This window comes from Chitinophaga filiformis, assembly GCF_900102545.1.
GTDB lineage: Bacteria > Bacteroidota > Bacteroidia > Chitinophagales > Chitinophagaceae > Chitinophaga > Chitinophaga filiformis.
The window spans coordinates 1-56397 of the sequence record NZ_FNBN01000013.1 but is presented as its reverse complement, the minus strand read 5'-3'; the positions used below and the strand labels follow the sequence as shown (position 1 = coordinate 56397).

At 45.3% G+C, this 56397-nt stretch carries 62 protein-coding genes (1 of these 62 only partly in view); 28 read left to right on the top strand and 34 right to left on the bottom strand.

Translation table 11 applies throughout. The features are described 5' to 3' along the window. The 5 genes from BLR32_RS31810 to BLR32_RS31790 form a co-directional block, all read left to right on the top strand. Window positions 1–564, top strand: partial view of a helix-turn-helix domain-containing protein gene (locus BLR32_RS31810; RefSeq protein ID WP_176842501.1) — the 3' portion only. It extends 342 nt beyond the left edge of the window; 564 of the gene's 906 nt are visible here — the last part of the coding sequence; its start codon lies off the left edge, out of view; its stop codon occupies window positions 562–564. Between the two features lie 66 nt (window positions 565–630). Beyond that, window positions 631–1095, top strand: a complete 465-nt coding sequence (locus BLR32_RS31805; RefSeq protein WP_089838358.1) for a hypothetical protein — start codon at window positions 631–633, stop codon at window positions 1093–1095. Between the two features lie 2 nt (window positions 1096–1097). After that, entirely contained in the window at window positions 1098–1403 is a 306-nt protein-coding gene (locus BLR32_RS31800) for a DUF3817 domain-containing protein (RefSeq protein WP_089838356.1), read from the top strand. Window positions 1404–1445: 42 nt separating this feature from the next. Further along, window positions 1446–2207, top strand: coding sequence for a helix-turn-helix transcriptional regulator (locus tag BLR32_RS31795; protein ID WP_089838354.1), 762 nt, complete (start codon window positions 1446–1448; stop codon window positions 2205–2207). Window positions 2208–2223: 16 nt separating this feature from the next. Next, a complete protein-coding gene (locus BLR32_RS31790; protein ID WP_089838352.1) occupies window positions 2224–2589 on the top strand; it encodes a glyoxalase superfamily protein in 366 nt (121 codons plus the stop codon). Between the two features lie 4 nt (window positions 2590–2593). Here the strand turns inward: BLR32_RS31790 and BLR32_RS31785 are convergent, their stop codons facing one another. Both BLR32_RS31785 and BLR32_RS31780 read right to left on the bottom strand, forming a co-directional pair. Then, a complete protein-coding gene (locus BLR32_RS31785; protein WP_089838350.1) occupies window positions 2594–3043 on the bottom strand; it encodes a DinB family protein in 450 nt (149 codons plus the stop codon). 52 nt (window positions 3044–3095) lie between these two features. Continuing rightward, on the bottom strand, window positions 3096–3401 hold the full coding sequence (locus BLR32_RS31780; RefSeq protein WP_143011665.1) for a hypothetical protein: 306 nt from the start codon (window positions 3399–3401) through the stop codon (window positions 3096–3098). 116 nt (window positions 3402–3517) lie between these two features. Between BLR32_RS31780 and BLR32_RS31775 the strand changes: the two genes are divergently transcribed. After that, window positions 3518–4009 carry a GNAT family N-acetyltransferase gene (locus BLR32_RS31775; protein ID WP_089838345.1) on the top strand — a complete coding sequence of 164 codons (492 nt, stop codon included), beginning with the start codon at window positions 3518–3520 and terminating at the stop codon, window positions 4007–4009. Window positions 4010–4207: 198 nt separating this feature from the next. On the opposite strand, the gene rsgA is transcribed toward BLR32_RS31775, so the two are convergent. The 4 genes from rsgA to BLR32_RS31755 form a co-directional block, all read right to left on the bottom strand. Further along, complete coding sequence (rsgA, locus tag BLR32_RS31770) at window positions 4208–5272, bottom strand: ribosome small subunit-dependent GTPase A (RefSeq protein ID WP_089838343.1); 1065 nt, start codon at window positions 5270–5272, stop codon at window positions 4208–4210. A gap of 306 nt (window positions 5273–5578) precedes the next feature. Next, on the bottom strand, window positions 5579–7822 hold the full coding sequence (locus BLR32_RS31765; protein WP_089838340.1) for a nitric-oxide reductase large subunit: 2244 nt from the start codon (window positions 7820–7822) through the stop codon (window positions 5579–5581). A 44-nt stretch (window positions 7823–7866) separates the two neighbouring features. After that, window positions 7867–8808, bottom strand: coding sequence for an iron-sulfur cluster repair di-iron protein (gene ric / locus BLR32_RS31760; RefSeq protein ID WP_089838337.1), 942 nt, complete (start codon window positions 8806–8808; stop codon window positions 7867–7869). Window positions 8809–8915: 107 nt separating this feature from the next. Then, on the bottom strand, window positions 8916–9350 hold the full coding sequence (locus BLR32_RS31755) for an RrF2 family transcriptional regulator (protein WP_089838335.1): 435 nt from the start codon (window positions 9348–9350) through the stop codon (window positions 8916–8918). Between the two features lie 154 nt (window positions 9351–9504). Between BLR32_RS31755 and BLR32_RS31750 the strand changes: the two genes are divergently transcribed. Then, the gene (locus tag BLR32_RS31750; RefSeq protein ID WP_089838475.1) at window positions 9505–9903 is read left to right on the top strand and encodes a group III truncated hemoglobin; all 399 of its coding nucleotides are present in this window, start codon (window positions 9505–9507) and stop codon (window positions 9901–9903) included. A 96-nt stretch (window positions 9904–9999) separates the two neighbouring features. Here the strand turns inward: BLR32_RS31750 and BLR32_RS31745 are convergent, their stop codons facing one another. The 3 genes from BLR32_RS31745 to BLR32_RS31735 all read right to left on the bottom strand — a co-directional run bounded on the left by BLR32_RS31745 (window position 10000) and on the right by BLR32_RS31735 (window position 11538). Next, window positions 10000–10434, bottom strand: coding sequence for a VOC family protein (locus tag BLR32_RS31745; protein WP_089838473.1), 435 nt, complete (start codon window positions 10432–10434; stop codon window positions 10000–10002). Between the two features lie 28 nt (window positions 10435–10462). Then, window positions 10463–10702, bottom strand: coding sequence for a hypothetical protein (locus tag BLR32_RS31740; RefSeq protein ID WP_089838333.1), 240 nt, complete (start codon window positions 10700–10702; stop codon window positions 10463–10465). 242 nt (window positions 10703–10944) lie between these two features. Beyond that, window positions 10945–11538, bottom strand: coding sequence for a phosphatase PAP2 family protein (locus BLR32_RS31735; RefSeq protein ID WP_089838331.1), 594 nt, complete (start codon window positions 11536–11538; stop codon window positions 10945–10947). 201 nt (window positions 11539–11739) lie between these two features. On the opposite strand from BLR32_RS31735, the gene BLR32_RS31730 reads away from it, so the two are divergent. Further along, window positions 11740–12138, top strand: coding sequence for a DoxX family protein (locus BLR32_RS31730; protein WP_089838329.1), 399 nt, complete (start codon window positions 11740–11742; stop codon window positions 12136–12138). A gap of 141 nt (window positions 12139–12279) precedes the next feature. On the opposite strand, the gene BLR32_RS31725 is transcribed toward BLR32_RS31730, so the two are convergent. The 3 genes from BLR32_RS31725 to BLR32_RS31720 all read right to left on the bottom strand — a co-directional run bounded on the left by BLR32_RS31725 (window position 12280) and on the right by BLR32_RS31720 (window position 14986). Continuing rightward, window positions 12280–13119 carry a universal stress protein gene (locus tag BLR32_RS31725; protein ID WP_089838327.1) on the bottom strand — a complete coding sequence of 280 codons (840 nt, stop codon included), beginning with the start codon at window positions 13117–13119 and terminating at the stop codon, window positions 12280–12282. 79 nt (window positions 13120–13198) lie between these two features. Continuing rightward, the gene (locus BLR32_RS34535) at window positions 13199–13321 is read right to left on the bottom strand and encodes a hypothetical protein (protein WP_262487454.1); all 123 of its coding nucleotides are present in this window, start codon (window positions 13319–13321) and stop codon (window positions 13199–13201) included. 57 nt (window positions 13322–13378) lie between these two features. Continuing rightward, window positions 13379–14986: an alpha-amylase family glycosyl hydrolase gene (locus BLR32_RS31720; RefSeq protein ID WP_089838471.1), complete on the bottom strand. Its 1608-nt coding sequence runs from the start codon at window positions 14984–14986 to the stop codon at window positions 13379–13381. A 117-nt stretch (window positions 14987–15103) separates the two neighbouring features. Between BLR32_RS31720 and BLR32_RS31715 the strand changes: the two genes are divergently transcribed. From BLR32_RS31715 to BLR32_RS31690, 6 genes are all read left to right on the top strand, one after another. Further along, the gene (locus tag BLR32_RS31715; RefSeq protein ID WP_089838324.1) at window positions 15104–15433 is read left to right on the top strand and encodes a DUF3175 domain-containing protein; all 330 of its coding nucleotides are present in this window, start codon (window positions 15104–15106) and stop codon (window positions 15431–15433) included. 302 nt (window positions 15434–15735) lie between these two features. After that, on the top strand, window positions 15736–17871 hold the full coding sequence (locus BLR32_RS31710) for a glycoside hydrolase family 97 protein (protein ID WP_089838322.1): 2136 nt from the start codon (window positions 15736–15738) through the stop codon (window positions 17869–17871). Window positions 17872–18060: 189 nt separating this feature from the next. Then, complete coding sequence (locus BLR32_RS31705) at window positions 18061–18504, top strand: thioredoxin family protein (protein ID WP_089838468.1); 444 nt, start codon at window positions 18061–18063, stop codon at window positions 18502–18504. Further along, a complete protein-coding gene (locus BLR32_RS31700) occupies window positions 18488–19435 on the top strand; it encodes an FAD:protein FMN transferase (protein ID WP_089838321.1) in 948 nt (315 codons plus the stop codon). Before BLR32_RS31705 ends, BLR32_RS31700 begins: the two co-directional genes overlap by 17 nt. Continuing rightward, entirely contained in the window at window positions 19432–19668 is a 237-nt protein-coding gene (locus tag BLR32_RS31695) for a DUF4266 domain-containing protein (RefSeq protein ID WP_394331209.1), read from the top strand. Before BLR32_RS31700 ends, BLR32_RS31695 begins: the two co-directional genes overlap by 4 nt. Before the next feature lie 27 nt (window positions 19669–19695). Beyond that, the gene (locus BLR32_RS31690) at window positions 19696–20883 is read left to right on the top strand and encodes a DUF3570 domain-containing protein (RefSeq protein ID WP_089838319.1); all 1188 of its coding nucleotides are present in this window, start codon (window positions 19696–19698) and stop codon (window positions 20881–20883) included. 115 nt (window positions 20884–20998) lie between these two features. On the opposite strand, the gene BLR32_RS31685 is transcribed toward BLR32_RS31690, so the two are convergent. The 11 genes from BLR32_RS31685 to BLR32_RS31635 all read right to left on the bottom strand — a co-directional run bounded on the left by BLR32_RS31685 (window position 20999) and on the right by BLR32_RS31635 (window position 31310). Further along, the gene (locus BLR32_RS31685) at window positions 20999–22069 is read right to left on the bottom strand and encodes a saccharopine dehydrogenase family protein (RefSeq protein ID WP_176842500.1); all 1071 of its coding nucleotides are present in this window, start codon (window positions 22067–22069) and stop codon (window positions 20999–21001) included. Window positions 22070–22201: 132 nt separating this feature from the next. Further along, window positions 22202–23152, bottom strand: a complete 951-nt coding sequence (locus tag BLR32_RS31680) for a bifunctional helix-turn-helix transcriptional regulator/GNAT family N-acetyltransferase (RefSeq protein ID WP_089838314.1) — start codon at window positions 23150–23152, stop codon at window positions 22202–22204. A 162-nt stretch (window positions 23153–23314) separates the two neighbouring features. Further along, window positions 23315–23749 carry a DoxX family protein gene (locus BLR32_RS31675; RefSeq protein WP_089838312.1) on the bottom strand — a complete coding sequence of 145 codons (435 nt, stop codon included), beginning with the start codon at window positions 23747–23749 and terminating at the stop codon, window positions 23315–23317. A 94-nt stretch (window positions 23750–23843) separates the two neighbouring features. Next, window positions 23844–25442 carry an MFS transporter gene (locus BLR32_RS31670; protein ID WP_143011664.1) on the bottom strand — a complete coding sequence of 533 codons (1599 nt, stop codon included), beginning with the start codon at window positions 25440–25442 and terminating at the stop codon, window positions 23844–23846. Window positions 25443–25446: 4 nt separating this feature from the next. Beyond that, a complete protein-coding gene (locus tag BLR32_RS31665) occupies window positions 25447–26490 on the bottom strand; it encodes an HlyD family secretion protein (RefSeq protein WP_089838307.1) in 1044 nt (347 codons plus the stop codon). 36 nt (window positions 26491–26526) lie between these two features. Beyond that, on the bottom strand, window positions 26527–27852 hold the full coding sequence (locus BLR32_RS31660) for a TolC family protein (protein ID WP_176842499.1): 1326 nt from the start codon (window positions 27850–27852) through the stop codon (window positions 26527–26529). Then, window positions 27836–28498, bottom strand: a complete 663-nt coding sequence (locus tag BLR32_RS31655; protein ID WP_089838303.1) for a TetR/AcrR family transcriptional regulator — start codon at window positions 28496–28498, stop codon at window positions 27836–27838. The genes BLR32_RS31660 and BLR32_RS31655 overlap by 17 nt, the downstream gene beginning before the upstream one ends. Before the next feature lie 139 nt (window positions 28499–28637). Further along, window positions 28638–29519, bottom strand: coding sequence for a helix-turn-helix domain-containing protein (locus BLR32_RS31650; RefSeq protein WP_089838301.1), 882 nt, complete (start codon window positions 29517–29519; stop codon window positions 28638–28640). Window positions 29520–29577: 58 nt separating this feature from the next. After that, window positions 29578–30150 carry a hypothetical protein gene (locus BLR32_RS31645; RefSeq protein WP_089838299.1) on the bottom strand — a complete coding sequence of 191 codons (573 nt, stop codon included), beginning with the start codon at window positions 30148–30150 and terminating at the stop codon, window positions 29578–29580. Window positions 30151–30165: 15 nt separating this feature from the next. After that, the gene (locus BLR32_RS31640; RefSeq protein WP_089838297.1) at window positions 30166–30555 is read right to left on the bottom strand and encodes a hypothetical protein; all 390 of its coding nucleotides are present in this window, start codon (window positions 30553–30555) and stop codon (window positions 30166–30168) included. A 146-nt stretch (window positions 30556–30701) separates the two neighbouring features. Then, window positions 30702–31310 (bottom strand): response regulator transcription factor, encoded by a 609-nt coding sequence (locus BLR32_RS31635; protein ID WP_089838295.1) that lies wholly within the window; start codon window positions 31308–31310, stop codon window positions 30702–30704. 395 nt (window positions 31311–31705) lie between these two features. On the opposite strand from BLR32_RS31635, the gene BLR32_RS31630 reads away from it, so the two are divergent. Continuing rightward, window positions 31706–32125, top strand: coding sequence for a DUF1801 domain-containing protein (locus tag BLR32_RS31630; protein WP_089838293.1), 420 nt, complete (start codon window positions 31706–31708; stop codon window positions 32123–32125). A gap of 159 nt (window positions 32126–32284) precedes the next feature. Next, entirely contained in the window at window positions 32285–33424 is a 1140-nt protein-coding gene (locus tag BLR32_RS31625; RefSeq protein ID WP_089838290.1) for a TlpA disulfide reductase family protein, read from the top strand. Window positions 33425–33483: 59 nt separating this feature from the next. On the opposite strand, the gene BLR32_RS31620 is transcribed toward BLR32_RS31625, so the two are convergent. Both BLR32_RS31620 and BLR32_RS31615 read right to left on the bottom strand, forming a co-directional pair. After that, the gene (locus BLR32_RS31620) at window positions 33484–35316 is read right to left on the bottom strand and encodes a glycoside hydrolase family 9 protein (RefSeq protein WP_089838288.1); all 1833 of its coding nucleotides are present in this window, start codon (window positions 35314–35316) and stop codon (window positions 33484–33486) included. A gap of 187 nt (window positions 35317–35503) precedes the next feature. Then, window positions 35504–36136 carry a tetratricopeptide repeat protein gene (locus BLR32_RS31615; protein WP_089838286.1) on the bottom strand — a complete coding sequence of 211 codons (633 nt, stop codon included), beginning with the start codon at window positions 36134–36136 and terminating at the stop codon, window positions 35504–35506. A 205-nt stretch (window positions 36137–36341) separates the two neighbouring features. On the opposite strand from BLR32_RS31615, the gene BLR32_RS31610 reads away from it, so the two are divergent. The 6 genes from BLR32_RS31610 to BLR32_RS31585 all read left to right on the top strand — a co-directional run bounded on the left by BLR32_RS31610 (window position 36342) and on the right by BLR32_RS31585 (window position 42672). Beyond that, entirely contained in the window at window positions 36342–38351 is a 2010-nt protein-coding gene (locus tag BLR32_RS31610; protein ID WP_089838285.1) for a TonB-dependent receptor, read from the top strand. After that, window positions 38351–38980: a nicotinamide riboside transporter PnuC gene (gene pnuC, locus BLR32_RS31605; RefSeq protein WP_089838283.1), complete on the top strand. Its 630-nt coding sequence runs from the start codon at window positions 38351–38353 to the stop codon at window positions 38978–38980. Before BLR32_RS31610 ends, pnuC begins: the two co-directional genes overlap by 1 nt. After that, the gene (locus BLR32_RS31600; RefSeq protein ID WP_089838281.1) at window positions 38973–39998 is read left to right on the top strand and encodes an AAA family ATPase; all 1026 of its coding nucleotides are present in this window, start codon (window positions 38973–38975) and stop codon (window positions 39996–39998) included. Before pnuC ends, BLR32_RS31600 begins: the two co-directional genes overlap by 8 nt. A gap of 25 nt (window positions 39999–40023) precedes the next feature. Continuing rightward, window positions 40024–40746: a phosphodiester glycosidase family protein gene (locus tag BLR32_RS31595; protein ID WP_089838279.1), complete on the top strand. Its 723-nt coding sequence runs from the start codon at window positions 40024–40026 to the stop codon at window positions 40744–40746. A 143-nt stretch (window positions 40747–40889) separates the two neighbouring features. After that, on the top strand, window positions 40890–41708 hold the full coding sequence (locus BLR32_RS31590) for an SDR family NAD(P)-dependent oxidoreductase (protein WP_089838277.1): 819 nt from the start codon (window positions 40890–40892) through the stop codon (window positions 41706–41708). Between the two features lie 70 nt (window positions 41709–41778). After that, window positions 41779–42672, top strand: a complete 894-nt coding sequence (locus BLR32_RS31585; protein ID WP_089838465.1) for a helix-turn-helix domain-containing protein — start codon at window positions 41779–41781, stop codon at window positions 42670–42672. A 1-nt stretch (window position 42673) separates the two neighbouring features. Here the strand turns inward: BLR32_RS31585 and BLR32_RS31580 are convergent, their stop codons facing one another. The 3 genes from BLR32_RS31580 to BLR32_RS31570 form a co-directional block, all read right to left on the bottom strand. Next, window positions 42674–44017 carry a glycoside hydrolase family 27 protein gene (locus tag BLR32_RS31580; RefSeq protein ID WP_089838275.1) on the bottom strand — a complete coding sequence of 448 codons (1344 nt, stop codon included), beginning with the start codon at window positions 44015–44017 and terminating at the stop codon, window positions 42674–42676. Between the two features lie 76 nt (window positions 44018–44093). After that, window positions 44094–45224: a hypothetical protein gene (locus BLR32_RS31575; protein ID WP_089838273.1), complete on the bottom strand. Its 1131-nt coding sequence runs from the start codon at window positions 45222–45224 to the stop codon at window positions 44094–44096. Continuing rightward, complete coding sequence (locus BLR32_RS31570) at window positions 45221–45856, bottom strand: ABC transporter ATP-binding protein (RefSeq protein ID WP_089838271.1); 636 nt, start codon at window positions 45854–45856, stop codon at window positions 45221–45223. The genes BLR32_RS31575 and BLR32_RS31570 overlap by 4 nt, the downstream gene beginning before the upstream one ends. Window positions 45857–46052: 196 nt before the next feature. Here BLR32_RS31570 and BLR32_RS31565 point away from each other — a divergent pair, with 196 nt between their 5' ends. From BLR32_RS31565 to BLR32_RS31555, 3 genes are read left to right on the top strand one after another with little or no spacing between them, the layout of a single operon-like run. Further along, on the top strand, window positions 46053–46718 hold the full coding sequence (locus tag BLR32_RS31565; protein ID WP_089838269.1) for a DUF2306 domain-containing protein: 666 nt from the start codon (window positions 46053–46055) through the stop codon (window positions 46716–46718). Window position 46719: 1 nt separating this feature from the next. Further along, on the top strand, window positions 46720–47760 hold the full coding sequence (locus BLR32_RS31560; protein ID WP_089838267.1) for a sensor histidine kinase: 1041 nt from the start codon (window positions 46720–46722) through the stop codon (window positions 47758–47760). After that, the gene (locus BLR32_RS31555) at window positions 47708–48481 is read left to right on the top strand and encodes a LytR/AlgR family response regulator transcription factor (protein WP_089838265.1); all 774 of its coding nucleotides are present in this window, start codon (window positions 47708–47710) and stop codon (window positions 48479–48481) included. The genes BLR32_RS31560 and BLR32_RS31555 overlap by 53 nt, the downstream gene beginning before the upstream one ends. 87 nt (window positions 48482–48568) lie before the next feature. On the opposite strand, the gene BLR32_RS31550 is transcribed toward BLR32_RS31555, so the two are convergent. Further along, a complete protein-coding gene (locus BLR32_RS31550; RefSeq protein ID WP_143011662.1) occupies window positions 48569–49612 on the bottom strand; it encodes a hypothetical protein in 1044 nt (347 codons plus the stop codon). 67 nt (window positions 49613–49679) lie between these two features. Between BLR32_RS31550 and BLR32_RS31545 the strand changes: the two genes are divergently transcribed. Next, entirely contained in the window at window positions 49680–50006 is a 327-nt protein-coding gene (locus BLR32_RS31545; RefSeq protein WP_245705572.1) for a hypothetical protein, read from the top strand. 51 nt (window positions 50007–50057) lie between these two features. On the opposite strand, the gene BLR32_RS31540 is transcribed toward BLR32_RS31545, so the two are convergent. Continuing rightward, the gene (locus tag BLR32_RS31540; protein WP_089838261.1) at window positions 50058–50624 is read right to left on the bottom strand and encodes a hypothetical protein; all 567 of its coding nucleotides are present in this window, start codon (window positions 50622–50624) and stop codon (window positions 50058–50060) included. 192 nt (window positions 50625–50816) lie between these two features. Here BLR32_RS31540 and BLR32_RS31535 point away from each other — a divergent pair, with 192 nt between their 5' ends. Further along, the gene (locus tag BLR32_RS31535) at window positions 50817–51383 is read left to right on the top strand and encodes a DinB family protein (protein WP_089838259.1); all 567 of its coding nucleotides are present in this window, start codon (window positions 50817–50819) and stop codon (window positions 51381–51383) included. Window positions 51384–51566: 183 nt separating this feature from the next. Next, window positions 51567–52142 (top strand): hypothetical protein, encoded by a 576-nt coding sequence (locus BLR32_RS31530; protein WP_089838257.1) that lies wholly within the window; start codon window positions 51567–51569, stop codon window positions 52140–52142. Window positions 52143–52327: 185 nt separating this feature from the next. On the opposite strand, the gene BLR32_RS31525 is transcribed toward BLR32_RS31530, so the two are convergent. The 4 genes from BLR32_RS31525 to BLR32_RS31510 all read right to left on the bottom strand — a co-directional run bounded on the left by BLR32_RS31525 (window position 52328) and on the right by BLR32_RS31510 (window position 56008). Continuing rightward, the gene (locus BLR32_RS31525) at window positions 52328–54481 is read right to left on the bottom strand and encodes a GH92 family glycosyl hydrolase (RefSeq protein WP_245705571.1); all 2154 of its coding nucleotides are present in this window, start codon (window positions 54479–54481) and stop codon (window positions 52328–52330) included. A 149-nt stretch (window positions 54482–54630) separates the two neighbouring features. After that, a complete protein-coding gene (locus BLR32_RS31520; protein ID WP_089838254.1) occupies window positions 54631–54963 on the bottom strand; it encodes a hypothetical protein in 333 nt (110 codons plus the stop codon). Continuing rightward, window positions 54950–55357 carry a DUF4267 domain-containing protein gene (locus BLR32_RS31515; RefSeq protein ID WP_089838253.1) on the bottom strand — a complete coding sequence of 136 codons (408 nt, stop codon included), beginning with the start codon at window positions 55355–55357 and terminating at the stop codon, window positions 54950–54952. Before BLR32_RS31515 ends, BLR32_RS31520 begins: the two co-directional genes overlap by 14 nt. A gap of 75 nt (window positions 55358–55432) precedes the next feature. Beyond that, a complete protein-coding gene (locus tag BLR32_RS31510) occupies window positions 55433–56008 on the bottom strand; it encodes a Crp/Fnr family transcriptional regulator (RefSeq protein WP_089838251.1) in 576 nt (191 codons plus the stop codon). Between the last annotated feature and the right edge of the window lie 389 nt (window positions 56009–56397).

Here is a 56397-nt window from a genome sequence, read left to right as displayed (position 1 = left end):
AGATATGGCAACAGCGAGTTGCTGAAAGAGTTTGAATTCCTGAAAGTATGGGGTAAACCCCATATTGCGCTGGATAAAGAAACAGCCGGTTTCGTACTGCATCTTTTTGAGCGGATACTGCAGGAGTATGTGGAACACGGCTTACAGCACATGAATATTTTACAGCCCTATCTGATCGCCTTATTCTGTGAAGTGAACAGGGCATATGAGCCTGTCCTGACCAATCAGCAGACGAATGCAGTAGGTATCACCAATAAATTCCGGGAGCTGGTATTCCAGAATATCCGGAATCGCCATTTGGTAAGCGACTATGCCGCCATGCTGAATATCTCTCCCAGTCATTTGAATAAACTGGTGAAAACGATTACCCGCAAGGCTCCTACGAAATGGATTGATGAAGCGATCGTACAGGAAGCAAAAGTATTACTAAGCCAGTCCGATTTCCCTATCAGTGAAGTGGCCATACAGGTAGGTTTCGACGATCAGTCCTATTTCACTCGGCTGTTCAAACGCTATGAAGGAATGACGCCTACAGAATTCAGAAGAATGATTAAAATGTCCTAAATAGTACTTTTTATGTCCTAACAGTTTCGCTCGTTTCGATAGAACTTTGCGGAACAAAATGTAGAGATGTATTTTTCATTGTTACTATTACATTCTTTTTTCAGATGGATGGTCGTATTTAGTCTGCTGTATGCCATATACCGGGGCCTCCGCGGATGGATAAGCAAACGTTCTTTTACGCTGGCTGACAACAGGGTCAGGCACATCACCACCACTATTGCTCATGTACAGCTTGCATTGGGATATGTGTTGTATTTCAACAGCCCGCTGGTTGCCTGGTTCAGAGGAAACTATCATGAAGCCATCAAACAATTTGATTACTTATTTTTTGGATTGCTGCACGTGATCCTGATGACGATCGCTGTGATCGTTATAACTATCGGCTCTTCTTCCGCCAAAAGATCAGTCATTAACCAGGATAAGTTCAGGATAATGACCCTGCTCTTCATCCTGGGCCTGCTAATTATCTTCATTGCCATACCATGGCCCTTTTCGCCACTGGCGAACAGGCCATACATCAGAACATTTTAAAAATGATGCGTTTACTCAGTACAAAAGTGGGCCGTTTAAGGCTGATCGGTTTTTTAGAAGGAATTTCTTTATTGGTATTAATAGGAATCGCTGTGCCCATGAAATATGCTTCGGATGATCCCTCCCTGGTAAAGCTGATGGGACCTATACATGGTTTTTTCTTTGTGATCTTCATCATCAATGCATTAAGCGTTGGGATTGAGTACAAATGGAAATTCAGTGAAATCACCTGGAAAGTATTGCTGGCCTGTATGATCCCATTCGGTACTTTTTATATTGACTACAGGATCTTGCGGCGGATGGAATAAGCGGGAATAAAGAGTATATTTGTTGTATACTGTGTTGCCCGGATGCATATCGAAACATACATACCCGTAGCCATCTTACAGCCCTTTATCAAATCTTTCATGATCATTGAAAGCGAATACGCCGTGCAGAACAAGATACTGCCGGATACCGCTGTAGTAATGGCCTTCAGGCTGAGGGGAACAGTTGTGGAGAATGACCAGGTGATATTGCCGGCAGCGGCATTGGGAGGACTCAGAAAGTCTTACCGCTCGCTGAGTTATGCCGGCAACACCGCCAACCTGCTGATCGTTTTTCGGGAAGATGGTGCTGCCGCTTTCTTTAAGGAGCCACTGCATGAATTATTCGGAGCTTCTGCTTCACTGGATAATTTCATCCGCAGGCAACAACTGGATGATATAATAGAACAACTGGCCGCTGCTCCTGATAACCTGGCCTGCATAGACATTATACAACGATTCCTGCTGACTACCTGGAAACAGACAAAACCCGACCTGCTGGTACAGGAGGCGGTGCGTAATATCAGGCAGGCAGGAGGGAACCTTCGGATAAAAGAGCTGCTGCAGGAACTGCATATCAGTCAGGATGCTTTTGAGAAACGGTTCAGGAAGATAACAGGCGCTACTCCCAAACAGTTTGCATCTATCGTCCGGTTAAGAAACCTGATCGGCCGGGCGGACAGCAGTACGCTGACAGAACTGGCGTATGAAGCCGGATATTTTGATCAGGCGCATTTCATCAAAGACTTCAAATCATTCACCGGCAGAACACCAAGGGAATTCTACAAATCAGCAATATATTGGTAAACCTGAATTATGTTCTATGGCTATCGTAAAACCAGTGCTGCGCGCATTTGACTATGCTAAAGTAATAGAGTTCTATGTTGAATGGCTGGGCTTCCAGGTAGACTGGGAACACAGGCCTGATAACTCCCCCTTTTACATGCAGCTCTCCATGGGAGATATCGTACTGAATATTTCGGAGCATCATGGAGATGCCAGTCCGGGCGCCTGTGTATGTGTAGACGATTTTAAAGATATCGAAGCCTATCAGAAAAAACTGATCGATAAACAATACAAGTATAACCGCCCCGGCCTGGAAGAGGCGTTTTATGACCCCTCCATACTGACCGTCACCGTAAACGACCCGTTTTATAACAGGATCATTTTTTCCGGAAAGAAGCAGTAAAAACTTACTTATCCAATAGTCTTCTGTGGTAATTGATCTGCCCGAGGTGATAACCCAGGTGAGTGGCAAGATGAAGCAACATATAAGCGGTTGTTGTTTTACCATCAAAAACAACAATAGGGTATTCCTCCGATAACTTATCCTCTGAGAGACTAACCAGGGTCTTGTCAACCACATTGATCGTGTCTTCTATCTTTTGCAGCAATTCCTCGCGGGGAACATCCTTAAGGGAAAATTCCAGGTCCCTGTGGCGGACATAGCCGGAATTACCTAACTGTGCACCAATGAAAGTGTTTAAATTTCCGACAAGATGTAAACAAAGATTACCAGCCGTGTTCGCAATGTTGGCCTCGATTATCCATAGAGCAGGCTCATGCTGATATAAGGATATCTCTTTCTTTAACTTATTCAGATCCCGGTTGAAGATCTCTTTCAGAGCTGTAAGTGTCGACATATATGCAAAGTTTCCGATATGCAAGATACGTCTTTTTCTACGGGGTGTAGCATTAAATGGACACGCTACGGTAGAAATATGCCCTCACTACTTCTTCGCTATCATCCAGTACAGGTTTCTTGGTAGAGAACAGTGCTCCTTCTACAGATTTTTGCAGGTATTGCTGGTTCCAGTGCATGATTGCGTCGTCAGGGGTGTCACCACAGCCATGAATACCGTACTCGGGACTTTCACCCAGGATGCAGCAGTAGTCGTGCCCATCATTTAGAAGAACTGGTTTATACTTCCTGACCGCATCCGGCATTTCATTTGAGTTGTAGTCAACAGGAATAATTTTAATCTTATGTGTCGTTTCCATAGCACTCTTTTTTGGAAGAAATAACCCAATAAATATGCCATGCCAAAGCATGAAAATGTTTACTTTTATTCCATCCAATTATATTGAGAATTTTATTAAGATAAATTAAGCAGTAAATGAACGGTGCGATTTATGTCCGGCATGTCTCGGTGAAAGATGCGGCCCAGGTAGCCGCCTTGTCAGGCGAATTAGGATACCCCTCAACAGTGAAAGACACCATCTCATACATTCAGGCAATCGATAAAAGTATTTGTGATGTTGCCTATGTTGCAGTGAACGGAGAAACTGTTCTTGGGTGGATCCATGTGCTCTATACCATACGCCTGGAATCAGGACCTTTCTGCGAGATCGGTGGATTGGTTGTAGCCCGCAATGCACAAGGCAGAGGTATCGGTGGATTACTGGTCGACAAGGCAAAGAAGTGGTCGGCGGAGAGAAACATCAGTACACTACGTGTACGCAGTAATGTGATCAGAGAAGGAGCGCATGGCTTCTATATCAAGAATGGTTTTAAAGAGTTTAAACAACAGAAGGTGTTTGATTATACGATTGGTGAGGAGAACCTGTCGGAAAAGACTGCTGTTGAAAACACCAAAGTGAACGAATAAGAAAAACTATGTAAAGACGATCAAGTCTTTAAGTGTTACATCATCTCATATTCAGTAATCCAGGAGCAAATTAAATTCCCGTAATTCCACTTCACGAAAATGTTTTCTATAGTTCCTGTGATGCGAAAATATTCCTGAATCATCGAAAAAGTTGCTCACCAGAGATCATACGAAAATCCCTGGTAAGCAACCTTATTTTTAATACTTCCTTTTTTTGCGAAGCGCATTTACCTGTTTGGATATTTTACCAAACTGTTGTTCCATTCTTCTTTTTTCTACGCTGCTCGCCTGATAGTGATATTGCTCCCTGATCAGTTTCAGATAATTGCGATATACTGTCATGGGTAGTGTGCCTTCCTCAACAGCAGTAATGACAGCACAGCCGGGCTCCTGCTGATGTGTACAATCGCGAAAACGGCATTTTGCAGATAATTCTTCTATCTGTGGATGGTGGAAGTTTATACCTTCATCTGCATCTATGGTAAGGCCGAATTCCCGCATACCGGGTGAATCAATGAGCATACTGCCATTAGGCAGCATGACCAGGTGACGGGCCGTGGTGGTATGTTTACCTTTATTATTGAATGTGCTGACGCTTCCTTCCTTTTGTATGCATTCGCCAGACAATGCGTTGAACAGCGTACTTTTTCCTACGCCGGAAGAACCCAGTAAAGCAAAGGTCTTTCCCGGTTGAAGATACCGGGTAGTCCAGCTTTCCAATTGCTGATGATGTAATGCACTGGTGAGCAGTACCGGGCAATTATATCCAAGGGCCAGCACCTGCTGGCGGTATGCCTCCGGATCATCTACAAGGTCCTGCTTATTAAGGACGATAACAGGCTGTATATCGCATTGGTAAATCTGCTGCAGGTAACGTTGCAGTCGCTGCAGGTTGAAGTCGCGATCAAGCCCCTGTATGATCAGCGCTGCATCGATATTAGCGGCAATCACCTGTTGCTGACTGCTCTTACCGGGCAGTTTCCGGCTTAAGGCATTTTGCCGTGGTAATGTGTCGATGATGATGCTTTGATCATCGTAAGGTTTGAACACTACCCAGTCGCCTACCTTAGGCAGTTCCCAGGTTTCTTTACTGTTAGTAAGGGCGCCGGCCAGCAAAGCAGTGGATGGTCCGTTATTAGTAATGATTGTATGATTGAAGCCGTTAATAGCAGTTACGCGGCCAGCTTCCAGGCCCTGGTTAAAAAAGGGTGTATAGTGTTGTTCGAAATGGCTGTTCCAGCCATATTGTGATAATAATGACATTGTTGAATAGATTGCAGCGCTGTGCATGCGGACAATATGCAGTGTCCGGGCAACAGGGCATTGGTTCATAAAAAAATATGAAATAGCAGAGTGGGGGAAACGCAGGAAGGTAATAATCGGATTAAACTACCAGCTGCGTTACGCTGCAATCATTCCGGCGGAAGATGGGCGGTATGTAGTATTGTTGAATGTCATACGTGGCAAAGATAAGTATTTTATATATCGGAATATACAAAAGAAAAAACCGCCCCAATTATTATTGAGACGGTTCCTTTCCATTTCTAACTATTCCTATCATCGTTCATGCTATCTCTTATCTTTCAATGACCATCCTGTTTTTAATCCTATAATAAATGCGACAAGCAGTAATTCCCCGGTTGCCAGTAGTATGTCACCCGGCACACGCAGCCAGCGTAAGGTTTGCATAGTTGGTGTCTGCATGAATTCAGCAGAACGTGCATACCAGTACCCATGCTGAATAGAGGCGATGCCCTGCATAATACCTATTGGCAGCATGCTGACTGTTACCATTACCAGCAATCCTATATTGATCATCCAGAAGGCGGTGCCGATCAGTTTTTCATTCCAGTGATGATCAGGATATAATCCTCTCAGCACAAACAGCATCAGACCAATACCGAGTATGCCATATACACCGAATAGTGCAGCATGTCCATGCACTGCCGTGGTATTCAGCCCTTGTATGTAGTACAGTGCGATCGGCGGATTGATAGCAAAACCGAAGATACCAGCACCCAGGAAGTTCCAGAAGCAGATGGCGATAAAGCAGTAGATCGGCCATTTATAAGCTTTGATCCATGGAGTGGATTTGCTGAGTGTATAGTTGTGATAAGCCTCATATCCTATCAAAACCAGCGGTACTATTTCCAGTGCACTGAAAGTAGCGCCCAATGCCAGTACGGCAACCGGTGTAGCGCTGAAGTAAACGTGATGGAAGGTACCCAATATACCTCCTGCGAGGAACACGATGGTGGAGAAAAGCACACTGATAGTAGCTGACTGCATACGCAATAGCCCCAGTCTGCAGAACAGGAATGCGGATACCACTGTAGCAAATACTTCGAAGAAACCTTCTACCCACAGATGCACTACCCACCAGCGCCAGTATTCAGCAATGGCGAGATGTGTCTGTCTGCTATACATCAGACCCGCTGCATAGAATACAGCGATAGCCACAGATGCGATCACAAACAACGTCAGCAGGTGACGGCTTTCATCTTTCTTTTTTAATGCCGGCAGCAATGCGCGTAGCATTAATACCAGCCAGAGTACCAGTCCTATGAGCAGTAAGATCTGCCAGATCCTTCCCAGCTCAATGTATTCATAACCCTGATGCCCCCAGAGGAAGTTGTCTACCAGCCCGAGTTTCTGCATCACACCCAGCCATTGGCCTGTTAAAGAACCGCCTACAACAATAATGAGCGCTACGAAGAGAACATTCACACCGAGCTTCTGATAACGTGGCTCATGACCGGAGATAGCAGGTCCCATATAAAGACCGGTAGCCAGCCAGGAAGTAGCAATCCAGAAGATGGCCAGTTGTACGTGCCAGCTGCGGGAGATAGACTGAGGCAGGAATTTGTCCAGCGGAATGCCATAAAAACCTTGTCCTTCTACGCCATAGTGTGCAGTGATGATACCTGCCAGCATCTGTACCAGGATGAGTATACTCACTATCCAGATATATTTCAGTACGGCCTTCATGGAAGGTGTTGGCTGCATATTCCGCAACGGATCTGCGGTTGGCAGATCAACATGTTCATCTTCTTTATTACGCACATGATACAGTACGAGCAATGCGATACAACCCAGTAACAGTAATACACTGAAACCTGACCAGAGATGCAGGGAAGCGGATGGCACATTGCCTACCAGTTCATCATTGGGCCAGTTATTGGTGTATGTAACGTGTGTACCATCTGGCCTTTCGCTGATACATACCCAGGTGCTCCATGCGAAGAAAGTCGTCATCAGTCGCATACGCTCCGGATCTTTGATAGCGCCTTCCTGTATCGCATACTGATTACGCAGTACGCTGAATGAAGGATCGCTCATGAACAGTTTGGTGTAATAAGCAGCCAGTTCATGAAAGACTTTTGCCCTGCTGGCAGAATAGGTAATTGTATTTTCTGCGGCATTGAACGTATTACTTCTGAGGTCCCGTTTCATCCGGTCTTTATACACAAGCTGTTCTTCGCTGGGTAAGCTGCTATATACTTTCCCGTCTTTTTCAGCGAGCGCAGTCAGCATAGCGAGTGATTCACGATGCAGGTAGTCGGCTGTCCAGTCAGGAGCAATATAAGCCCCATGCCCCCAGATACTGCCTACTGTTTGTCCGCCGATAGATTGCCACACATTCTGGCCGTCTTTGATATCCTGCCCGGTGAACAGCACCTCACCGGTTTCACTCACCACCTTTGCTGGAATAGGTGGGGCTTTCCTATATATATCATTACCGAAGAAAATGAGCACGGCAAATGAGCTGGCCATTACCAGGGCCAGCGAAAGCCATAGTTTTTTTGTAGTCATGGTTATATTTTGTAGTTGGTATGGACTAAGTGAGGAGGGCGTTATTACGACAACGCCTGCTCAAGCTGAACAGCTTTTGGAAACAGGATGTTATTTTCGAGATGGATATGGCGCAGGAGGTCTGCCTCAAATGCTTTCATTTTTTCAAAAAGCAATGTATAGGAATTGCAGGCGCCTTGCGGTAGGGCATAGTCGTTAGTGAGTTTCCGGAAAGTACGGAGGTCTTCGCCGGAAGTATCATGTTCAGCACGCATCACTTTGATAGCACTCAGTATAAAGCTCTTTGCAGGTGATGCTTCTTTCGTCCGTAATTCTTCCAACTGAACGATAGCGGGAAATAATATCCGTTCTTCTTTTTCCAGGTGTTGCTGCAGGTCATCCAGGAAGGCGATGGTACCGGTTTCCAGTTCAGCTAACTCAGGATGTTCCTTGCCATGCCTGCGGGCTACTTTAACAGCCAGCTGCTCTATAATGGGCGCATTCTCTCTGACATATTGATGATGGGTACCGACAATGTGATTAATCAGTATATGCAGATCCTGGTTGATGTAATCCTCGGTTGCCGGCACGGCTTCTTTAGTTACCTTATCCAGTTCAGCGAGAAGTATCGCTTCATCTATGCCGCGCCGGCGGGCAGCTTCTTTCAATGTAATATTACCACCACAGCAGAAGTCAATACCGTGTTTGGCAAATACATCCGCCTTGCGGTAATCGGCTGCTGCCATGTCTGCTACGGTTACCTGGTCGGGATGAGCATCTCTTTTTTTCACCAGCACCCGCCACAGTGAAGGACCGTTCTCCAGGTAATCGAAGGTGACAATATTCCCCTTTTTACTGATCAGCTCATAATAAAGCGGTTTAGGATCATGATCGTTGTGTATAATAAACTCTTCACCGGGAAGCAGTGCGTCAAAAGCCTCGATAATGGTCTGGTGTTTTACAGCCGGTGCCAGGGTAGGCACATCTAAGATTCTTGTAGTATTCATCTCAAGCGTATTTATAGTCAATAAATGATCATTTGTGGTACCTATGAATTGCAGTTATTATATAATAGATATTAATACCTTTTTATCCTTTATTATTTCAAAAATTTTTAGTCTCTGCGTAAGAATGTCAGTTTTTTGTCCAGCTGTTCCTGGAGATCGCCTACCTTGGTTTTATTCAGCATGTTGGTAATATCTTTTCTGATATTGATAAACTCATGGTGAAGAGGGCAGGGATGTTTATCTGAACATTGTTTCAGTCCGAGGCCACAACCGGAAAAGATATCGTCTCCATCTACAGCTTTCACAATGGTGGCGAGGGTTGTTTTCCTTCCGCTGTTATCCAGGTAGAATCCACCGGTAGGACCTTTCAGCGACTGTACAACACCTTTTCTGCCAAGGTCCTGTAAGATCTTTGCAATGAAGTGCTCGGGAGAATCTATTCCCTTCGCGATCTCTTTGATTCCCACTCTGCTTCCATCCTTCGATTGCTGCGCAATAAATATCATCGCCCGGATGGCATATTCACAAGTCTTTGAAAACATCCTTTCAATTTATGGAGCAAATATAGTACAGATTTTTATTAAAAGACAAAAAAGTCTTTTAATTAATAAAAAGCCATAACTTTGACAACAGTAAGCGGTAGATGATATGGTTATTACATCGCCGTTGAGATTAAAAAAAGGTAAGATTACAGTTATGACAGATATTGAGTTAAGGCAGCCGCTGGCAGATATTCAGACAGATGAAGATGTAGCAAAACTTGTGTATACATTTTATGACAAGGTAAGAGCAGATGAATTGCTCGGGCCTGTATTTGAGGAAGCGATTGCCGACTGGGGACCACACCTGCAGATCATGTGTAATTTCTGGAGTACGATGCTGTTGTATTCCGGCAAGTATAAGGGAGATCCTATGAGTAAACATTTTTCTCTGCCCATAGACCCCAGTCATTTTAGTCAGTGGTTGTCACTTTTCAATGGCACGGTGGATACACTGTTCCAGGGAGAGGTGGCTGACAATGCCAAAGCGCGTGCTAAGAATATAGCAAGGATCATGCAGTCCATGCTGGGATTTACGCCCAATAATAATAACTAACCGGAGCATAGAATAAATCATCTGCAGAAGCGGATAAATTGTCCTATACTCCGGTGTAGTATCAGATGGCGAAAGGAGAATAATGGCGTGTAAATTTTAGGCCTGGTCTGCCGACACGCTTGCTTCTGCAGTAGGCATAGCGCTGAGATCGATGTACATGGCCTGCCAGAGGTGGCCGTCTATGTCCTGGAAAGCGCGGGCATACATCCAGCCACAGTCCTCCGCCTTACTGTCTGCCCATACGCCGGCAGCCAGCGCTTTGTCGCCAAGATCGTCTACTTTCTCCTTGCTATCCACGGAGAAGGAATTAATTACTTCCGCAGATTTCGAGGTGTCAGCAATATTTTTTTGGATCAGTGATCTGAAGAAATCTTCCACCAGCAACATTACATAGATGTTCTCACCGATAATGAAACGGGTTGCTTTCTCATCCGTAAATTGCTGATCGAATTCGAAGCCCAGTGTGGTGAAGAATGCTTTGGATTTTTCCAGGTCTTTAACAGGTAATTCCACGAAAATTTGTGTTGCCATTTCTTGTAGGTTTATAGATTTTTTAGAATCACGCATGAGGAATGATCACTTCGTCTTCCAGCACTTCTCCTTCAAATCCGCTTTTTCTCAGCAGATTAATTATTACTGATGGAATAACGGTACCGGATATACACTCCACTCGCAGTATCCTGTCACGGTCTTCCAGATCAAAATTTGCTTTGTAATCGGCGTGTATTCTTTGCATCTGTGTAAGGAACGTGCGAGCATGCTCCCGGTTGTTAACATTGGTTTTGAATACTTCTACCATATACATAAAAGTTTCAGGTTTGTAGGTTTTAATCAGGCTCGGCCATTAAAGGATCTTTCATGGAACCTTATGGTTGCAAAAATATGTGAAACCTTTTGGTTGCCCGGGTCGTAAAAACGACATATTAGGGGGGAGAATGGGACATTTTGGATGCCCGCAATGCGAGAGTTGGGGTATCTGCGGAGAATATCCCAGTAATGTGACAACTGTAGCGAAGATGATCAAAGTATAATGATCAGTAGTTATGGCCTGATAAAACCAAGTCCAAATGCAGTTCCAACCCCCAACAAAGCCCCCGCTGTAACATCGGTAGGATAGTGTACGCCCAGGTACATCCGCGAATAACCTACAGCGCCCGACCATAAGAAAGCCGGTGCAATCACATACCACTTAGGATAAGCCCGTACCAGGGCAGTTGCAGAACTGAGGGCAGACGACGTATGCCCGGAAGGGAAAGAAGTAGAAGAAGGCTGATAGACCGCGGTAAGATGAACATTTGATATAAAGGGCCGGGGGCGCCTGACCAATTTCTTGATCAGCGTATTCAACAGGAAAGTGGTGGCAGTACTGGTGGCAACATACAGGGCATTCTGACGCATGTCAGGATTGTGGTCGATGATGCCCGCAACCAGCAGACCGGCAGGAATGGCCACATTCACATAGTCGTTCGTGTTGGAGATGAACAGCCAGGCTTTGGTTTGTTCGGGTGTACGATGGGCTTCGAGGTATTCGAGTGTGTGGTCGTCGAAACGTTGCAGCCCTGATTGGGCGAAGCTAAAGGGAGGAGCTGTGGTCAGCAATAATAATGTCAGATATATCCGGGTAATACTTTTCATGTCCTGTCTTTAAATGATCGCCTGGTCAGATGCCCTGCGGATCAATTTACTAAATAAAGGCGGAATGGCTGTAATATCGTGGCGGATGTTACAGGAAATTAGTGGGAACGGTAATGTCCTGAATTACCCCTCAAGCTGTCCGAATCGCACATTACCTACCTCAGAAAATGCTGATATGTTTGCATCATAAAACAGACAATTATGAAAACGAACAAGATCAGAATTTTCTACTGGGTATCAACAGGCATTTTTGCATTATTGATGCTGATGGATAGTATAGGAGGGATCACACATGAAGCAACAGGTGTGGCCATTATGAAGCATCTGGGATATCCGGAATACGTGCTGACCATCTTTGGTGTAGCCAAGTTGCTGGGCGCTCTTGCTATTCTGCAGCCTAAATTCAGGACCCTGAAAGAATGGGCATTTGCAGGTTTTGCCATCAACTTCATCGGGGCATTCTGTTCCCGTGTAGCAGTAGGTGACCCTATCGGAGAACTGATCGCACCTGTAGTGGCATTATTGATTATGCTGCTACCTTATTATGCCTGGAAACGTTTTGAAGCAGTAAAAGGAACCGCATCATTAGCTGTGATCTGATCTGAATAAATAAAAGAAACTTACGGGATATACATAATCATCCGGCAGCCTTTAAATACGATAGAAGTATCAGGGAATTGCAGAGAAATGTATATCCCGGAAGTTTTTTAATCCTACAGTGACAATCTGAACATCATTCTCTCAAGCAGGAATGATCAGCAACGGAACATTACTTTGCCAGGCTAATTGCTTCGAGACGCTTTTCTGGAATATAGTAGCCAGCAGACTTTTCTTTTCATGAATAGCGATGATCAGTGAAATGTCGTGCTGACCAGCAAATTCGTTGATACTGTTAACTACATTCTTGTCTTCTATGTAATTGAAAGAAGGGTGATATTTGTCGAGTAACTGATGGATGTGTTTAATATCTTCCTGCGTTTCGACAGAGTAACCTTCGTCGTTGGCAACATTAACTACGAATAGTTCTACGTGTAAATTGTTGAGAATTTCAACCAGTCTGGGTAATGACTTTCCACGCCTGAGTATGTCAAAATCCACAGCCAGCAGTACTTTTTCAAGTGGTGTTATCCTCGCATCCTGGGGGACGATCACCAATGGATAATCACAGTTTTCCATTACCCGTATACTATGACTGCCCACCAGAAATTTCTCCAGGTTTGATTTATCGGCAAGACCAGCTACTACCAGGTCTACATGTTCTTTGCTGATCAGTTTTTTTACAGCTTCTTCCAGGATATCATCATCTGACATGGTATCAATTGTGATACCGGCAGCAGCTTGTTCCAGCATACTGCGAAGATTATCCAGCTGCATAGTACTCTCTTTATATAACTCATCCGGATTGGCCTGTACAACAGGTATTTCAGGCGTGACCGGTATGTTGGCGACAGGTTCCAGGCTTTGGTATGCATTAAGTAAAATGATGCGTTTGCTATGCAGCTGATTGGCCAGATGAATAGCGTAATTAGCAGCCCGTAGCGCTACATCGGAAAAGTCTGTAAGTACGAGGATGGTTTGCATGTGATGAGGTGTTTAATAAAAAGCGTGAAAAAATCAGGCCAGTGTTTTATCATCTCACGCTTAGCCACACGCCGACCATTCAGCAGGTCTGCTTCATGTGTCCATCCCTGACGGAGCTGCCACCTCTGTAAGCGCTGTTAACAAGTGATTCAAGTGCAGGAACGTCTTCTTTCCGGGCTAATGCAGTGTGTCTATTGGTCATAATGATTTGCAAGAGACAGCAGAAGCGTGGAATAATCCATACGCTTAGAAGTAGGCATTACCTTTCCAGCCTTATTACCATTCCCTCATCCCCGTCCAGGCTGATAGTATCGTTTACTATGCTGCCCTCCGTTTCGGGAAAAGTAGCAACTTCAATACGGCCGCGGAAGGGGAAATTAGCCGGCCTGAAATAACAGGGCAGATGTGTCAGATTTAATACGATCAGAAAACTGGAATGCCCTTCCTGTTGTCGCATAAAGGCAAGGATCTGGTTATCTGAAAATACGGGCGTATAGTCACCTGTTGTCAGCGAGGGTTCCCGTCTGCGTAAAGCAATGAGTTGCCTGTAGAGTGAGAGCATGGAATAAGCATCCGTCTGCTGTGCATTCACATTTACCCTTTGATATGTCTTTGACAGCCGCAGCCAGGGTTTACCTGTTGTAAATCCCGCATTTACACTGTTATCCCACTGCATGGGCGTACGGGAAGGATCCCTGCTGAGGTTCTTGTCCGGCATATTCAGTCCCTGCGGATCCTGTACTTCATCGAAAGGAATGGCCACATTGCGCATGCCTATTTCATCGCCATAGTAGATGGTCGGCGTACCACGAAGGGTAAGCAGTAACATTGCAGCTACCCTTGCCTGTAGCTGTCCCACACGGCTGGCAATACGATGCTGGTCATGGTTACTCAATACCCAGTTGGGCCATCCCTGAGCAGGAAGTGCGCCTTCATATTGATCGATGGCTACAGAGAGAGACGATGCTTCCCATGGCAGTGACAGCAGCTGGAAGTTGAAAGGGAGATGAGCGCCTTTGTTGTCTGCCCCGTAATAGGTCATCAGTTGCTTGATGGGCAAGTATATTTCTCCTATCATTACCCGGTCGCCTTCAAACTCGTCCATAACCTGTCTCATCTTTCGCACCACGTCATGCACTTCCGGCTGATCTGTTGAGTAAACAGGAAGCTGCTGTGAATAGGTGGGCATGTGTTGTTCGTAATCCGGATTGACAGGGTTATTGCGGAGCTGCTTGTCTTTGATCATGTGCCACATCACATCCACCCTGAAGCCGTCCACACCCTTTTTGAGCCAGTAACGCATGACGTCGAACATGGCTTCCTGTACGGCAGGATTCCGCCAGTTAAGGTCGGGTTGTTCTTTCAGGAATGCATGGTAGTAATACTGTTGTGTGGTAGCATCCCATTCCCAGGCCTCACCTCCGAATACGCTCAGCCAGTTGTTGGGAACACCGCCATCCGGCAACGGATCATGCCAGATATACCAGTCCCGTTTGGGATTATCAAGAGAGGAACGCGACTCCAGGAACCAGGGATGCTGGTCTGATGTATGATTAGGCACGAGGTCAAGTAACAACTTCATTCCTCTCTTGTGTACTTCGTTCAACAGGGCATCGAAATCCTGCATAGCGCCAAATAACGGATGTATATCCGTATAGTCGGCAATGTCATAACCGAAATCAGCCATGGGAGACGGATAGATGGGCGAGAGCCAGACAGCGTCTATGCCCAGCCATTGAAGATAATCCAGTCTGCTTATAATGCCTCTGAGATCGCCGATGCCGTCGCCATTGCTGTCCTGGAAAGAACGGGGATATATCTGGTATATTACACCTGTCTGCCACCATTTGTCGAAGATCGTTACCATGCTGATGAGTTTTTTAATGATACGCTTTGTGTTCACAACATTTTTGCCAGAATTTAACAGGCAGGATCAGCAATAGTTCCGGCCTGAAGCTTGTGGAGATCATGAAAACATACTACCATGGCAAGACCCAGAGCAAAAAAACATACCGTTGGTAAAGCAGGGAGAAAAAGATCCGGGAGAAAATGGTCCGCCCGGGTTTCCCGGACAAGCGATGCATTGGACCTGAAAGGAGGGATCTTTAAAAGCAGTAATCCGGAGGAAATTGCCCGTTCCCTGAAAAGATCTGCTACCAGGAGCAGACGTAAAAAAGGCACGCCTTATCAATCAGCAATGTCTATGTTGAACTTTTATATCAACAGGGCCGGAAAGAACCTGCCTGAAAAACAGCAGCATGTACTGGAAGATGCAAAGGATGAATTAAGGAAGGTATTTGGTAAGGAGGAATAGCTGTTTATCCTGATGTTATTTTAACTGAAAAGCCGGGAGAGAACAAGCAGAGAACAGGGGTAGAACTAGGAGAGAAGAAGCAGAGAACAAGCGATGAAGCTAATTTCGTATAGAGACTATCAGGAGGGGCGGTTTTCCCGGACGACTAATGAAGATAGTGAATAGCCTGCGTTGCCGGTGGCATTCGTATCGCAGCCGGATGAAAAACAACTCACTTTTTGCGCACAATTATTATATTGGTGGTTAATTTAACATTTCACGTTATATCACCAGCAGTATATCGCTACATTAAATTACACAGCATGCGCAAAACTATTATTTTCATCTGTTGCCTTTTCCTGTGGAAAATGGGCGGAGCCCAGGAATTGACATCACCGGACAAAAATCTGCACTTACAGTTCTCTATACAGCAAAACGGGATTCCGACCTATGCCCTGAATTACAAGGGTAAGGACGTGATTAAACCCAGTCATTTGGGGTTGGAACTAAAGGCGGATGCTTCTTTTATAGACAGCTTTGAGGTGGCTGGTACTAAAACGTCTTCTTTTGACGAAACCTGGCAGCCGGTATGGGGTGAGGTAAAAGACATCCGCAACCAGTATAATGAACTGGAAGTGAATTTACACCAGGTCTCTACAGATCGTACCCTGATCATCCGTTTCAGGTTGTTCAATGACGGGCTGGGATTCCGTTATGAGTTTCCGCAACAGCGGCACCTGACTTATTTTGTGATCAAAGAAGAACGGACAGAGTTTGCACTGGCAGGCGATCATAAAGCTTTCTGGCTGCCGGGAGATTACGATACCCAGGAATACAGTACCGTTACTTCCAATCTATCCGAAGTAAGAGGAAAGATGAAAGAGGCGGTTACGCCTAATGCTTCACAGACCGTTTTTTCTCCTACCGGACTGCAAACGCCATTGATGATGAAGAGTAAGGATGGCCTGTATATTAATATCCATGAAGCGGCATTGATTGAGTATGCTGCTTTATCGCTGGAGCTGGATGATAAGAATTTTGTACTCAGGTCTTTCCTGACGCCTGATGCGGTAGGAGATAAAGGTTATCTGCAGGCGCCATGTAAGTCGCCCTGGAGAACAGTGATCGTGAGCGACAAGGCCGGTGATATCCTGGCCTCTAAACTGATCTACAATCTGAACGAGCCTACGAAATATAAAGATCCTGCTTCCTGGATCAAACCGGTGAAATATGTGGGTGTATGGTGGGAGATGATCACGGGAAAAAGTACCTGGGCCTATACGGATCTTGAGAACATACAGTTAGGCGTTACAGACTATTCCAAAACGAAGCCGAACGGCAGGCATGGGGCCAATAACGCCCATGTGAAGGAATACATTGATTTTGCGGCTGAAAATGGATTTGATGCTGTGCTGGTGGAAGGATGGAACCAGGGCTGGGAAGACTGGTTCGGTAAAACGAAAGATTATGTATTTGACTTTCTGACACCATATCCCGATTTCGATGTACAGGAGTTACACCGTTATGCTGCCAGCAAGGGTGTAAAGATCATCATGCATCATGAAACTTCCTCTTCCGTTCGTAACTATGAGCGGCATATGGATACTGCATACAGGTTTATGGTCGCCAATGGCTATAATGCCGTAAAGAGCGGTTATGTAGGCAATATCATTCCAAGGGGAGAGCATCACTACGGACAATGGCTGGTCAATCACTATCTGTATGCCGTTACCAAAGCAGCGGAATATCATATTATGGTGGATGCACATGAGTCTGTGCATATGACAGGCCTTTCCCGCACCTATCCTAACCTGATCGGACAGGAGTCTGCCAGGGGCACAGAATATGAGGCCTTCGGTGGTAACAATCCGGATCATACCACTATCCTTCCGTTTACACGTCTGATAGGAGGACCGATGGATTATACACCCGGTATTTTCCAGATGAAGGTCAGCGCTTATAATCCGGAGAACACTTCCTGGGTGCGCAGTACCCTTGCACGCCAGCTGGCACTGTATGTAACGATGTACAGTCCTTTGCAGATGGCGGCTGACTTCCCTGAGACTTACCGGAAATATATGGATGCTTTCCAGTTCATCAAGGATGTGGCCATCGACTGGGATGATACGAAGATACTCGAAGCAGAACCGGGAGACTATATTACGATTGCACGTAAGGCTAAAGGTAAGAGCAGCTGGTTCATCGGTAGTACCTGCGATGAAAACGGCCGTGTATCGAAGATTAGTTTTGATTACCTGGATGCCGGCAAGAAATATATCGCTACTATTTATAGTGATAAAAAAGATGCGCATTATGAGAAGAATCCTCAGGCGTATCAGATCAGGAAAATGGTGGTGACAAATAAATCCATATTGTCACAGCAGTGTGCGCCAGGTGGAGGATATGCTATCAGTGTAGTAGAGGCGGATGATGCGGCTATTAAGGCATTGAAGAAATAGGGAAAATCTTTATGTGTTAAAAAGCTCCGCAGCAATGCGGGGCTTTTATGTTTATATAAAGGTGTAATACATGAGCGATGGATTAAAGGAATGTTAAATTCAGGACCTTTTAATGCAATACAGGATTTCTTCAGAATCTAACCAGAATTGACATCTACATTTGAACAATAGTATAATCATGTGATGAAAATGAAATATTTATTTGCCGGTCTGATTGGACTAATGGCCATGTCTTTTACAGCGTGGCAGCCGGATTTTGAAACAGCAAAAAAGATTGCAAGAGAAAAAGATCAGCTTATTCTATTGAACTTTTCCGGTTCTGACTGGTGTGGACCATGCATCAGGTTGAAGAAGGAGATATTTGACAGTGAACAATTTTCGGGGATGGCTGACACTACATTGATTATGGTAAATGCTGACTTCCCCCGCAACAAAAAGAATCAGCCGGATAAGCAGGTGCAATTACAGAATGAGGCACTCGCCGACAAATACAATCCTATGGGCAAATTTCCCTTTACTGTTTTATTGAATGCCGACGGTAAGGTTATTGCTTCCTGGGACGGTCTGCCGAAAGCGGATGCGGCCCTTTTTACCCGGCAGGTAAAAAGTATTTGTGATGCTAACAAACACTGAGCAGACACTGATCGCCTTTAAGCGGACACAGAGGTTGATGGGCAATACATTCGAGATCACTGTAGTTGCTGAAGATGAACGTTGGGCACAGGAGAAGATAGACCTGGCAATAGCGGAGATCAGCCGTATCGAGCAATTGCTGACTACTTTTAATGATGACAGCCAGACGAATCAGATCAACAGGCAGGCAGGTATCAGTGCGGTGAAAGTAGACCGTGAGGTTTTTGAGCTCATACAACGCTCCATCCGGATCTCGGGTGTTACAGACGGGGCTTTCGATATCACTTATGGCTCGATTGATAAACGGCTCTGGAACTTTGACCGGTCAATGACTGCATTGCCCGATGAGGCAACGGCAAAGGCGATGGTCAGGCTTATTAACTATCGGAACATAATACTGGATGCAGAGAACTGCAGTGTATTGCTGAAGGAAAAAGGCATGCGCATCGGATTTGGTGGCATAGGCAAAGGATATGCTGCAGAAATGGCAAAGGCCCTGCTTAAACGGGAAGGCGTAAAAAGCGGTATTGTAAATGCTTCCGGCGATCTGACCACCTGGGGGCTACAGCCTGACAATACCCCCTGGACCATTGGTATAGCACATCCCGACAATGCTCATCTGCCATTTTCCTATATGAACATCACAGACATGGCAGTGGCTACATCAGGGAATTATGAGAAATATATCACCATTAATGGCAAGCGGTATTCACATACCATTAATCCGAAAACAGGTTTGCCTGTTACCGGTATTAAAAGCGTTACTATTATCAGCCCGAATGCAGAGATCGCGGATGCCATGGCAACGCCGGTAACGATCATGGGAATCAAGGCAGGTCTGAATATGATCAATCAGATCAGGTACCTGGGCTGTATTATTATAGACGATCATAACAACATCTACACATCAAAAAACATCAATTTACAATGAGGGCAAACAGGAGAGGCTTTTCTACAGGGATTGCGCTGGGATTCATGCTAGCTGCACTCACTTTCACTTCCTGTACAACAGTGAAGGAATACCAGAAGAATAGGCTAAATGACTCGGAAATGGTACTGGGAAATCGTAAAGTAGAGAAAACGGAGCTGAACTTTCAATCTTACCGGGAAGGCTCATCTGGTGCGAATGCCGGAAAGAGTGGCGGAGGATGCGGGTGTAATTAATTTCAGCAGCAAAGAAACAATGTATCAATGAAACGGATCTTTTTTACGGCCGCTGCTATCCTCGCTATTCTGCGTGCCAATGCACAGGAGGTGAAAGACAGTACAGGGTATGAAAGCAGAAAATTAAAGGTAGAGGAAATCAACCTGATATCGAGCTATTATCATCAGAATGGAGAAAATGCAGCAGTAACAGGAGGCGTTGGTTCTCAAAAGCTGACAGACATTGCGAATGTATTTGATGTAAAGTTGTTTAAGTATGACAGGAAAAACCGTAAGCATACTTTTGATATAGAGATTGGCCTGGACAACTATACTTCCGCCTCTTCAGACAGGATTGATCTGAAGGCCAATTCATCAGCGTCTCATGCTGATACCAGGATATATCCTTCATTGACCTGGAGTGTAGAGAATGAAAAGAAGGGTACTACATTCGGAATAGGGGTATCTGCTTCAACAGAGTTTGACTACAAGTCGTTCGGCGCCAATGTTAGCTTTGCAAAGAAAACAAGGGATAGGAACGGAGAGTTCTCGGCTAAGTTCCAGACTTACCTCGACAGGGTAACGTTGATCGCTCCTGTAGAATTGCGGCCGGGCGGTGAAGAGGATAAGAATTATCCTACAGCTAACAGGAATACTTACGCCGGTTCCCTGTCGTATTCGCAGATCATCAATCAACGTCTGCAGGTTACTTTACTGGCAGACCTGGTTAGTCAGTCGGGATATCTGGGACTACCTTTTTACCGGGTGTATTTTACTGACGGATCGGTACACCAGGAAACACTTCCGGACAAAAGACTGAAGGTGCCGCTGGGACTCAGGGCCAATTATTTCCTTGGAGACAGGTTTATTATAAGAACTTACTACCGTTTCTATACTGATGACTGGGGACTGACCTCGCATACTGCCAGTATAGAAGTACCGGTAAAGATTACACCGTTTGTATCGGTGAGCCCTTTTTACAGGTATTACACACAGTCGGCGGTGAAATATTTTGCTCCCTATCAGCAGCATACCAATGGCGAACAGTACTATACAAGCAATTATGATCTTTCAAAGTTCAGCAGCAATTTTGTAGGGGCTGGTATCCGTCTGGCGCCACCGCGGGGAGTATTAGGCATGCAGCATTTCAATATGATCGAATTACGTTATGGGCATTATGTGAAGAACATCAACATGAGTTCAAATATCGTATCGGTGAACCTGAAGTTTAAATAATGCTTAGAAGATGTATCAGGAATAAATGGAAGCTCCGGGAGTTGTTTAAACGATGAGAAGCTTTCATCAGGTGTCAAAAAAAAGAGGTGTATCAGATCTTTGATACACCTCTTTTTCATTTCTGTATGAGCGCCCGTTTTACTTCCGGAATCTCCATAACCAGATCAGGGCCATAAGCACTGGCAGGTGTTTGATACCCCGGCTTATAATCACCGTTTATAATTTTCTTTGCAATAACCAGTATCGCATAGGCTGTCAGCGAGTATGCCTCCGGTGTCTCCATAGTGGCTTCTATGGACGCTCCTTTTGCATTTGTGACCTTACCCCAGATATGACTCACTGCTTTATCGCGAACCGCCTGATTTGGGCCGGCAGATTGCATTTTAAAGATGCCCATCAGAATGCCTCTGAGGAAGGATGTTTTTAACAGCCAGTTAAATAAAGACTGGGCTTTCAGGAAATACCAGGCTGCCTTGTTAATGGCAGTATATGTCGTGATATTGGGTATGCCGGTGGAGAAGTAAGCAGTACTGATATCTCCCCAGGGAATACTCATTACAAATACCGGCTGTTGATGCCCCGGGAATTTGACAGACATACCTCTCTTTCCCATAGGCTCATATGCGATCTGTCCATTTTTACGGGTAGCGCCGGGTGTACCCAGTTTATGTAAGGTGCTGATGGATGTACCACGTGATAAGGCACTGCCGATAACAGCGAAAGCGATTGTCAGATGGTCGGCATCCGGCAATTGCTGTTTCAGATATAATGCCAGGCAGTCCGTCGGTACAACGTCAAAACCGGCGCCGGGCAATATCATAATATCTTTTGCTTTAGCCTGCTGATCATATTTATGCAGTAACTCAAATACATCGAGGTCGCCGTTAAGGTCAATGTAATGCGTATTGGTGGCTATGCAGGCGTCTATCATCGGTTGAGCGGTGATATGATAAGGGCCCGCGGCCTGTATAACCAGAGCGATATCTTCCAGGGCAGCTTTTAAGCCGGTACTATCATCCAGTTCGATAATGCGGAAATCGAGGTTGAGCTCTTTGGCAAGGGCCTCAATAGCAGTCTTTTTTCTGCCGGCAAGGATAGGTGTCAAGCCGTATTGACCGGCATACCGGGCAATCAGTTCTCCGGTATAACCATTGGCTCCATAGAGTAGGATTCTGTTACGTTGCATGGGGGAAAAATACAAGATACAGGGCAAACTACAAATTATAGTTTGCGGAGGTTCCATGACGCCACCCCAGGTTGAAACCCGGGGCGACAATCATGGCGCTCCTACCCGAGCGTATGTTTTAGAATGACGATGTCAAAGCACACGTTCCATTTGTATATTACATCTTTCGTAGGGAGAAGGATGTCCTACTATCTTTTCAAACCCTAATTTGTGATACAGATTAATCGCAGGCTTTAGCACAGTATTGCTCTCCAGGTATACCTTTTTCGCACCTAATGCTCTTGCTTTTTCTAAGATGGCATTGCCCAGCAACCAGCCAATGCTCTTACCCTGAGCGGCCGGAGACACGGCCATTTTAGCCAGTTCGTAGTCGTATTCAGGATCTTTCATTTTGATAAGGGCACATACACCCATGGGCACATCGTCATATAAAGCAACGAGGATATGTCCGCCGTTATCCAGTATGTATTCCTGGGGATGATCCAGCGCTTTGTAGTCGGCCTCTTCCATCCTGAAATAGGTAGAGATCCATTCTACGTTGAGGTCTTTAAACGCCTGCTGATACGCCGGTTGATAATCAACGATCTTCACCTTCCGGCTCTCTCTTTCCTTTTTCTGTTCCTGCACCCAGCGCAAAAGACTCTTTTGTTCCAGTAGGAACTCCCATTCTGCAATAGCGTTCCAGAGGTCGTGCCTGGTATTGGCAGAAATGGCTTCGATGGCATTCCTTACGTCGGTATATTGCTCTTCTATTTTGCCGGTGATCTCTTTGCCTTTGGGAGAAAGGCTGACCATATTCCGACGACCGTCAGTTTTGTCTTTTTTCTCTTTTACAAGGCCTTTATCCACCATCTCACTGATAATCTTACTCACGGAAGGGTGGGAGTGTCCTATCTCTTTGGCAATGGCGGTAATGGTCATAGCTTCGCCGCGCGACAGTACATAAAATACAGGAAACCATTTGGGGTTCATATCTATACCATACATGTTGTAAATCTGCGCGGCATCTTCTGTTATTTTTTCCGTCAATAAGCGTAACCTGCTTCCTACGGCAAACTTGCCCACAGTATCAAAGAAACTCATAGCTCGACTGTTTATGTAATTAATTATGTAACTGGTTACGTAAATATAGAAATATTATTGGAAAAAGCAGTACTATTTTTAGTTTCAGGGAAAATTTATGCAAAAAAGCCTGCCTTAAAACTAAAAGGCAGGCTTGTAACTAAACAAGAGGAACGAGCTTCTTTATTTCAGGTTATCAATGCTCCATTTATATCTGTTGATGGATCCCAGCAACGCTGCTGCTCCTGCTGTTGTCCATACAGAATAGGATAATGGCGGTTTAACCCCCAATGCAACAGTCATACTTAATGCAAAGATCACCATCAGCAGGAAGGTGCCCCATGATGCCAGTCTGGTTTTATAACCTATCAGGAACATCACTCCGAAAATAACCTCCAGCACGGTGGCCAGGATGGCCAGGATGTTGCCTATCTGGGGAGATACATAAAAGTTCAGTTTATTGGAATAGGCGAGAAAGTTTTCCCAGTTGCCCCAGGACACATTTACTGTTCCCGGAGGGCCCCATATCCCCAGCCTGTCTGCCACGGCAGATAGCAATGATGCTGCTAAGGCAAGCCTCAGAAATAGCTGGGAGAAATTAATGGTATTGGTATTCATTGCGTTAAATAATTTAATAGAATAAAGATCGATGTTATTATTCCCCGAAATCTTATCCTGGATTAAGAAATAATTCCACGATATACCCGCTTACTCACTTCAAAGCAGGTACTTTTTTAACATTAAACAGCGCACGGAAGGCTTTGTTGAAGAATGGCCCTATTATTATCAATAACAACAATGTTACCGAAACAATGAACATCAACTTGAATACATACATATTGGTCATTAACTGGGATTGTACTATAAGCGCTCTGTTGATATTGGTATTTGCCAGGGCATTTGCCTGATCAGCACTGAATCCTTTGGAACGGAACAATTGTACAAATTGATTGAACCTTTGTGAAAAATTGTCATCCACATTGGTTACGTGACGCAGGAATTTTTCCCTGTTGAATTGGTTAAAGTACAATTGCAGGGTGTAAAATCCGGCGGCACTATTCAGGCCGGTGATAAACCTTGATATGGCAGCAAGACTGATGCCGGTAAAACCTGTGGATGCCGGTAAACCGGAAACGGCGTAAATAACAACAGGCACAAAGAGAAAACCTGATGCTGCGCCCTGGAAGAAAACAGGCCAGGCAAGATCAAAGAAAGCGATATCCGGCGTAAAGGTGATATACATCCAGCTATGATAAATAGCCAGCGATGTTAGTCCAAGTATAAACATCACACGAAATGGTACTTTCCTGCTAAGCATCAATAGTGCTATGATAGTACAAATGAGTATAGCTGAGAAGTTAAATGCTGCCAGCCACATAATTTTATATGTGTCCCATCTCAGCACAGTAGCACAATATCCGTAAATCAGGTTAATGCTGTCTTTTGCTCCAAAGTATACTACCAGTATCAGCAAGCCGGTAATGAACTGTTTCGATTTAAACACTGCCGGATCGAGATATGGCCTCTTTAGCGTTGTCTGACGGTAATACAATATTCCGATGCTCATCGTTGCAATGAAGACGGACAATACGATACGCGAATCTGTAAACCAGTAGTATTTAGGTCCATAGATAAAGGCATATGCCAGGCTGATCCCGGTAGATAGCATTGCTACAAACCCGAACCAGTCTATCTGGTACAAAGGGTATCTTTTCATACCGGTACCGGGATTCAGCAACAGTAGTACAATAAGCAGCGCCAGAACCTGGAAAGCTATCAGGTATTTATAGATAGAAGGCCAGTCATAATTATCTGTGACCCAGGCGCTCAATATGCCTATGATGACCGTATTAGCCAGGATCGTTGTATAAAAGATCGTGGAGCCTATGGCAGTAGCTTTTGCAGGAGGCAGGCTGGCAAAATACAGTGTCAGAACAGATCCCGCTATACAGGCTACTACAATTCCTATCATCAGTCGAAGGCCCATAAAGACAAAGATATCTGTAGTGTACAGACAGGCTATGCTGAGCAGAATACCGGCAATAATAATGAAGAGCATATAGGACCTTCTTTCAAAGTAGCGCAGAAACCTGAACTGGATGGGCAGAATGGCCAGGATGCCTACATAGGTCAGTTGCAGGGACAGGCTGACGTCTTCCGGCTGCGCACCAAAGTGGCTTACCACATAGTTCTGGTTAAGTGCATAGAGCCCGAATTGGACAATGCCAGAGAGGAGAACAAGGAAGAGGCCTATCCAGATAAACCCCTTTCTTTTTTTCGCCCATGGTTTGAAAAAGTCCGGTGCGTTCATGATGCTATTTTTTAACGATGATGACTGCATTCATACCAACTCTGACATCAGCAAGTGTGGTATCAATAAATGCTATTTTTACAGGAATACGTTGCGCGATCTTTACAAAGTTGCCTGTTGAATTATCCGGAGGTAATAAGGAAAACTTAGCGCCGGTACTTGGAGAGATAGAGACTATTTTACCTTTGAACACTTTGCCCGGAATAGCATCAATTGTTATGTCCACAAGCTTACCTTCCTGCATGGCCGACATCTGTGTTTCCTTGAAGTTGGCGGTCACCCATTTACTGTTTTCATTGACGATGGAAACCAGTGGTTGTCCGGCCTGAATCTGCTGTCCCTCCTGGATGACCTTTCTGCCCAGGCGTCCGCTATATGGAGCAATGATCACAGTGTATCCAAGATTGATGCGGGCAAAATCCAGTTGCGTTTGTTTCCTTTTCAGGTCTGCCGCCAGCAGGCTTTTTCTGCTTCTCAGTTCTTCAATTTTTGAATAGCTGGTTTTGAGTGTATTGTTGGCAGCGTTGAGATCACTCATCGCTACATCATATCGTGCCTTTACCTGTTCGTACTCCTGACCGGTAGCCGCTTCTTCCTTTATCAGGTTCTCATATCTTTTGATATCCTGTTGCTGTTGCCATAGTCTGGCCTGTGCGGAAGAGATCTGGTCTTTGTTGATATAGGTACCTGATTGTGCTGCCGAGATACTGGCATCCAGTACCAGTTCCTGCGCGTGTGAATCCTGTAAGGCGGCTTCGGCCTCCTGTACTTTGTTCCTGTATTCACGGTCATCGAGAATCACGAGGGTGTCTCCCTTATTTACCCATTGGTTTTCTTCAAATAATATCTGCTGAATATAACCTGCAGCTCTTGCCGATACCGGGTTGATATACGCCTCCACTTGCGCATCGTTGGTCTCTTCAACGTGTCGTGATCTGTTGAACATTTTATAGAAATAGATAACAGCGATCAGGATAATAATAACTGCTAGAGATGTCATTATCATCTGGCTGATCTTTTTTCCGGTTGTATTGTTTGCTTGTGACATATCGGGAAAGGTTTAAGAATTGTACAATTGATCTGATCAGAGTTTACCGCTTGTGTATAGTAATCTGTAATAAAAGGCCAGTGCGTCTGTCTGGGATTTAATAAGATTATATTTTGATTCCAGGTAAAGATTGTCTGCATCCAGCAGATCCGTCAGCAGTGCAAGCTGATTGAAGTACTTGGCGCTTACGATCTTGTAGTTGGCGCTGGCCTGTTCTATAGAAGATTCGGCGACGCTTATCCTGTCAAGTGATTCGCTGTATTTGATGTACAGGGAATTGGCTTCATCTGCAACATTATCCCTGATAGCCGATTCCTGTGTTTGTAAGGCATTCAGACGAAGCTTTGCGGCTTTTTCCTTGTTCCTGTTATGATATAAGGAAGAGAGGTTATATTGGGCTCTTAAGCCAATGAATCCAACTGAGTATGCCTGATCTACAGGTGGAAAAACAAGGTTGTTGGGGTAATTCACACCATAAGCGGAAAATGCCTGTAAGGTAGGCAGGTAAGCTCCTCTGATGGCTTTTAGCCTGTTTTCCTGCAATTTCTGCTGCTGCTGAGATCTTAGTACTGCATAGGAGGTTTCCTTTACATTATCGACCAGGCTTGTAAGTGAGGCTGTTGCAGGTTTATCACCACTTACAGAATCCGTTGGAATAATTTGTGTATGCCGTGGCAGATCCAGTAATACATTCAGCCTTGAGGTAGCTATGGCAAGATCATTCTCGTTCTGTTCACGGCTTAATTTCTGATTATCCAGTATAAGCTTTGCTCTCAGCAGGTCACTTCTTGTCACTCGCTGATTGCGGAATAGTGCTTCTATATTTTTATAACGTGTTTCTGCACGTCTTATCTGTTCAATGATCACTGTATCCTGTTCCTGCAGGCGTATGATATTGAGATAGGCGGATATTGCCTGAAGGAAGATATTGCCAGACAGGTCGAGTGTATTCAGGGAGGCAAGATCTTTCCTGATTTCCTGTTCCCTGATGGCGGCATTTTGTCTGCCACCGGCAAAGAGGGTGACAGCGGCGTCCATGCCCAGGGCTGCACTGTTAGGTGTTGGAGGGCGGGAGATGCTATGTCCGTCGGACAGGCCGCCATCATAAAGTGTCACTTTACTGAAGCGCTGATAACTGCCATTTATATTTACCTGGGGAAGTTTGCTGATCTGTGCATCCCTGAGTTCTGCATTTACAGCATCTTCTTCCGTTTGTGAAATGCTGATCTGTTTGTTCTTCTGTTTTGCCAGCTGTAATACATCCTGCAGGGACATCTTATAAATGGAATCCTGCGCAGATGAGGGCAAGGACAAAAGGATCGCTGACAGGGCGGTGAGCGCCTGTTTAATTATACTTTTCATGGTAATTGATGCTTTTATTATGGCTGTTGTTACATGGATGTACAGGCAGACAGAGTTGATGACAGATAAAGTTCTTGATACGTCCATTTATCTGTTCTTCCGTTATTTCTTCCAGGTTGAGCAGCTCGCCGGCAAGGGGAGACCTGCCAATGATCTGGTGCAACAGATGGAATAGTGTCATTAAAAAGAGGTCTGTGTCAATATTGCGGAATTCATTCCCGGCGATGCCAGTCTTTACTACCTTCCGGAATATGTCAGCACTGGCTTTCACCGTATCCAGGATCGCCGTCTTAAAAGAGTGGTTCCGGAAGGAGAATATCTCACTGTTCAGAATACGATAGAAATAGAAATTGTCCCTGATACCGGCGATGTAAATCGTTACGTAACTAAGCAGCCTTTCAAAGCTGCTGGCCGTTGCATTTACCGGCAATGCGTTGAGTGAATCTGTCAGCAGGCGAAGCCTTAGTTCAAATATAGATCTGTACAGATGTTCTTTCGACTCAAAATGATAATATATAAGGGCAGGGTTGATCCCTGCTTTGGCAGCAATATCTCTGACGGTTGTTCCCTCATAACCATTTTCTGCAAACATCACTTCTGCTGTGAGGATGAGTAAGTCTTTAATACGATTTTTCTGCTCTTTCATGATCTGTGATTGTCAGGACAAAGGTCATACAGATCAGGGCGCGGGGAAAGGGCAGAAAGACGGAGTTATTCGTCGTTTTTACTGTTAAGAGGAGGGATTGGTTGTTTTTTCCGTTGTTTAGGTCCGGGAACAGGAACTGTTATTCGGTGAGAGCGTTCCGGTAGGTGAGAGGTGACATGCCGGTATTTACCTTAAAGAACTTACCGAACACGGATTGGTCAGAGAAATGGAGCAGATCGCTTATCTGGGAGATGCTCAGGTCTTTTCGCTGGAGCAATACTTTGGCCTCAAGGATCAGGGTTTGATCTATCCATTCTCCTGCAGTTCTCCCGGTTTGTTCTTTTATGACCTCTGAAAGGTATTTGGGCGTTACATTCAGATGGGATGCGTAGAATCTGACTGAGTGTTGCTGTAAGACCTCTTTCGACAGCAGCGTCTTAAAATTGGCCAGTAGGGGATGTGCTCTGGCGGAGGGCTCCGGATCCGCTTCTTTTAAACGGGCGGCAGCGGCGTCTGTTTCACAGAGCAGGATGTTCAGGTAACTTCTGACAATATCGTTTGTATGAGGATGCCCTTCCTGGATGGTAGCACGCAGCAGGTCATAGATGGCGGAGAAGCGCTGTACATTTTCGTTCGACAGGGGAATTACATGTGAATCTTCATTGTCAAAAAAGCCGTACTTCAAAAGGTAGTAAATATTGGCCTGGTTTTCCAGGAAGAAGCTTTCCTTGAAAAAGATCAGGTCCAGGCGGGGATTGTTTTCCACCTTATGGACGCTACGGATGATGTATGGTCCGATTGTTATCAGGGCAGGACCGGTCACAACACCCGCAGTCAATCCAACAGTGATGCCTACCTGTCCCTCTTTCAGAAATACTATGGCATACGTATCTGTTCTGAAAGGTTCTTCGATAGAAGGTGTATAGTTTTCTTCTCCTATAAAAAGAAAATCATCACGCCTGGCTGCCTGTGAAAAGACATCTAATAGTTTTGAGATGTTATATGTGGAAATAGCCTTCATCCCCGGTATATGAATGAGGCAAGATAACTAAAAATGTCATTTAATAAGGCTGGGAGCCCTAATTGCCGGCTATCAGCGCTGCGACAAGTGCTCCTATCACTGCTCCGCCGATACCGAATTTCAGGGCCCTGGAATTGCGTTTCCTGCGTTCGTCTTCCAGCATCTTACGGGAATCTTCCAGGAGCTTTTGTGTCTCTACCAGGCTGGTAGTAGCTTTATCCAGGGACGCTGAGATACCTTTCAGGCTTATGCTGGTTCTATCCATAAAAGCGAGGGAGCTGCCCGACAGGGAGTCGAACTGCTGTTTCAGTTGCTGGTAATAGAACTCTTTCTGTTTCAGCATAGTGTCCTGTTGGTGTATCATACTTTCATAACTATCCATAATACCCTGGAAAGAAGTACTTTTCAGGCGGACTTTATCATAGTAATTCTTGTAGATGTGGAAGGTCGCCCTGTTCAATATAAATGCGGTATCACATTGAATGAGCAATGTGTCGCCCCGGTAAATGGTATACAGGCTGATGCCGGAGCTGTCTTTAAATGTCTTGAGGCGATCCTGCGAGTATCCCTGTGTGACGGCCAGGCAGAAAAATATCGCAGGCAGCAGCTTGTGCAAGGTTAATGGTTTCATATGTGTAATGTCAGTTTACAGGGGTTTTACTTCAATTGGGGGAAGACTGTCGGTCTCCTTCAGCTCTTCTTTGAAATTCTTCACTTTTTCATTCAGTTCTTCCAGTGTCTGTTTCAGTTTGGCATTTGACTTAGCTTCCTCTATCTCCTTTTTAGTGTTTAAAATGGAGACGTTGGTCTGGATGTTCTTGATGTAATACTTGAACTTGTCAACATCTCCCTGTAAAGAATCCAGTCTTGCGCGGGAGGCATTGATGTAATTCAGCGCGGTGTCAATATTTCTCTGAGATGCTTCGATATTCTTCTGGATCTGTTTTAACTGGCTTTTCTCAAAGAAAGTAATGAGTGCGTTGATACATGTGAGTCCGAGTACGATGTAGATAACAATACGAAGTGACTTGTCCATTGGAAAATCGGGGTTTGGGGCTATTAATAATAGTATATATACACAGCTGGCAGGAAAGCTGGGATATAAAGTTAAAAATAATATTCAAATGATAAAAATTTAATTTATTAGCCTGAAATGCCTGCCAGCTGTGTTATTTAGTTGATCTATACAGCTTTTCGCGCGCCATAGATATTGATCTTTTCCAGCAGCTCTACTATGGAATTGATTTCCAGTTTTTTAAAAATACGGGTCTTGTAAGTGCTTACTGTTGTCAGCTGCAATTCCATTTTTGCCGCAATTTTCAGTAAGGGAAGTCCCTTTATCAGGAGGTTCATCACCTCTATTTCCCGGGAAGAGAGTTGTGCTAAAGGATTGGCAGACGAGGGCACGTACAAAGGCATTTCCTTTTCTTCCTTCAGCAGGGAGGAGAGTGTCAGTTGTATTTCTTCTGCTGTCGAATTTTTACTGAGACAGGCATCTGCTTCCTGGTATAATGAATCAATGATCATAGCTTTCTCACTATGCGAAGAATAAAGCAATATCCTGGTAGCAGGAGATTGTTTTCTGATCGCATTCATCATCGACAGGGTATCAATACCCGGAAAATATCTGCTCAGGATAAGCAGGTTAAAAGTCTGTTTTTTCATAGCTGCCATGACATCATCTGCAGTTACTACCATTAGCACCGTAACGGGTGCGGGTAACATGGTGATGATCTGAGAAAGTCCATCGCGTGCGATGGAGGGTTCATGGGCAATAAGGATATAGTTCATTCATCAACGTATAAATAGGTATATGGTTACTTACGTCTTTTAGGTATATAAAACAAAGTTATAATATTTTATTATGTAATGTCAATCGACAGCCTGTAGTAATTGTACTACAAGTATGTCAAATATTTACTATGAATGAACGAGGGATGCCATGCTAATTTTATGGCGAAAATAACCTTTTCGTATAGGTATTACGGACACTCCATCTACAGGGGTACACGATTTTCATTTTGCATTGATAGTTTGTCTGCTTGTGGCCCGGATGGCGAAAGGCCTTGTTTAGACCTACCTGCAATCAGCCGGTGGTTTTTAAGTTGAGGATAGTCCCTCTCATCTGCGCAGGTGAGAGGGGCTATCTTTTTTGTTAACTTTACACACAAATAAAAACCCCGTGTATGGCAGAACAAAAAACCAAACCAACCGAACAGACAGTCGCAAACTTCCTGGACGGTGTAGCTGACGAAAACGTGCGGAAGGATTGTTTTGACCTCGTAAGATTAATGGAAAAGGCTACCGCCTTCCCTCCCGTAATGTGGGGTGGCAGTATTGTAGGTTTCGGGCAATATCACTATAAGTACGAAAGTGGTCATGAAGGTTATTCCTGTCTGGCCGGCTTTTCACCACGTAAGCAGAATATCTCATTGTATGTGATGGGTTTCGAAAATCGTCAGACCTTACTTGATAAACTGGGAAAATACAAGGCCGGTAAAGGATGTCTTTATATTAAAATGCTGTCTGACGTAGACAGCCAGGTGCTGGAACAACTGGTAAAAGAATCTGCTGCCTATCTGCAAAAGAAGTACCCCAATAAATGATACAGGTTGTTTAGTATGTCTTATTGGTAGGCTGGTGCGCGCTCTGTTGTGTGTAAAGTCAACAGAAAGAAGTTATTCGCAGCTTTAATATTCGTTAACAATCTTTATTGTTTTCATTTATTAGCTTAGAGGCAACCAACCAATTTACCAGAATCAACCATGAAAAAACAAGTTTTGCTCTTTGCAGCACTTTTACCCATGCTCGCAAAGGCCCAATCCAACACCTTTTCCATTACGGGTAAAATAGGTCATATCAACGCACCCGCCAGAGTTTATTTCGACTACACCGATTTCCTGAATGCCGGAGGTGGCAGGGAAGATTCCGCAGATGTTATAGACGGCACCTTCAAGTTTACAGGGGAATTATCCGGAGTAGCTACCTGTCGTATGGCGCTTGCGCATAACGGAGACGGGAAAATGAAGGCAGTGTATACGGGAGATGTGATCTATTTCCAGTTTGGTAAAGAAAACATCGTCATCAGCTCGAAAGACTCGCTGAGTAATGCGGTATTTACCGGCTCTAAAGTACATGAGGAAGAAGACGCTTACAACAAAGTGATTGGCGGCACCATCATGTCTATTACCAAAGATGCAAATGCTGATTTTGCAGCAGGTACAGAAGCGCAGCGCGCTGATTCCAATTTTGTAAAAGCCGTTGACCAGCGGTTTCGCCAGCGTGTCAATGACAGGGCAGAGAAACAGCTGCTGTTTGCGAAAGAACATCCGAATTCTGTTTTCGCATTGATTGCATTGTCAGAAGCGATGACCTTTAAAAAGGATATGACAGAGATCACGCCTATCTACAATGGACTGAATGCGAAATACCGTAATTCCAAAAAAGGGAAGGAGGTAGATCAGCGTATCAAGTCAGTACAACTGACCGCTAAAGGAGCTGTAGCGCCCATCTTTGCCATGAAAAATGTGAAAGGGAATCCTGTTTCACTGAAAGACCTGAGAGGCAAAACAGTGCTGCTGGAGTTCTGGGCAAGCTGGTGCGCCCCCTGTCGTGCAGAGAATCCTAATCTGAAAGAACAGTACAAGCTGTATAAGGACAAGGGTTTTGAGATCCTCGCGGTATCCCTGGATAGCGATAAGAAGAAATGGGAAGATGCGATCGAGAAAGATGGCGTTCCCTGGATTCATGTATCTGATCTGAAAGGATGGTCTAACGAAGCTGCCATACTGTATGGTGTAACAGCAGTGCCGGCCGGTTTCCTGATTGGTCCTGATGGAAAGGTCATTGGGAATAACCTGAGAGGAGAATCACTGAACAAGAAATTAGCGGAGTTGCTGAACTAGTGATAGAGGGACTTCATTTAAAAGCGGTGCAGGTTGTATAAGCCTGCACCGCTTTTGTTTTATTCATTCACTGCAACAGCCAGCAGGTACCAGGCGGCATGCGGCAGCCATTGTTCTGCCCAGCGCCAGTCGTAGTCTTTCTTTGTCATAGCGTAAGACAGATTAAAGTCGATGTCATCTTCGTTTTCCAGTCCGGAAGTGATGCCATTCACAATACCTCCCGGTGCATTGGTATACTCAAAAGTACCAAAGAAACCATAGGCCGGATTGTTATGGCCCGTGCCCTGCAGCATGCAGGCATCATAGGGATTCAGTCCCAGTATCCAGTTTAGCTGATTCAAGGCAAGGTTTTCCAGGCTATCATGGAATGGTTTGTCTTCCTTAAAGAAATGTGCAGCCATTCTGGCGGCAGTAGCAACGGAACCGAGTCTTGCGTTTTCGCCCTGCCACCATGGAGACGCCTCACTGCCATGCGGGAAGAAGAAGGCTGTTTTCCTGATGCCGGCAGTGTCTTCGGTATATTGGCGGCTGTATCCGAAAGGATTGTTTACTTCGGCTGTCAGGGCCAGTTCATATTGCATATATTTCCGGATAACCGTTTTCAGTGATGCCTGTACGTCAGCTGCAGCCAGCGGATAGTAATTCAGGAGGCTCACAATGGGTAGCCCCGCATCAGAAGGATGGAAGAAGGGTCTGTCTTTTTCATCCGCCCTGAAGTAGGTGTATTTACCCTTGCTGATTAACCTGTTTATAAGCCCGTTTGCACGCTTATTGGCCGCCTCGAGGTATATGGGCTTCTTAGTAGCTTTATAGAGCTCTGTTGCGGCGCTAAGGGCGCAGTAATCATCTACGATATTTTCCTTGCCATCATTGGTCATTAATGGGTTCTCTTTTTCCAGGAAGGCGAAGGCATCTTCTGCCGCTTTCAGATAGTCTTTATTGGTGAATTCACCGGAGGTATCATAAGTGGATGCTATTGCCAATGCAGCAATAGAAACGCCGGCGCCGGAGCGGTAACTGGACTGGTAGCTGCGCCAGTTGTTGGTCTCAGGGGCCGTACCTGCACTAAAGGATTGATCTTTGGATTGTTTGATCCTGTAGCCTTTGTCTTCCGCCCGGATAGTACGGTCTTTCGCCAGTTTACCTGGACCCGGTGCAGACACAGAGCGGTAGAAAGAACCACCGGGCGCTTTCAGTCGTACGAGGTAATCCGCGCCATACAGGGCCTCATCCAGCACCCGCCGGATATATTGCCTGTAGTCAGTGCCCGGTTTTCTTTTCAGCAGATCATATGTTTTCAGCAGGCTCCATACGGTGAGTGATACCTGCTGCGGATTGAAGTAACTGGAGAAGGACAGGTGGGAGAGGTGTTTACCATAATCACCAGTGGCGTCGTACCAGCCGCCATGCGCATCGATGGTATCAGTTGTTTTTCCGGAGAGCAGCAGGTGATGGTCTGCCTGGTCCAGCAGGCCAGAACTTCTTTGTCCTTTGAAATAATAGATCACATCGGAGATAGTGGCCTGTTCCAGTACATTTTTGCCAATAGTGAAAGGATAAGACTGAACAGGCTGACCGGCGACTGTTGCCCGTAAAAAATAGCTGCCGGGCGTCTTATAGTCACTGAAGTCGATGGTCCAGAACAGCCAGTTTTTCCATTTGTTGACCGGACCGCTGTAAACAGGTTTCCCGGTAAATACTTTCCGGCCTGTAGTGGCGTCTATCAGTTCAAAATTTTCTACGGCGACTTTGGTTTCCGCCATCATAATGGCGCGTTTTGATTTGCTGTACTCGTATCCAACGTGGTTAGTGATCAGTTTCGTGGACTGGGCTGTCAATATTCCCGGCCATAGCAGGAACATAAACAGTACAAGCGTGCTGAAGGATCTCATGGTCATAATTTAATGAAGAGGTAATGATATAAGCGGACGATACAATAACGTTCCCTAATATAAGTCAAGGATCCGGTTGATTTTGTTTTTTTACACGGGTGGGTTTCAGGATGGAGTAGATTGATGTACCTGGCTCCAGCCGGCAAGCAGGAAAAGGATTAGGATAGTAGCCGGTGATTTGATATGATCAGGAGAATAGACCGGTGGTCATAATTTCCCGCAGTTGCAGGGAGGCGGCGCTGTTACCCAGCCGGGCAGCCCGCTCAAAATAATATTTCGCCCAACGCTGGGACTTTCTGACGCCATCGCCGTGTTTATAACACAAGCCCAGATTGTACAAGGCCTTGGCGTCGTCTTTGGCTGCAGCTTTCTTATACCAGAAGACAGCCTTCTGCTCGTCTTTTTTTACGCCATAGCCATAGAAATAACAGTATCCCAGGTCTCTTTCAGCCTCGGTGTCGCCTTGTGCAGCAGCTAGTTTGTACCAGTATACGGCTTTCTTGTCGTTCTGCTTTACGACCTCGCCCTCCCGGTAAAAGAACCCAACATTATATTGGGATTCCATATGCCCCTTCAGGGCTGCCTTTAAGTACCATTTGTAAGCACTGGCAGGATCTTTCTCCACACCTCGGCCATAATCATAACAGGTGCCCAGATAGAACTGTGCCCTCAGATGACCGGCAGAAGCAGCGGAAAACCACAACAGCACAATTTGTCGCCAGTTTTTCCTCTGTGTAGCTGTTTCAAAAGCCAGGTGATATCCTAACAGGAATCGTCTGTTCTGCTCTAACTTATTGAGGAGTGGTGCATCGCTTTTCATATCGCAAAATTTGGGATAAAACGCATTCTAAGGTAGAGATTTCAGTGTGGCATAGCCCGCGCCGGAGGATAAATATAAACATTATTTTCACCCGGAGCGTCAATTTTTCACCTGAAGTGCCAATTATCGGTATAACTTACACGAACATGTTAATCTATCTCCCCCGCATCTTAATATATTTGTGTAATTATTACAATTTTTCCCTATGCCCATTTTTAGTCATGTGAGAGCTATCACAGTTTCAGCCCTGCTATTGCCTTTGTTAGCCGATGCCCAGGATACCTTAACGAACAGAAGAGACAGCAGCCAGCATTTAAAGGAGATCGTTGTTACCTATCAGGCCGGTAGTGCCACCCCTGTAACATATCAGAACCTGAATATGAAAGTGCTGGATGAAAAGAATACCGGACAGGAGCCCTCCTTTCTTTTATCAGAAACGCCTTCCATTACCGTGTATTCCGATGCAGGTAACATGCAGGGCTACTCGTATTACCGCCTGAGAGGAATGGACCAGACCCGGATCAATACCACCCTGGATGGTATGCCATTGAATGAACCAGAAGACCAGGGCGCCTATTTTTCCAATTACCCGGATATCCTGAATTCGGTAAGCCGGTTGCAGGTACAGCGGGGAGTGGGCACCTCCAAGAACGGCGCTGCCAGTTATGCCGGTAGTGTACAACTGTTCTCACCGGAAGCTGGAAATACTGCCAGTACCAACCTTGGTATAGGCTATGGGTCCTATAACAGCTTCCGGGTATTCGCCGAGCATCAGAGCGCCATAAAGAACAGGAAATCCCTGTATGTACGCGCTTCACAGGTATATACAGACGGATATAAATATCACTCTTCCAACAACTCCCAGTCTGTATTTGTCAGCGGAGGATTGTATTACGATAAAAGTACCTGGAAGCTCAATATCGTGGCCGGACACCAGCAGAACGGCATGGCCTGGCTGGCAGTAGCAGACTCCCTGATCGCCAAAGACAGAAGGTCGAATGCCAATACGAAGGCCGAAAAGGACCGCTTTTTCCAGGGACTGGTACAATTACAGAATATATGGCAGCCTTCCGGTCATGCGACGGTTAGTTCCAGCCTGTATTACACCTACCTGAAAGGTGGCTATGATTTTGACCTGAACAATTACCTTGGTCTGGAAAGTGATGGAAACCTGTTCAATTACGATTTCCGGTCTCATTTTGGAGGATTCTTCTGTAATTACACACTGACTTATGACCGTTTCAAATGGACAAGTGGTATACATGGCAACCTGTATACCCGGCAGCATACAGGTACCGATGGCCAGTTGGGCAGGCTGTATCAGAATGATGGTTATAAGAATGAGATCAGTGCTTTCAGTAAAGTAGAATATCAGTTACACCGTTTCACCCTGTATGCAGATCTGCAATACCGCTATACTACTTTCGACTATAAAGGCAGTGTGCCCTTTGATAAAATGGACTGGCATTTCCTGAATCCAAAAGCCGGTGTGAGCTTCGCTGTAAATGATCATGCCAGTATATACTACAGTGCCGGAAGAACAGGCAGGGAACCAACACGCAATGACATTTTTGGTGGTAATGATGATTTGACGGCAGATAGTACGGGTAAGGCTATCATCTATAACCGTGATGCAGAATCAGTCGTAGATCATGAACTGGGTATCCGTTTGCAGCAGCGTAATTTCGCCCTGCAGCTGAATGGATATTATATGGATTTCAAAAATGAGATCGTGTTAAACGGACAGGTAGGTCCGAACGGACTGCTACTGACCAATAAAGTAGAAAGCAGTTACCGCACAGGTATTGAGTTATATGCTGCTTACCAGCTGGGTGCTTTCAGTTTTACAAACAACTCTTCATTCAATCATAGCCGTATTAAGGAGCAGACAACATCCTTTAGTCCTATATTAACGCCTGCCCTGATCATTAACCAGGAGGTGGCTTACCGGCATAAGCGATTGGGCGTAGCCGTATCAGGCAGGTATCAGCATCGTGCATATATAGACTTTGCGAACGAAGCAGCTGTGAAGGGATATGTATTGCTGAATACGAGAGCACAGTATACACTTGCAGGTTGTACGCTCTCAATGTTTGTCAATAACATTGCCGGCGCGAAGTATTACAACGATGGATATGTAGAAGCAGATGGAACCCGCAAGTATTTTGTACAGGCGCCACGGAATGTGTATGTTGCATTTAAATACAGCTTCTGATGAATTTTTTTGACGTTACCAATATTGCCATTCATGTACCGGGATATCCTATCAGTTATATTGAACTGATAGGGACGGTCTTCGGATTGATCTCTGTGTATTATGCGTCAAAAGCCAATGTACTGACATGGCCTACAGGTATCATCAATGAGATTGCATTGTTTGGATTATTCTTCCAGATACAGCTGTATGCTGATATGCTGTTACAGGTTTTCTTCCTGGTAGTCACTGTTTTTGGCTGGTATAACTGGCAGAATAAAACGGAAGAAGTACCCATCAGCAGAATGCCGGGCAGGATGGTCACGGTATATGGCATTACATTGCTGGCGGGCACTATATTGACAGGCATCATTATTCAGCAATTCCATCACTGGATGCCTGCTTATTTCCCATTGCCCACTACCTATCCCTATGCAGATTCCTTTGTGATGGTAGCAAGTATGCTGGCTACTTTCCTGCTGGCAAAGAAACGGGTAGAGACATGGATACTGTGGATTGTGGTAGATGTAGTGAGCGTTGTATTATATCTCATCAAAGGAGTTTATTTCTTATCACTGGAATATGTAGTGTTTTTAGGACTGGCCACCTATGGATTATTACAATGGCGGAAAAAAATGATGTATGCGTAAAGGCTTTGTCTTCGGAAAATTTATGCCCTTTCATAAAGGACATGAGGCAATGATCAGGTTTGCCTTGTCCCATTGTGATACCGTATCTGTACTGGTATGTTGCAGTAACCTGGAAACATTGCCGGCTGAGGTACGTCAATTATGGGTGGAAGCAACTTTCAGGGACGAGCCACGGGTAAAGGTGATACTATATCAGTATGACGAGCGTTCATTGCCTAATACTTCCGAAACATCCGCATCGGTGTCAGCTGTGTGGGCAGCACAGTTTAAACTGCTTTTCCCTGATCACAATATAGTCGTTACCTCAGAACCTTATGGGGAACTGGTGGCTGATTATATGGGGATCACACATATACCCTTTGATATGCAGAAAAGCCAGTATCCGGTGTCTGCAACGAAGATCAGAGCGAATCTGCCTGCCACCTGGACATATCTGCCCGAGCGTGTAAAAGCCTCCCTGATCACAAAAGTAGTGCTGCTGGGTACTGAGTCGACGGGCAAAACAACATTGACCGGCAGATTGGCCGCTCATTTTAACTGCGGTGCAGTAATGGAGGCCGGCAGGGATATCGTGGAAGATTCCAATAACTTTGGCATCCATGATCTGTATCTGATAGCGAAGGAGCATGCCAGACGTATCGATCAGCAATCCATAGGGGATAGTCCCCTGCTTATCATTGATACGGATATTTATATTACCTTATCGTATGGTGAATATGCTTTCGGAGCAGTGCTGGATATTGCCCCGTCCATCCTTCAGAGTAATAAGGCTGACTTATACCTTTACCTCAATAATGATGCTCCTTATGTGCAGGATGGGACCAGACTGGAGAAGGAGGAGCGGGATTTACTCGATCTGTCGCATCGCCGGATACTGGAGAAGTATGGGATTAGTTATGAGGAGATCAAAGGCGACTGGGACGAACGCTTTGAACAGGCAGTCACACTGATAGAACAATTGATGCAGCGCAGGATGGAAAACTGGCTTTCTTTTGCCGGAAGACTGCAGCAGGTATGAGCCTTTTTTAATAAATTACAGGTATATGAAACGCATCTTTCTATCCCTGACACTTGTTTTGTTAACAGTCATTGCTGTTGCCATTATACATAAAACTACTACTGAAGATAACATTGTAAGTTATACCGTGGATCCCAAAGTACAGGACCTCCGCTTTTACTGGAAGGATGATAAGGCACAATTCCTGGGAAGTATTCAACACCTGAAAGAACTGCTGGCGAAACAACACCGTAAGCTGGTATTTGCCACCAATGGAGGTATGTTTAAACCTGATCAGTCGCCGGTAGGGCTTTTTATCAGGGAGCAGGTTACAGAGACTCCCTTAGATACCTCATCAGGCAATGGTAACTTTTACCTGAAACCCAATGGTGTGCTATACATCACGAAAGAAGGGAAGGCCAACATATGTACCACTCCTGAATTTAAGTATAACAGGCAGATCTGGTATGCCACTCAGTCGGGACCTATGCTGCTTATCGACGGAGATATTCATCCTGCTTTTAAAAAAGGCTCCGTCAACGTAAATATCCGGAATGGGGTAGGCCTGTTGCCAGACGGCAGGCTGGTCTTTGCTATGTCGAAGTCGGACATCAATTTCTATGATTTTGCCGATTATTTCAAGCGCCTGGGATGTAAACAGGCCCTCTACCTGGATGGCTTTGTATCGAGAACATATCTTCCTGCGCAAAATTGGATACAGACTGATGGTAATTTCGGAGTCATTGTCGGAGTAAGTGAACCCGAATGAAACACAGCATATCGCCTGAGACCTCCGGTACCCGCCAGTGGCTCCATTTGCAGCCCTCACGTAAAAATGTGTATTTATTCCCTACTTTTGTATAAAATAAACCAAATGGTCTGAAATAGCTTTGTCATCAAATAATATAAACAATGGCAAAGACAATTTTTATTACCGGTGCGTCCCGCGGATTTGGTAAGTTATGGGCAGAAGCCTTCCTGAAAAGAGGAGACAAAGTAGTTGCTACGGCAAGAAATCTTGATACATTAAATGATCTTGTAAAACAATACGGCAACGCTGTTCTTCCGCTGGAACTGGACGTAAACAGCAGAGAAGCCAGCTTTGCGGCTGTGGCAAAAGCAAAGGCTCATTTTGGCAGGATTGACATATTGATCAACAATGCTGGTTATGGTTTATTCGGTGCAGTAGAAGAAACAAGTGAACAGGAAGCAAGGGCCCAGATGGAAACTAACTTTTTCGGCCTTCTCTGGTTGAGCCAGGCGGTACTGCCGGTGATGAGGGAACAGAAAAGTGGTCATATCATCCAGGTATCCAGTATTCTCGGACTGGTAACTTTACCTGTGCTTGGTTTGTATAATGCATCTAAATTTGCAGTAGAAGGATTGAGCGAAACATTAGCAACAGAGGTGAAACAATTCGGGATCAATGTGACCATGATAGAACCTAATGGCTATTCAACAGACTGGTCTGGTGCATCAGCTTCTCAGACCCAGGGACTGGAATTATATGGCCCGTTGAAACAGGCTTTTTCAGAAGGTACTACGCCTGACATGTGGGGTAAGCCCGAAGCAACCGTAGATGCTCTCCTGAAAGTGGTAGACAGTCCGAATCCTCCATTACGCGTATTGTTCGGTAAAGTAGCCTATAATCTTGTAAAAGAGGTATATGCACAGCGCCTGGCCAGCGTAGAGGAATGGAAAGAGGTTTCCGTGGCTGCTCATGGATTTTAATGAAATTAACGTAAAACATTACTTGCCGGAACTATGTACTACACATAGTTCCGGCTTAAAAACAGATCATATGACGCACTTCAGCAACCTGAGTGACATGCACCGTGCGAATGGGTTTCCTCCCCCCGAGAATCCGCAGTTCAGCATTTACCGCTGTGACAAAACCTGTACTATAGGTGACCGCGCTTTCACCAGCGACTTTTATATGATCGGATTCAAGAAACTGAAAGCAGGAGTATTCAGGTATGGAAAAACAGCATATGATCACCAGAACGGCTCCATGTCATTCGTCGGACCCAGGCAGATCATTCAAATGACCGGATTGGAATTTGAGGAGGAGGGGCTTCTGATGTTCATTCACGAAGACTTTATTAATGGACATGTGCTCCATTCAGAGATCAAAAAATACGGCTTCTTTGACTATGAAGTAGATGAGGCGCTCCACCTGTCTCCTAAAGAGGAAGATATTATCAAGGACCTGTACGGGAAGATTGAAATAGAATATCATAACAACGAGGATGAATACAGCCGGAATATCATACTCGCGCATATCAGTTCCATTCTGCAATATGCTCAGCGCTTTTACAAAAGGCAGTTCATTCACCGAACCACTATGGCCGGCAAGACGGTTTCCCGGTTCAATACTATTCTGACAGAGTACTTTGGTGGTAGACTGTTACAGGATAAAGGCCTGCCCTCCGTAAATTTCATGGCGGACCAGTTACATCTTTCTCCCCGTTATTTAAGCGACCTGCTGAAGCAGGAAACCGGTAAGACCGCTATAGAACTGATCCACATTTTCCTGATCTCGGAGGCGAAGAACCTCTTGAAATCAGCTGACCAGAGTGTGGCAGAAATAGCCTATAACCTGGGTTTCGAGAATCCTCCCTACTTCTCCCGTTTGTTTAAGAAAGAAGTAGGGATGAGTCCCAATAAGTTCAAGCAGCAGACTACCAGCATGTAGCTTATTTGCCGGAAACGAGGTACAGACCTGCTCCGTGGGCATTGATATCCGGAGTAAAAGTGCCGGAGAATTTGCCAAGTACCTTACCCGTCCAGAGATCGGTGATGGTGCAGGAAGACGGAAAGCCGTAAGATGACAGGTCAACACTAACCGGCATTTTCTGCTCCGTTCTGTTGAAAACCGCCAGGTATTTACCTGGTTTGTCAGTAGGTTCAGCTGTCCAGATGGCTTTGGTAGTATCGTTAAGAACAGGCTTATTGTTTTTGCTCTTATTCAGAACAGATAATACGTTCTTATTGGTGATCAGGGAAAGCGTGAATGGGTCGTTATCCGGTAGATTGCCACCAAACATCAGGGGCGATCTGAAAATGGACCAGAGTGTCATCAGGGTATACTGTTCATCCTTCGTGAAAGCTGTCATACGTGGATTTCCCACTTCTGCACGGATACCAATACGTCCCAGTGGCAACATATCCCCGTCAGGCCATGCACCTGGCGCACGCCATTGATTCCAGCGTTCAAACACTTCAAAATGCTCGTTCAAAGGTTTCCAGTTATCCCAGAAATCATTCACCGTACGCCACATATTAGCATGTTGCTGTACATGTGCTCCATTCGCAATCGGCGTTTCCCCGGGAGATGTACTTAACACGATCTTACGACCGGTACGGTTAATGGCCTTCCGGATCATCTCTATTTCTTCTGCGAAATAAATAGGAGCGGAGAGGTCATCCACTTTCACAAAATCAAGTCCCCAGGAGGCATATAGCTCGAAGATCGAATTGTAATATTCCTGTGACCCTTCTTTACCGGGAACGATGGTGTACATGTCATGCAGCCATTTACACTGGTCCTTTTCTGAGTAGATATCTTTGGCAGTCGCCTTACTTCCTTTAATAGGCAGTCCCTGTTTTACAGCAATCACCGGGATACCCCGCATAATATGGATACCGAATTTCAGTCCTTTACTGTGCAGATAATCGGCCAGCGGTTTGAATCCCTTTCCACCCGCAGCAGAAGGAAAGCGGGCCACAGAGGGTATAAAGCGACCGTATGCATCTATATTGTAGTCAGGATTGGTTTCATTATAACCGTGGGATTTGTCGTTGGTTACGTACCAGCGGATGTCTACAACAATATATTCCCAGCCGGACTTTTTCATGTAGCTGGACATATAATCCGCATTGGCTTTTACTTCAGTTTCTGTAACGGTAGGACCGTAACAATCCCAGCTGTTCCAGCCCATAGGAGGTGTGGCAGCCCAGGTGTGGAAATCCGTCTTTTGTTGTGCAAATGTACTGCTACCCAAAAGAGCAAAGGCAATGATAAGTAGTGAGTTTTTCATTGCTCCAAAGTAATAATAAAAAGTGTTAAAAAGACATTTAAATGATATTTTTTATAGACCCGGTCAGGGTTGTTGTCTATTCGATAGGAGGTAATTTATAATACCTGGAGTAAAACAGTCCATACGAAAGGAGTAATAACACACCGGCAGATTGCCATAAATAGCCATACATGATCAGCCAGAATAACACGATATATACTGCGAAAACTACCGGCAGGTAGACATTCATATTCAGCCCCAGCCAATACAATAAACTCCGGAAGAATAACATGACACTGATGGCATATGCCAGCAGGACGAATGTCATTGGAGAAGGAGCTGTAATAGCCAGGAAAACCATCTCCGGTAATAATAACAACACATAACGAAGCGCCATATACCCGAAATGCCTGTTACGGCTGTAAGGGAAGTTCCTTGAGAAGGCGAGTGTCATTACCTCAAAACGGTGCTCCTGGTAGATCAGGTAAAGGTGTCCGGCTACGGCGGTCAGTACCAGCAAACCAGCTACGCGGGTATCCTGCCGGTTACCGCTGAATAGGGAATAGGCACCACTGGCAAGACAGAACAAGGAGAATATTTTCGTCAGCAGGCCGCCCAGTTTTATCCTGTGAATGATGTGGTAAAGGAATAGACTAAAGAAAGGTTTCTTCCACCGTATTGGCAGTCGCAGGGTAATAGGCGCAGGCGTTCCGGCAGATAAGCGGTTAGCCAGCCATACATAGAGCGCTGCACTGACAGTGATGAGCAGGAAGAGATATAATATAGTAATAAACGGCAGGAGATACTGATGATAGACGATACCGAATATCACCGACAGCAGTCCGTAGACAGTAATAGGTAGTGTAATCACAAACTGCATCCACCACCAGCTGCGAAGTTGCCTGAATTTACTGAGCGCCGTGCTGCTATAGTACAGAAAGCCATTCTCTGGCACTGTCAATTGCCCCGTTACATATTGCCAGCTTTTCAGGGTATAGAGCAACCAGGCAAAGAAGATAGCAGTCATCGCTACCGGGTTACTGATAAGTGTCATCATTACGATCAGCTCGTACAACTGGAAGGTGTCGTGCGACATAGTGCCGGCGGGGGTGATAAAGATAGCATAGCTGATCACCACCACAAAGAAGAATAGCAGTGATCCCGCATTAGCTCTGTAAAAGCCCCGGGAGAATATTTTGGTCAGTACAATTGTGAGTGGAGAGATCATCCGGGAAGCCATTTTGCTGTTTTATCTGCTACATGAAGCGTACCACTGATAGCCAGGGTATTTTGTTCCAACGGCTGGTGTGAAGACAAGAGAAAGGAAGTCCCCTGCGTCTGCTGCCGTTCCTTTATCCAGTCGTACAGAATAGCCAGCGAAGCAATATCTAAGGTGATCAGTGGTTCGTCCAGCAGTATCAGGCGGGGAGTACCTATAAATGCCAGCAACAGGGACAGCTTTTTAAGCATGCCACTGGAATAGGCGCCTAAGGGCTGATCAAGATATGCCTGCATCTGCATGCTTTCCAGGTAGGCGTCTGCTTGTCCGGCAGGCGCCTGTTTGGCGGTCATGAACAAGGCCAGCATTTCCCTGCCGGTCAGGAACTCGGGAAAGACCGGTTCTGCTTCTGCGAAGTTGACCTGCCTGCGGTAGTCGACCGCCTGTTTTTTGATGCTGGTATTATTCAGCAGGATATCTCCCGAGAAATCAATAATACCGGCAATGGCTTTCAGTAATGTACTTTTCCCCGAACCATTGGCCCCTTTGATCCAGTAAATACCCGGCCCTATTTCAAGTTGTGGGATATGCAGGACGGGAGTATGGTTGTAAGACTTTTCGAAATCTGCCAGTTGCAGCATATATCGGGATTTCAGTTATAGCCTAAATATAATATGATCTATGTGCTGATAGTAATATACCCGGCCATAAACAGTCTTTTTAAGAAATTTTTAACCATATGGCGTACCCGTTTCATCCGTAAATATCCCATTTCGTCGGAATTCCATTCGGAATGATCAGCGCCTGTTGTTGATTTGTCCTATCAATCAATATTTAATGGAAACGATACATCACATCAATATCGCTATTCACGTCAGTGCCGGTATCCTGGCAATGTTATGCGGACTTGCTGCTGCTATCCTCAATAAACGGGTTAAAACACATCGTATACTGGGACGATATTTTATGTGGATGATGATCTTTGTGATCATCACAGGACTGGCCGGTGTATTTGTATTTAAACGCAATACCTTCCTGCTGGTCATTACCCTGCTCAGTGGATATAATTGTTTCAGCGGGATCAGAACGATGCGGCTAGCGGGGGAAAAACCGGTGTTTATTGATTACCTGGCACCGGTGATGGTGATGGCTGCAGCTGCTTACTACCTGTATTATGTATATGCGATGGGTTTGTATTGGGCGCCTGTGGTTATTTACTCCACCATCGGTTCATTGTTCCTGGTGACCATCTACGATCTGTGTCGGGTGATAATGCCGGCTAATGCACGCAAAAAGGCCATGTTGTACGAGCACGTTTATAAAATGCTGAGTGCTTTGAGTGCGCTGGCATCTGCCTTTACCGGTACTGTACTGCCACAGTTTAAGCCCTACAGCCAGTTCCTGCCGTCCATGGCCGGTTTGACCTGCATTATTGTTATCTTTATCAGGTTGGGCAACAGGTCCTTATTTTTCAAAAGCACGAAGGTGCTGCAAGCAGACTAACATGCGGCTGGTTATAAAAACTTTATTGATCTGCATCCTTATCGGATTGGCCTTTGGCAGCTATCTGTTCTTTACCTATGATCACCGGCCAATACGCATTATTGTGTCGCTGTTATCCAGCGTGAATATTGGCTCTCTGATGATGCTGGCCATCTATCACCGGCATTACTTCACCAATATAAGCGCTTACCAGGCCGTAAAGGTGATGATCATGATTGTGTTGCTGGTGGCTGCAGCGTTGCTGGGCTCCGAACTGACTTTCCTGATGAGGGCATTGCTGACAGGAGAACGGTATATAGCCTTTGATGGGGGCAGCATTTATATACTCAACATCCTTGTGGTAATGGTAACGGCGATGCCGCTGTATGTGAGTGAGGAATGGAAAAGTATGTTAAATGCCCGGATCCTGCATCAGCAATACCGGGTATTGCAATTAGAACAACAGCAAACTGCTTTTGAATTGGAGCTGCTGCGGGCAAAGATCAATCCGCATTTCCTGTACAACATGCATAATACCATTGCAGGCCTTATATCCAAAGACCCGCAGAAAGCGGAAGAACTGGTACTGTTGCTGTCACGTTTTTTCAGGTTTACACTGAATAAGGACAGCGCTACTTTTCATACCGTGCAGGATGAACTGGAGATCATCACTACTTACCTGCATATGCAGCAGATCCGCTATGAAAGCAGGATGAGTTATCATATAACGGCTGATCCTGCCACATTACATCTGCAGATACCTTCGTTCATATTACAACCGCTGGTGGAGAATGCAGTTAAACATGGTATAGAGACCAGTGCTACCGGTGGTGTTATCGATGTAAGTATCTTAATTGAAGGAACGCAGTTGCTGATACGCATTGCTGATTCAGGACCGGCATTCCCGGATACACCGGGTTCGGGTATGGGATTGCAGATGGTGATGAATAAGTTAAGGCTGCTGTATGCAGACGATTTTAAAATAGAACTGAATAATACGCCTGAAAAATATGTCCGGATCACTATTCCAGGAAGCAATCACCACCCTGTTAGTGGACGATGAGGAAATGGCCATACATCGCCTGAAAAAATCTTTGTCTGCCTACCCGCAGATTAAGATAATCGGAACCGTTGGCGATGGCCCTTCTGCTGTAGCTTTTATTAATCAGCACCGGCCCGACCTGGTATTCCTGGATATACAGATACCGGCATTTAATGGCTTTGAAGTGCTCAATCAGCTTGAACATACGCCCCTGATCGTTTTTGTAACGGCTTATGAAGAATATGCTATCAGGGCCTTTGAGAAAAACTCACTGGACTATCTCCTGAAACCGGTAGAAGATGAACGGCTGGCGCTCACGATCAAAAGGATCAGTGAGCGGAGAGAGGGGGAGGGGAATATGCTGGAGAAGATCCGGAAGCTAATCAGCGAACGGGAAGTGAAAGATGTGATCAGCACCATACCCGTAAAGAAGGGAGATAAGATCCAGCTGGTGCATGTAGGAGATATCGTTTTCTTTGAAGCGAAGGAAAAGTATGTCAGTGTTCACACCCGGGATGAAGAGAAGTTGATAGAATACTCCCTGAGCTATCTTGAAGACCGTCTGCCACCTGAATTCCTGCGGGTACACAGAAGTTTTATTGTCAATAAACTAAATATCAGGGAGATCCAGAAATACTTTAAAGGCACCTATATACTGGTGATGAATGATGCGAAGGGTTCCAAAATAAAGAGCGCCTATTCCTACCTCGATACTATCAAAACAAAATTACTGCTGCCCTGATCCCTTTAAAAAGAAGGGCCCCGTGTTCATTGAACACAAGGCCTTCTGCAGAAAATACGCTTGCCCGTATTTATGATATCTTAAAGATCATTCACTAAGACCTTCCATCAAACCATTCCGGAGATCGAGGATGTACTGGCTGAATGTAGCAGACGTACCAGATTCCGGGGTCTGTACAGCGCAATTATTCTTTATAAAGTTTTTTATATCCGCCATCTGCCAGATAGCGCCGCCGGTCATCTGAGGATAGTCTTTTTTGAACCTGATCATTTCAGCTTTGATTTCTGCCGGTGTTTTACTGTTGTGTACAGGATTGCAGGTACTGAATGCACCACGGCAAAGGAAGATAGGATATACCGGAAGGGTAGTTTCCAGTTTCTCCTTCCAGACACCGGGCACATTGAACCTGCCACCATCATAACATTGCAGGTAGATCGCGTCTATCAGGCCCGGTTGAGAGCGACAGATGATATCTTTCCAGTAGTTTACTTTCTTAAAAGGGCAGAGTGTCATATGCAGGTTGAGATGAGCTGCCAGCTCTCCCAGTTTGGCAATGGATTCACTGTTGTAAACGGATTCGTCGTCAATACAGATAGCATCCACACCGATATCTTCCTTCATTATTTTGATGATCTTATAAAGGGTGCTGTTAGAACCGATCCCAGTTACAATACCCGAAACTGTCTTGCTGGAATCATACCAGTCCTGAATGTAGTCGTAGGTATTAGGCGGCTGATTATACCATCTGCCTTCCAGCAGGATCTCAATACGTTTTACTGAGGAAGATGCCTGTTTCAGCGAAGCGACATATTTAAGCCACTCTCTGCTGCCAACATACTGGCCATCATGTATGATAGGATTCTTATGATCATCGCCGGAATAGACATCCCCATTGGCGTGGATGTAGAAGCTGGAGAGGATCACGGTGTTGAAACCGGAGTTCCTTAAATTCTCATAAGTGCTGTCGTCTCCGGGATACATACCACGTCCGAACATAGTAAGACTCGTGTCGGGAGGAGAGGCGGGTAATGGTCCGCTTACAGATGCGAAGGTCCCCTTCTCTGGCTGAGCAGCAAATACCGGTGTAAGGAAACCGGCAGCCAGGAAAAGCGATAGAAACAATGTCTTCATAGTATAGCCTTTATTGTTGGTGGTTTCCAAAATAGTAAACTTGTCATTGCTTAAATAGTTACGCTTTATGAACGGTCGTCATGGGATAATTGTTGGAAAAATAAGCGGGCAAAAGGTAACTTTATGGAAAGTAAAAACTATGGACGCACAGGATATGCCGTATCAGCCAATTGATTGCAACTACTATGACCGACTGGAGGCCTGGGCAACCATGCGTACCATCTGCAGGATCCTATTCAGGGATGAAAAAGGCAATGAGCAGGATGTTACCGCCCGTATTATAGATGTATATGCCCTGAATAAAGTGGAATATATGAGGATGGATAATGGGCTGGTGATCAGACTAGACAGCCTTATATCTGTCAATAATATCCCTTTACCGGACCATTGTTAAGATTGTAGTCCGGCGCATTGCGCTCACCCGGCCAGGGCAATTGCTTAAAGGTTATTTGATGGCTAATGCCTCAACACTGGTTTTCTTCAGCTTTTCATAATCGGCATTGTTGACGGTTTTAAACGAGGCGTATGCCCTGCCATTCCATCTCCAGACGGGAAACTCCATACCTGGCCCTCCTATGAGCAGGTCAGGATATCCCTTATTGACCGTGGCAAGTACATCAGGAGCAAGTCCGGGGAAGCCCAGGTTATCCACGTAAGTGCCGGCGGCATTTTTAATGAACAGTGAAATGCTGGAGCCGGTATTGCCTGATGTATAGGAGTTCCCAAACCATACAAAGATCTCCTGTTTACCGTCTTTGTTCAGGTCAGTTGGATAAACAACAGCGTTGAACGGATAATCCCTGCTCTCCTTATCCTGGGCAAAAGGAAGATCTTTATTGCCCGTGAGAACAAAGCCAAGCTTAGCAGCGATCTGATTTTTTTCTGCCGTTGTTAAGTTCGTGTTAGCATATCTGAACAGGAAAGCGGCCACCTCACCAGGGGCATTTTTTTGCTGGCCATACGACAGCGTGGCGCACAGTAATGCGGCCGTTGGCAATAGGTACTTTTTCATTGTTCGGCATTTAGTTGGTTATGATGGAATAAAGGTAATAACTATTTACCTGTGAGCTGGTTAACTGATTGTTATTCAATGCTATTATGGTGTTGATATTTCCTTTTTATAAAAGCGCTTTCAGCTGTTGGAGTGAATCGCGGGATGTAATAAATTGCAAGTGGGATACACTGATGTTAAACCCTCTTTAATATGGAAATCAGCAACAACGTAACCGGATTACTTGAACAGTTTAACCATACTATTCAGCAATGGATAAATCAACTTGATAACTACTCTATTGAAATGCTTTGTCAAAGGCCGCAGGCCGATGCATGGTCGCTGGGCCAGGTGTATATCCACATTATAGAGGATACTACATTCTACCTGGAGCAGATGAAGGTGGCGCTGGCGTCAAAAAACCGTTACGCTGAAAGGAGTATGCGCTCACTGGCCAGGACCATGTTTGAGAACAATGAGTTTCCCGATATGGCGTTGGAGAATCCTTTTAACGATATCGATCTGCGACCACCACAAAGCAAGGATGAAGTGTTACAGGGATTAACATCCATTAAGGAGGAAGTGAACCAATTGTTCAGGCACATTGATCTTTCATCAGCAAAGGGAAAAACAGAACATCCCGGATTTGCTTTTTTTGATGCTTTTGAATGGTTGCAGTTTGCAGAGATGCATATGAGGCATCACCTGCGGCAAAAGAGAAGGATTGATGAAAAACTTTTTCCCTATCTGCTCGATGACAGAGGCAAGTTTACAGCCTGATGGTTCAATGGCTGACCAGCAGCTGAAAGCCGGCCAGCCGGGATAAGCAGCTTTCCTGCCTGTGCCTCCCCAATAGTGGGGACGTATTATGCTACAGCATGGCAACGGTAAAATTTCAGATTTGTTATTGATACGGTTCGGGAAAAATTGTTTAAGTTACGCGCCGATTTTAAAAATATTCCTATGCATCTTCGACTCAGACATCTCCTGCTCCTGTTTATCTGCTTACCGGCTTTGGCGCAGAAACCAGTGGACAACCTTCATTTTACAAGCAGCAAACAACAGAAGATTGCTGTGTACAAGGGTACGATCATCGTGAATGGCAATAAAACCTTCAAATTTGCTTCTGATGATATCGTTTACAAGAGCAAACGTAACCGTCTTGTAGAAGATGGTGGCAACGTGTTCCTGTTTTTGGAAGTAGCCGATAATTCTGATAAGAACAAGCTGTATGTATTCGCTATCAACAATTCAATAGCTGATTCAATTCTGACAGCCGTGGCTTCCGATATTAAAGACTGGGACCATGATGAATTGCTGGAGTTTGGAGGAAGTGAGTTGACAGAAGCACATCCGTCGCCAGATTCAATGTATTATATCCCATCTAAATTTTATGAGATTAAGAAGGGACGTATAGAGTTTGATGCTGCGTATACGGAGAAGATCGATAAAAAAGTAAATGGCGTTTATCTGCCACAGCCGCTGGATAAAAGCGGCAACTGTTGCAAGGTAATTCCTAAGCCTAAAGGCCGTCCCTGATAGCCGTGTGGTGTAATGAATAAAAGAGCCAGTATTAATTTGAAGTGCGCCCCAAAAGTCAGACGCTTTTGGGGACACTTCAAATTTGATACTGGCTTTTTTTTAGTCGCGTACCTGATGGATCAGGTCATTTTTACGCGCTTATAAGCATGTTCGATCTATTTTTCCTACATCCCATTTTCCTGTTATTTAGTAACGATCTCAATCTTTCCGCCATTCCGGAAAAGATCATGCGGTACGAAGTACCCTTTCTGTTCTTTTCCATTCACCTTTATAGCGGTGAGGGCTCTTCCTTTACCCTTTTTCGTCAACGTCAGCCGCTTGCCAGTGCTGGTTTTCCAGGTTACTTCATCGAAAAGCGGAACGGTGACAAGGTATTCAGGATCAGTAGCTGAGAAGGTATATAATCCGGAGGAACTGAATACATACCATGCTGACATCTCACCTGCATCGTCCATGCCGCAGAGGGCAATGCCATCGTCTCCGATGCCGTACAGGCTATTCAGAATGGTATCAATCATTTTCTGTGATTTTTCCGGTTTGCCGATGAAGTAGTAAGCAAAAGGTGCTTCATGGTCCGGCTGATTTCCATGGCAGTACTGGCCTATCATGGTTTCTACGTTCCTGGCAATATAATGCGGGTTCCAGGGCACGGTAAACAGGGAATCCAGTTTGGATTCGAAGCCTTTTGGTCCGCCATACAGATCGATCAGTCCTTTCATATCATGCGGTGCAAAGAAGGATACCTGCCACGCATTGGCTTCCCTGTACATGTATTCGTAGTAGGGATACTGCGGATTGAAATTTTTGATCCAGGATCCATCTGCTAATCTTCCTCTCATGAATCTTGTGCCCGGATCAAACATATTCCGGTAGTTTTTTGACCGTGCCATCAGTGTCCTGTAGTTGGCAGTATCCCCCAGTTTTTTTGCGATCTGGGCCAGGGAATAATCATCGTATGAGTATTCCAGTGTTTTGGATACGCCTGCTGCAGCTTTTGTTTCCACGTGCGGATCCGCAATATCCGGATCGGAGATATACCCTTTTTCTATGTACTCTTTCAGATGCGGACGTGCGCCCTCTACATTGGCATTCCTCAGCAGTATTTCGTAAGTACCTTTTACATCAAAATTGTCAATTCCCCTGAGATAAGCACCTGCAATGGAAGACGCGCCATGATCACCGTGGAAGAAGGTAGGGATGAATCCTGTTTTATCACCCACTTCTTTCATAGATTTAACTACGTCGAGTGTCACCTGTGGAGTGACCAGGCCCAGGAGCACATCTTTATTCCGGTAGGTATCCCACAGGGATGGCTCAGTATAATAGTTGAAATTACCCTTTACTACCTTGCCTTTGGCATCCGTAAATTCTCCGTTTACATCGCTGCGTAAGGCTGGCCAGAGGAAAGACCTGTACAGGCAGGAATAGAACATCCTTCTTTGTTTTTCTGTGCCGCCTTTTACCTGTATGGTTGATAACAAAGTTTCCCATTTGCGGTTAGCTTCATTACGGATGTCGGCGAAAGACTTATTGCCGATCTCCTGTTCAAGGTTTTGCTTCGCGTTCTCCGTACTTACAAACGATATCCCTATTTTCAATTCAACAGGCCCTTTACTGCCATCAGCCAAATGCACAATAGCATAGCCGTTGCGCTGGCCTTCTGCTGTCTTGTCCAGTTTTTCGATATTCGTATTCAGCACAGCATAGAAGTAGATATTCCCACCTGCCCGCTGATAACCCTGTAAAGCAGATTTACCCACCTGTTCAATATGCCAGTCGGAGATCCTGTTGTTGGCTTTAGCGAGGTCAAACAATATCTGTCTTCCTGTATTGTTTTTGTAACTATACTGATGATATCCGCATCTGAGCGTAGAGGTTAGATTGACATTCACGTCGTAATCGTCCAGGTAGACCTGGTAAAAGCCGGGAGAAGCACTCTCTTTTTTGTGGGAGAACCTGGAACCGAATTTCTCGCCCGGATGGGAAAGTGGCAGAATAGGAATGTTGCAGAGATTCCAGTGGCCTTTATTGGTATGTGTAAAGCCCAGGATGACGGTGTCCTCGTATTCATATCCGGCACCGGACCCGTATTCTGTCATCGGACTTAACTGTACCATTGCATTCGGTAGAGAGCTGCCCGGAAATGTAAGCCCTGCCCATGAACGCCAGCCTTCCGGTAACTGGTATCCCAGGATCTTAGGATCAGTAAGTGGTGCTGTGCCCACGAAAGTATTGACATATTTCGTGTAGCTGGTAGATGACTGAGCTTTACCTGACGTGGCAGCAAATAGCATGGCAAGCCCAAGCATGAAAGGACCTGCGGTGGAATTCCTCATATTTCGAAAAGTTTATTGACCTGAGTAAGGCTATAATTGCCTATTGGGGGTTAAATATAGAAATCAGGGGGACTATAACAAAGCGTGTGTCAGAAAAAAGTGATGAACTTATCCTGACACACGCTTAAATATAACAAGGATTTGATGCGTTAGACGCGGACTACGGCAATGCAGGCAGCCAGTAGAGTAATGACGATTAGTGCATAGTAAGCCTGTTTTGTATAGACTTTTCCTCCAAAACGGGCATTGATAACGGTCACCAATGCAAACAGTCCTGTTTTAGGAACAACTTTATAGTAATTCACATGCGGATATTTGAGTGCTACCATCACGATGCCGGTAATCAGCAGGATAATGCCCAGGATCATGCCGGAAGCATTCCGTACACGGGTGTCATAATCCTTCCATTGTGCCAGGAGTACGCATAAATAAACAGCAAAACAGAGAAAATGGATCAGGAGTATTGTATTAAAGAGCAACATGTGCGACAAATTTAGGTGCGGTGAAGAGATAATAACATCCGAGTACCAGGCCCAGTACTATGGCGGTTAAATGAGGATACAGGTGTGAAGTGAGATGACCAGGGGCGTTCAGTACGATCAGGAAATCGGCCACCGGCACAAGCGAGGCTGTCAGCAACAGGATACCCAGGCCCCGTTGAGTATGTGTCAGCAGCATAGCCAGTATGGCAATCCCGACGGCGAGATCCCGTATTCCTTTGATATAGTGAAAGGAAAAATCGTTGGTAACGGTTTGTATACCAAAAGCCTGTTCGGCCACATTAGGCGAAAGGAGAAAGCGGGCGCCGATGAATACAAGCAGTGCACCGGTGATGAAGGTGAGCACATAAGCAATTACAGCACTTGTTTTTTTCATTTTTGATACATTTTTGAGTTGATGTATCAAAGGTAGAATCGCCGTCAGACCTGTTCGTTCACCCAGGTTAATAAATTACAGGGCGAGCCTTTTTCTTATGCGGCTCAGTGAAGGAGGCTTGACACCGACAAAAGAGGATATATAATACTGGGGTATACGCTGTTGCAGATCAGGGTAGCTATTTACAAAATTGATATAGCGTTGTTCGGGATCATCGTTGTACATGGATCTTAACTGACTGATTGCCTGGAGGTAAATGTATTCGCAGGCAAGACGGCCAAATTTCTGTCCCTCTCTGACTTCTTCATATATCCTTTGCAGGTTATCATAGGGTATCACCAGTATTTCGCTGGGTTCCAGACACTGGATAGCTGTCTGGGATATAGAATGGTCGAGGAAGCTCTGATAATTACAGGTGAATTCGTTTTCCCTGCCAAAGTGCCCGGTGATCTCCTCACCATCGTCTTTGGTGTGGTAGTACCGGATCAATCCCTTTTCAATAAAGCCCACTTCACGGCAAACCTGGCCTTCGCGTAGCAGATGGTCGCCTTTTGCAAAGGTTTTAGGAATGACCAGGGAGGATATAAATTCCTTTTCCGTATCGTCGAGACGGATGAAATATTCGATGGCTGAGATCAGGCTTGCGTACATGGGGGTAAGATAAGAAAAAAGGGCAGAAATGGGTACCAAGTCACACATCAAAGGCATGTCAAAGGCATGGTAAAGACATGGTAAAAGCGTATTGCCAATGAGGCATTATTCGCGTCAATAGACCCCGGCAGGGGGGGCGTTGTTTGTAGCCTGGGGCGCAACCCCGGGGCAACGAATGGTGTAACCCGGGGCAACGAATGGTGTAACCCGCGGCAACGAATGGTGCAACCTCGCGGCACCGGAATGGTGTACCCCCGGTAACGGAATGTGACGTCCACCATAACGATGGAATGACCCAAAACAAACCGGTATCATTCGCGTCAATAGACCCCGGCAGGGGTCTCGTTGTTTGTAGCGCGGGGTGCAACCCCGGGAAAACGGAATGGGGC

Bases quoted from the DNA above. Each gene is read 5' to 3' on its own strand.
- BLR32_RS31670 (WP_143011664.1), bottom strand. From the start codon at position 25,442: ATGAACGCACCGGACTTTTTCAAACCATGGGCGAAAAAAAGAAAGGGG.
- BLR32_RS34535 (WP_262487454.1), bottom strand. From the start codon at position 13,321: ATGACCAATAGACACACTGCATTAGCCCGGAAAGAAGACGTTCCTGCA.
- BLR32_RS31650 (WP_089838301.1), bottom strand. From the start codon at position 29,519: ATGAAGGCTATTTCCACATATAACATCTCAAAACTATTAGATGTCTTT.
- BLR32_RS31680 (WP_089838314.1), bottom strand. From the start codon at position 23,152: ATGAGTTTCTTTGATACTGTGGGCAAGTTTGCCGTAGGAAGCAGGTTA.
- BLR32_RS31545 (WP_245705572.1), top strand. From the start codon at position 49,680: ATGAACGGTCGTCATGGGATAATTGTTGGAAAAATAAGCGGGCAAAAG.
- BLR32_RS31520 (WP_089838254.1), bottom strand. From the start codon at position 54,963: ATGTTGCTCTTTAATACAATACTCCTGATCCATTTTCTCTGTTTTGCT.
- BLR32_RS31525 (WP_245705571.1), bottom strand. From the start codon at position 54,481: ATGAGGAATTCCACCGCAGGTCCTTTCATGCTTGGGCTTGCCATGCTA.
- BLR32_RS31655 (WP_089838303.1), bottom strand. From the start codon at position 28,498: ATGAAAGAGCAGAAAAATCGTATTAAAGACTTACTCATCCTCACAGCA.
- BLR32_RS31610 (WP_089838285.1), top strand. From the start codon at position 36,342: ATGCCCATTTTTAGTCATGTGAGAGCTATCACAGTTTCAGCCCTGCTA.
- BLR32_RS31800 (WP_089838356.1), top strand. From the start codon at position 1,098: ATGATGCGTTTACTCAGTACAAAAGTGGGCCGTTTAAGGCTGATCGGT.
- BLR32_RS31750 (WP_089838475.1), top strand. From the start codon at position 9,505: ATGACAGATATTGAGTTAAGGCAGCCGCTGGCAGATATTCAGACAGAT.
- BLR32_RS31570 (WP_089838271.1), bottom strand. From the start codon at position 45,856: ATGCTGCAACTGGCAGATTTCGAAAAGTCTTACAACCATACTCCCGTC.
- rsgA (WP_089838343.1), bottom strand. From the start codon at position 5,272: ATGTCATTATTATCACAATATGGCTGGAACAGCCATTTCGAACAACAC.
- BLR32_RS31565 (WP_089838269.1), top strand. From the start codon at position 46,053: ATGGAAACGATACATCACATCAATATCGCTATTCACGTCAGTGCCGGT.
- BLR32_RS31720 (WP_089838471.1), bottom strand. From the start codon at position 14,986: ATGGTAACGATCTTCGACAAATGGTGGCAGACAGGTGTAATATACCAG.
- pnuC (WP_089838283.1), top strand. From the start codon at position 38,351: ATGAATTTTTTTGACGTTACCAATATTGCCATTCATGTACCGGGATAT.
- BLR32_RS31705 (WP_089838468.1), top strand. From the start codon at position 18,061: ATGAAATATTTATTTGCCGGTCTGATTGGACTAATGGCCATGTCTTTT.
- BLR32_RS31665 (WP_089838307.1), bottom strand. From the start codon at position 26,490: ATGTCACAAGCAAACAATACAACCGGAAAAAAGATCAGCCAGATGATA.
- BLR32_RS31540 (WP_089838261.1), bottom strand. From the start codon at position 50,624: ATGAAAAAGTACCTATTGCCAACGGCCGCATTACTGTGCGCCACGCTG.
- BLR32_RS31615 (WP_089838286.1), bottom strand. From the start codon at position 36,136: ATGAAAAGCGATGCACCACTCCTCAATAAGTTAGAGCAGAACAGACGA.
- BLR32_RS31630 (WP_089838293.1), top strand. From the start codon at position 31,706: ATGGCAGAACAAAAAACCAAACCAACCGAACAGACAGTCGCAAACTTC.
- BLR32_RS31805 (WP_089838358.1), top strand. From the start codon at position 631: ATGTATTTTTCATTGTTACTATTACATTCTTTTTTCAGATGGATGGTC.
- BLR32_RS31685 (WP_176842500.1), bottom strand. From the start codon at position 22,069: ATGCAACGTAACAGAATCCTACTCTATGGAGCCAATGGTTATACCGGA.
- BLR32_RS31600 (WP_089838281.1), top strand. From the start codon at position 38,973: ATGCGTAAAGGCTTTGTCTTCGGAAAATTTATGCCCTTTCATAAAGGA.
- BLR32_RS31530 (WP_089838257.1), top strand. From the start codon at position 51,567: ATGCATCTTCGACTCAGACATCTCCTGCTCCTGTTTATCTGCTTACCG.
- BLR32_RS31640 (WP_089838297.1), bottom strand. From the start codon at position 30,555: ATGGACAAGTCACTTCGTATTGTTATCTACATCGTACTCGGACTCACA.
- BLR32_RS31780 (WP_143011665.1), bottom strand. From the start codon at position 3,401: ATGGAAACGACACATAAGATTAAAATTATTCCTGTTGACTACAACTCA.
- BLR32_RS31700 (WP_089838321.1), top strand. From the start codon at position 18,488: ATGCTAACAAACACTGAGCAGACACTGATCGCCTTTAAGCGGACACAG.
- BLR32_RS31755 (WP_089838335.1), bottom strand. From the start codon at position 9,350: ATGTTTTCAAAGACTTGTGAATATGCCATCCGGGCGATGATATTTATT.
- BLR32_RS31745 (WP_089838473.1), bottom strand. From the start codon at position 10,434: ATGGCAACACAAATTTTCGTGGAATTACCTGTTAAAGACCTGGAAAAA.
- BLR32_RS31635 (WP_089838295.1), bottom strand. From the start codon at position 31,310: ATGAACTATATCCTTATTGCCCATGAACCCTCCATCGCACGCGATGGA.
- BLR32_RS31795 (WP_089838354.1), top strand. From the start codon at position 1,446: ATGCATATCGAAACATACATACCCGTAGCCATCTTACAGCCCTTTATC.
- BLR32_RS31790 (WP_089838352.1), top strand. From the start codon at position 2,224: ATGGCTATCGTAAAACCAGTGCTGCGCGCATTTGACTATGCTAAAGTA.
- BLR32_RS31785 (WP_089838350.1), bottom strand. From the start codon at position 3,043: ATGTCGACACTTACAGCTCTGAAAGAGATCTTCAACCGGGATCTGAAT.
- BLR32_RS31625 (WP_089838290.1), top strand. From the start codon at position 32,285: ATGAAAAAACAAGTTTTGCTCTTTGCAGCACTTTTACCCATGCTCGCA.
- BLR32_RS31585 (WP_089838465.1), top strand. From the start codon at position 41,779: ATGACGCACTTCAGCAACCTGAGTGACATGCACCGTGCGAATGGGTTT.
- BLR32_RS31620 (WP_089838288.1), bottom strand. From the start codon at position 35,316: ATGAGATCCTTCAGCACGCTTGTACTGTTTATGTTCCTGCTATGGCCG.
- BLR32_RS31765 (WP_089838340.1), bottom strand. From the start codon at position 7,822: ATGACTACAAAAAAACTATGGCTTTCGCTGGCCCTGGTAATGGCCAGC.
- BLR32_RS31550 (WP_143011662.1), bottom strand. From the start codon at position 49,612: ATGAAGACATTGTTTCTATCGCTTTTCCTGGCTGCCGGTTTCCTTACA.
- BLR32_RS31595 (WP_089838279.1), top strand. From the start codon at position 40,024: ATGAAACGCATCTTTCTATCCCTGACACTTGTTTTGTTAACAGTCATT.
- BLR32_RS31710 (WP_089838322.1), top strand. From the start codon at position 15,736: ATGCGCAAAACTATTATTTTCATCTGTTGCCTTTTCCTGTGGAAAATG.
- BLR32_RS31660 (WP_176842499.1), bottom strand. From the start codon at position 27,852: ATGAAAAGTATAATTAAACAGGCGCTCACCGCCCTGTCAGCGATCCTT.
- BLR32_RS31555 (WP_089838265.1), top strand. From the start codon at position 47,708: ATGTCCGGATCACTATTCCAGGAAGCAATCACCACCCTGTTAGTGGAC.
- BLR32_RS31730 (WP_089838329.1), top strand. From the start codon at position 11,740: ATGAAAACGAACAAGATCAGAATTTTCTACTGGGTATCAACAGGCATT.
- BLR32_RS31725 (WP_089838327.1), bottom strand. From the start codon at position 13,119: ATGCAAACCATCCTCGTACTTACAGACTTTTCCGATGTAGCGCTACGG.
- BLR32_RS31590 (WP_089838277.1), top strand. From the start codon at position 40,890: ATGGCAAAGACAATTTTTATTACCGGTGCGTCCCGCGGATTTGGTAAG.
- BLR32_RS31580 (WP_089838275.1), bottom strand. From the start codon at position 44,017: ATGAAAAACTCACTACTTATCATTGCCTTTGCTCTTTTGGGTAGCAGT.
- BLR32_RS31690 (WP_089838319.1), top strand. From the start codon at position 19,696: ATGAAACGGATCTTTTTTACGGCCGCTGCTATCCTCGCTATTCTGCGT.
- BLR32_RS31740 (WP_089838333.1), bottom strand. From the start codon at position 10,702: ATGGTAGAAGTATTCAAAACCAATGTTAACAACCGGGAGCATGCTCGC.
- BLR32_RS31775 (WP_089838345.1), top strand. From the start codon at position 3,518: ATGAACGGTGCGATTTATGTCCGGCATGTCTCGGTGAAAGATGCGGCC.
- BLR32_RS31735 (WP_089838331.1), bottom strand. From the start codon at position 11,538: ATGAAAAGTATTACCCGGATATATCTGACATTATTATTGCTGACCACA.
- ric (WP_089838337.1), bottom strand. From the start codon at position 8,808: ATGAATACTACAAGAATCTTAGATGTGCCTACCCTGGCACCGGCTGTA.
- BLR32_RS31695 (WP_394331209.1), top strand. From the start codon at position 19,432: ATGAGGGCAAACAGGAGAGGCTTTTCTACAGGGATTGCGCTGGGATTC.
- BLR32_RS31575 (WP_089838273.1), bottom strand. From the start codon at position 45,224: ATGATCTCTCCACTCACAATTGTACTGACCAAAATATTCTCCCGGGGC.
- BLR32_RS31510 (WP_089838251.1), bottom strand. From the start codon at position 56,008: ATGTACGCAAGCCTGATCTCAGCCATCGAATATTTCATCCGTCTCGAC.
- BLR32_RS31715 (WP_089838324.1), top strand. From the start codon at position 15,104: ATGGCAAGACCCAGAGCAAAAAAACATACCGTTGGTAAAGCAGGGAGA.
- BLR32_RS31675 (WP_089838312.1), bottom strand. From the start codon at position 23,749: ATGAATACCAATACCATTAATTTCTCCCAGCTATTTCTGAGGCTTGCC.
- BLR32_RS31535 (WP_089838259.1), top strand. From the start codon at position 50,817: ATGGAAATCAGCAACAACGTAACCGGATTACTTGAACAGTTTAACCAT.
- BLR32_RS31515 (WP_089838253.1), bottom strand. From the start codon at position 55,357: ATGAAAAAAACAAGTGCTGTAATTGCTTATGTGCTCACCTTCATCACC.
- BLR32_RS31645 (WP_089838299.1), bottom strand. From the start codon at position 30,150: ATGAAACCATTAACCTTGCACAAGCTGCTGCCTGCGATATTTTTCTGC.
- BLR32_RS31560 (WP_089838267.1), top strand. From the start codon at position 46,720: ATGCGGCTGGTTATAAAAACTTTATTGATCTGCATCCTTATCGGATTG.